General features: G+C 64.6%; 52 protein-coding genes and 1 pseudogene (1 of these 53 only partly in view). 21 read left to right on the top strand and 32 right to left on the bottom strand.

Going from position 1 to position 56,490, the window contains the following annotated elements; translation table 11 throughout:
* Window positions 1-155, top strand: partial view of a DUF1328 domain-containing protein gene (locus VB672_RS02645; RefSeq protein WP_009494036.1) — the 3' portion only. The gene continues 19 nt to the left of window position 1, outside the view; only the last 155 of its 174 coding nucleotides appear in the window; its start codon lies off the left edge, out of view; its stop codon occupies window positions 153-155.
* A 108-nt stretch (window positions 156-263) separates the two neighbouring features.
* Here the strand turns inward: VB672_RS02645 and VB672_RS02640 are convergent, their stop codons facing one another.
* Window positions 264-809 (bottom strand): sigma-70 family RNA polymerase sigma factor, encoded by a 546-nt coding sequence (locus VB672_RS02640; RefSeq protein WP_329782618.1) that lies wholly within the window; start codon window positions 807-809, stop codon window positions 264-266.
* Window positions 806-1,030, bottom strand: a complete 225-nt coding sequence (locus tag VB672_RS02635; RefSeq protein ID WP_329782617.1) for a NepR family anti-sigma factor — start codon at window positions 1,028-1,030, stop codon at window positions 806-808. The genes VB672_RS02640 and VB672_RS02635 overlap by 4 nt, the downstream gene beginning before the upstream one ends.
* 182 nt (window positions 1,031-1,212) lie before the next feature.
* Here VB672_RS02635 and VB672_RS02630 point away from each other — a divergent pair, with 182 nt between their 5' ends.
* From VB672_RS02630 to VB672_RS02605, 6 genes are all read left to right on the top strand, one after another.
* Window positions 1,213-2,019, top strand: a complete 807-nt coding sequence (locus tag VB672_RS02630) for a response regulator (RefSeq protein ID WP_202060315.1) — start codon at window positions 1,213-1,215, stop codon at window positions 2,017-2,019.
* 303 nt (window positions 2,020-2,322) lie between these two features.
* A complete protein-coding gene (locus tag VB672_RS02625; RefSeq protein WP_329782616.1) occupies window positions 2,323-2,838 on the top strand; it encodes a hypothetical protein in 516 nt (171 codons plus the stop codon).
* 395 nt (window positions 2,839-3,233) lie between these two features.
* Window positions 3,234-3,965: a PRC-barrel domain-containing protein gene (locus VB672_RS02620; RefSeq protein ID WP_329782615.1), complete on the top strand. Its 732-nt coding sequence runs from the start codon at window positions 3,234-3,236 to the stop codon at window positions 3,963-3,965.
* Window positions 3,966-4,254: 289 nt separating this feature from the next.
* Window positions 4,255-4,491 carry a hypothetical protein gene (locus VB672_RS02615; RefSeq protein ID WP_329782614.1) on the top strand — a complete coding sequence of 79 codons (237 nt, stop codon included), beginning with the start codon at window positions 4,255-4,257 and terminating at the stop codon, window positions 4,489-4,491.
* A gap of 13 nt (window positions 4,492-4,504) precedes the next feature.
* A complete protein-coding gene (locus tag VB672_RS02610; protein ID WP_329782613.1) occupies window positions 4,505-5,053 on the top strand; it encodes a hypothetical protein in 549 nt (182 codons plus the stop codon).
* A gap of 144 nt (window positions 5,054-5,197) precedes the next feature.
* The gene (locus VB672_RS02605; protein ID WP_329782612.1) at window positions 5,198-6,100 is read left to right on the top strand and encodes a DMT family transporter; all 903 of its coding nucleotides are present in this window, start codon (window positions 5,198-5,200) and stop codon (window positions 6,098-6,100) included.
* An 80-nt stretch (window positions 6,101-6,180) separates the two neighbouring features.
* Here the strand turns inward: VB672_RS02605 and VB672_RS02600 are convergent, their stop codons facing one another.
* Entirely contained in the window at window positions 6,181-6,372 is a 192-nt protein-coding gene (locus tag VB672_RS02600; RefSeq protein WP_009494027.1) for a general stress protein, read from the bottom strand.
* 437 nt (window positions 6,373-6,809) lie between these two features.
* On the opposite strand from VB672_RS02600, the gene VB672_RS02595 reads away from it, so the two are divergent.
* Entirely contained in the window at window positions 6,810-7,235 is a 426-nt protein-coding gene (locus VB672_RS02595; protein WP_329782611.1) for an HIT family protein, read from the top strand.
* A gap of 191 nt (window positions 7,236-7,426) precedes the next feature.
* On the opposite strand, the gene glpK is transcribed toward VB672_RS02595, so the two are convergent.
* The 3 genes from glpK to VB672_RS02580 all read right to left on the bottom strand — a co-directional run bounded on the left by glpK (window position 7,427) and on the right by VB672_RS02580 (window position 11,750).
* A complete protein-coding gene (gene glpK / locus VB672_RS02590) occupies window positions 7,427-8,923 on the bottom strand; it encodes a glycerol kinase GlpK (RefSeq protein WP_329782610.1) in 1,497 nt (498 codons plus the stop codon).
* Window positions 8,924-8,938: 15 nt separating this feature from the next.
* Window positions 8,939-10,459 carry a glycerol-3-phosphate dehydrogenase gene (gene glpD / locus VB672_RS02585; protein WP_329782609.1) on the bottom strand — a complete coding sequence of 507 codons (1,521 nt, stop codon included), beginning with the start codon at window positions 10,457-10,459 and terminating at the stop codon, window positions 8,939-8,941.
* A gap of 88 nt (window positions 10,460-10,547) precedes the next feature.
* A complete protein-coding gene (locus VB672_RS02580) occupies window positions 10,548-11,750 on the bottom strand; it encodes an MFS transporter (RefSeq protein ID WP_329782608.1) in 1,203 nt (400 codons plus the stop codon).
* A 386-nt stretch (window positions 11,751-12,136) separates the two neighbouring features.
* Between VB672_RS02580 and VB672_RS02575 the strand changes: the two genes are divergently transcribed.
* Both VB672_RS02575 and VB672_RS02570 read left to right on the top strand, forming a co-directional pair.
* Window positions 12,137-13,615, top strand: coding sequence for a DEAD/DEAH box helicase (locus tag VB672_RS02575; RefSeq protein WP_329782607.1), 1,479 nt, complete (start codon window positions 12,137-12,139; stop codon window positions 13,613-13,615).
* Window positions 13,616-13,722: 107 nt separating this feature from the next.
* A complete protein-coding gene (locus VB672_RS02570) occupies window positions 13,723-14,967 on the top strand; it encodes a DUF763 domain-containing protein (RefSeq protein ID WP_329782606.1) in 1,245 nt (414 codons plus the stop codon).
* A gap of 8 nt (window positions 14,968-14,975) precedes the next feature.
* Here VB672_RS02570 and VB672_RS02565 read toward each other — a convergent pair whose 3' ends face one another.
* From VB672_RS02565 to VB672_RS02520, 10 genes are all read right to left on the bottom strand, one after another.
* Window positions 14,976-15,347 (bottom strand): putative quinol monooxygenase, encoded by a 372-nt coding sequence (locus VB672_RS02565; RefSeq protein WP_329782605.1) that lies wholly within the window; start codon window positions 15,345-15,347, stop codon window positions 14,976-14,978.
* Window positions 15,348-15,432: 85 nt separating this feature from the next.
* The gene (locus VB672_RS02560) at window positions 15,433-16,380 is read right to left on the bottom strand and encodes an acetamidase/formamidase family protein (RefSeq protein ID WP_329782604.1); all 948 of its coding nucleotides are present in this window, start codon (window positions 16,378-16,380) and stop codon (window positions 15,433-15,435) included.
* A 73-nt stretch (window positions 16,381-16,453) separates the two neighbouring features.
* Window positions 16,454-17,617 (bottom strand): ABC transporter permease, encoded by a 1,164-nt coding sequence (locus tag VB672_RS02555; RefSeq protein ID WP_329782603.1) that lies wholly within the window; start codon window positions 17,615-17,617, stop codon window positions 16,454-16,456.
* Window positions 17,614-18,633, bottom strand: a complete 1,020-nt coding sequence (locus VB672_RS02550; RefSeq protein ID WP_329782602.1) for an ABC transporter permease — start codon at window positions 18,631-18,633, stop codon at window positions 17,614-17,616. Before VB672_RS02550 ends, VB672_RS02555 begins: the two co-directional genes overlap by 4 nt.
* Window positions 18,630-20,543, bottom strand: a complete 1,914-nt coding sequence (locus VB672_RS02545; RefSeq protein ID WP_329782601.1) for an ABC transporter substrate-binding protein — start codon at window positions 20,541-20,543, stop codon at window positions 18,630-18,632. Before VB672_RS02545 ends, VB672_RS02550 begins: the two co-directional genes overlap by 4 nt.
* Window positions 20,543-22,408, bottom strand: coding sequence for an ABC transporter ATP-binding protein (locus VB672_RS02540; protein WP_329782600.1), 1,866 nt, complete (start codon window positions 22,406-22,408; stop codon window positions 20,543-20,545). The genes VB672_RS02545 and VB672_RS02540 overlap by 1 nt, the downstream gene beginning before the upstream one ends.
* Before the next feature lie 31 nt (window positions 22,409-22,439).
* Entirely contained in the window at window positions 22,440-24,380 is a 1,941-nt protein-coding gene (locus tag VB672_RS02535) for a glycosyltransferase (protein WP_329782599.1), read from the bottom strand.
* Between the two features lie 9 nt (window positions 24,381-24,389).
* Entirely contained in the window at window positions 24,390-25,508 is a 1,119-nt protein-coding gene (locus tag VB672_RS02530) for a glycosyltransferase family 4 protein (RefSeq protein WP_329782598.1), read from the bottom strand.
* Window positions 25,505-26,776, bottom strand: coding sequence for a glycosyltransferase family 4 protein (locus VB672_RS02525; RefSeq protein WP_329782597.1), 1,272 nt, complete (start codon window positions 26,774-26,776; stop codon window positions 25,505-25,507). The genes VB672_RS02530 and VB672_RS02525 overlap by 4 nt, the downstream gene beginning before the upstream one ends.
* An 8-nt stretch (window positions 26,777-26,784) precedes the next feature.
* The gene (locus tag VB672_RS02520) at window positions 26,785-28,062 is read right to left on the bottom strand and encodes a glycosyltransferase family protein (protein WP_329782596.1); all 1,278 of its coding nucleotides are present in this window, start codon (window positions 28,060-28,062) and stop codon (window positions 26,785-26,787) included.
* 281 nt (window positions 28,063-28,343) lie between these two features.
* Here VB672_RS02520 and VB672_RS02515 point away from each other — a divergent pair, with 281 nt between their 5' ends.
* The 3 genes from VB672_RS02515 to VB672_RS02505 all read left to right on the top strand — a co-directional run bounded on the left by VB672_RS02515 (window position 28,344) and on the right by VB672_RS02505 (window position 32,779).
* Window positions 28,344-31,064 carry an ABC transporter ATP-binding protein/permease gene (locus tag VB672_RS02515; protein WP_329782595.1) on the top strand — a complete coding sequence of 907 codons (2,721 nt, stop codon included), beginning with the start codon at window positions 28,344-28,346 and terminating at the stop codon, window positions 31,062-31,064.
* Window positions 31,061-31,507, top strand: coding sequence for a Crp/Fnr family transcriptional regulator (locus VB672_RS02510; protein WP_114947152.1), 447 nt, complete (start codon window positions 31,061-31,063; stop codon window positions 31,505-31,507). Before VB672_RS02515 ends, VB672_RS02510 begins: the two co-directional genes overlap by 4 nt.
* 174 nt (window positions 31,508-31,681) lie before the next feature.
* Window positions 31,682-32,779 carry a transglycosylase SLT domain-containing protein gene (locus VB672_RS02505; protein WP_329782594.1) on the top strand — a complete coding sequence of 366 codons (1,098 nt, stop codon included), beginning with the start codon at window positions 31,682-31,684 and terminating at the stop codon, window positions 32,777-32,779.
* Window positions 32,780-32,875: 96 nt separating this feature from the next.
* On the opposite strand, the gene VB672_RS02500 is transcribed toward VB672_RS02505, so the two are convergent.
* Window positions 32,876-33,235: a winged helix-turn-helix transcriptional regulator gene (locus VB672_RS02500; RefSeq protein WP_329782593.1), complete on the bottom strand. Its 360-nt coding sequence runs from the start codon at window positions 33,233-33,235 to the stop codon at window positions 32,876-32,878.
* Between the two features lie 103 nt (window positions 33,236-33,338).
* On the opposite strand from VB672_RS02500, the gene VB672_RS02495 reads away from it, so the two are divergent.
* The gene (locus tag VB672_RS02495) at window positions 33,339-33,947 is read left to right on the top strand and encodes an NAD(P)-dependent oxidoreductase (protein WP_329782592.1); all 609 of its coding nucleotides are present in this window, start codon (window positions 33,339-33,341) and stop codon (window positions 33,945-33,947) included.
* Between the two features lie 38 nt (window positions 33,948-33,985).
* On the opposite strand, the gene VB672_RS02490 is transcribed toward VB672_RS02495, so the two are convergent.
* The 3 genes from VB672_RS02490 to VB672_RS02480 all read right to left on the bottom strand — a co-directional run bounded on the left by VB672_RS02490 (window position 33,986) and on the right by VB672_RS02480 (window position 36,563).
* Entirely contained in the window at window positions 33,986-34,651 is a 666-nt protein-coding gene (locus VB672_RS02490; RefSeq protein ID WP_329782591.1) for a DUF924 family protein, read from the bottom strand.
* Window positions 34,652-34,753: 102 nt separating this feature from the next.
* Window positions 34,754-34,990, bottom strand: a complete 237-nt coding sequence (locus VB672_RS02485) for an Lrp/AsnC ligand binding domain-containing protein (RefSeq protein ID WP_009494007.1) — start codon at window positions 34,988-34,990, stop codon at window positions 34,754-34,756.
* Between the two features lie 268 nt (window positions 34,991-35,258).
* Window positions 35,259-36,563: a UDP-glucose dehydrogenase family protein gene (locus VB672_RS02480; protein ID WP_329782590.1), complete on the bottom strand. Its 1,305-nt coding sequence runs from the start codon at window positions 36,561-36,563 to the stop codon at window positions 35,259-35,261.
* A gap of 169 nt (window positions 36,564-36,732) precedes the next feature.
* Here VB672_RS02480 and VB672_RS02475 point away from each other — a divergent pair, with 169 nt between their 5' ends.
* Window positions 36,733-37,746 (top strand): asparaginase, encoded by a 1,014-nt coding sequence (locus tag VB672_RS02475; RefSeq protein WP_329782589.1) that lies wholly within the window; start codon window positions 36,733-36,735, stop codon window positions 37,744-37,746.
* A 40-nt stretch (window positions 37,747-37,786) separates the two neighbouring features.
* Here VB672_RS02475 and VB672_RS02470 read toward each other — a convergent pair whose 3' ends face one another.
* The 4 genes from VB672_RS02470 to VB672_RS02455 form a co-directional block, all read right to left on the bottom strand.
* Complete coding sequence (locus VB672_RS02470) at window positions 37,787-38,173, bottom strand: RidA family protein (RefSeq protein ID WP_329782588.1); 387 nt, start codon at window positions 38,171-38,173, stop codon at window positions 37,787-37,789.
* A 116-nt stretch (window positions 38,174-38,289) separates the two neighbouring features.
* Window positions 38,290-39,081, bottom strand: a complete 792-nt coding sequence (locus VB672_RS02465) for a bestrophin-like domain (protein WP_329782587.1) — start codon at window positions 39,079-39,081, stop codon at window positions 38,290-38,292.
* A 176-nt stretch (window positions 39,082-39,257) separates the two neighbouring features.
* Complete coding sequence (meaB, locus tag VB672_RS02460) at window positions 39,258-40,241, bottom strand: methylmalonyl Co-A mutase-associated GTPase MeaB (protein WP_329782586.1); 984 nt, start codon at window positions 40,239-40,241, stop codon at window positions 39,258-39,260.
* Window positions 40,242-40,355: 114 nt separating this feature from the next.
* Window positions 40,356-41,114, bottom strand: a complete 759-nt coding sequence (locus tag VB672_RS02455) for a DUF3750 domain-containing protein (RefSeq protein WP_329782585.1) — start codon at window positions 41,112-41,114, stop codon at window positions 40,356-40,358.
* 174 nt (window positions 41,115-41,288) lie between these two features.
* Between VB672_RS02455 and VB672_RS02450 the strand changes: the two genes are divergently transcribed.
* A complete protein-coding gene (locus VB672_RS02450; RefSeq protein WP_329782584.1) occupies window positions 41,289-42,260 on the top strand; it encodes an alpha/beta hydrolase in 972 nt (323 codons plus the stop codon).
* Window positions 42,261-42,286: 26 nt separating this feature from the next.
* On the opposite strand, the gene VB672_RS02445 is transcribed toward VB672_RS02450, so the two are convergent.
* The gene (locus VB672_RS02445) at window positions 42,287-43,474 is read right to left on the bottom strand and encodes a family 16 glycosylhydrolase (RefSeq protein WP_329782583.1); all 1,188 of its coding nucleotides are present in this window, start codon (window positions 43,472-43,474) and stop codon (window positions 42,287-42,289) included.
* Between the two features lie 252 nt (window positions 43,475-43,726).
* Window positions 43,727-45,892 (bottom strand): methylmalonyl-CoA mutase, encoded by a 2,166-nt coding sequence (scpA, locus tag VB672_RS02440; RefSeq protein ID WP_329782582.1) that lies wholly within the window; start codon window positions 45,890-45,892, stop codon window positions 43,727-43,729.
* Between the two features lie 178 nt (window positions 45,893-46,070).
* On the opposite strand from scpA, the gene VB672_RS02435 reads away from it, so the two are divergent.
* Window positions 46,071-46,967: a DUF817 domain-containing protein gene (locus VB672_RS02435; protein ID WP_329782581.1), complete on the top strand. Its 897-nt coding sequence runs from the start codon at window positions 46,071-46,073 to the stop codon at window positions 46,965-46,967.
* Here VB672_RS02435 and VB672_RS02430 read toward each other — a convergent pair.
* The 4 genes from VB672_RS02430 to VB672_RS02415 form a co-directional block, all read right to left on the bottom strand.
* Entirely contained in the window at window positions 46,964-47,332 is a 369-nt protein-coding gene (locus VB672_RS02430) for a hypothetical protein (RefSeq protein WP_329782580.1), read from the bottom strand. The genes VB672_RS02435 and VB672_RS02430 overlap by 4 nt on opposite strands.
* 149 nt (window positions 47,333-47,481) lie before the next feature.
* Entirely contained in the window at window positions 47,482-47,823 is a 342-nt protein-coding gene (locus tag VB672_RS02425; protein ID WP_329782579.1) for a hypothetical protein, read from the bottom strand.
* Between the two features lie 46 nt (window positions 47,824-47,869).
* Window positions 47,870-49,906, bottom strand: a complete 2,037-nt coding sequence (locus VB672_RS02420) for a methylmalonyl-CoA mutase subunit beta (RefSeq protein WP_329782578.1) — start codon at window positions 49,904-49,906, stop codon at window positions 47,870-47,872.
* 261 nt (window positions 49,907-50,167) lie between these two features.
* Complete coding sequence (locus VB672_RS02415) at window positions 50,168-50,548, bottom strand: DUF2267 domain-containing protein (RefSeq protein ID WP_329782577.1); 381 nt, start codon at window positions 50,546-50,548, stop codon at window positions 50,168-50,170.
* 255 nt (window positions 50,549-50,803) lie between these two features.
* On the opposite strand from VB672_RS02415, the gene VB672_RS02410 reads away from it, so the two are divergent.
* The 3 genes from VB672_RS02410 (at window position 50,804) to VB672_RS02400 (ending at window position 54,294) form a co-directional block, all read left to right on the top strand.
* A complete protein-coding gene (locus VB672_RS02410; RefSeq protein ID WP_329782576.1) occupies window positions 50,804-52,342 on the top strand; it encodes a helicase HerA-like domain-containing protein in 1,539 nt (512 codons plus the stop codon).
* Between the two features lie 27 nt (window positions 52,343-52,369).
* Entirely contained in the window at window positions 52,370-52,831 is a 462-nt protein-coding gene (locus tag VB672_RS02405; RefSeq protein WP_329782575.1) for a GNAT family N-acetyltransferase, read from the top strand.
* Between the two features lie 80 nt (window positions 52,832-52,911).
* A complete protein-coding gene (locus VB672_RS02400) occupies window positions 52,912-54,294 on the top strand; it encodes a M20/M25/M40 family metallo-hydrolase (protein WP_329782574.1) in 1,383 nt (460 codons plus the stop codon).
* A 125-nt stretch (window positions 54,295-54,419) separates the two neighbouring features.
* On the opposite strand, the gene VB672_RS02395 is transcribed toward VB672_RS02400, so the two are convergent.
* The gene (locus tag VB672_RS02395) at window positions 54,420-55,094 is read right to left on the bottom strand and encodes a haloacid dehalogenase type II (protein ID WP_329782972.1); all 675 of its coding nucleotides are present in this window, start codon (window positions 55,092-55,094) and stop codon (window positions 54,420-54,422) included.
* 166 nt (window positions 55,095-55,260) lie between these two features.
* Between VB672_RS02395 and VB672_RS02390 the strand changes: the two genes are divergently transcribed.
* Window positions 55,261-56,136 (top strand): branched-chain amino acid aminotransferase, encoded by an 876-nt coding sequence (locus tag VB672_RS02390; protein WP_329782573.1) that lies wholly within the window; start codon window positions 55,261-55,263, stop codon window positions 56,134-56,136.
* Window positions 56,137-56,243: 107 nt separating this feature from the next.
* Here the strand turns inward: VB672_RS02390 and VB672_RS02385 are convergent.
* Window positions 56,244-56,490 (bottom strand): annotated as a pseudogene (locus VB672_RS02385) (methyl-accepting chemotaxis protein); the annotation flags it as partial.

The following is a 56,490-nucleotide window of genomic DNA, read 5'->3' as shown; positions in this document are numbered from 1 at the left end:
CTTTTCTCATTATCGCTTTGGTCGCAGCTCTGTTCGGCTTCGGCGGCATTGCCGGCACGGCCGTCGAGATCGCGAAGCTGATCTTCTTCGTCGCGATCGTCCTCTTCGCCATCTCGGCCGTGATCGGCCTGTTGCGCGGACGAAGCCCCATGTGACGTTGATCCCGTGATGCCGCTACGGCACACCAATCACGAACGCCGCCTCCAAAGGGCGGCGTTTTCGTTTCTGCAATTGCCGTTAGGGAGGATGAGGCCAGCAGGTGGTCAACCCTGGAGGGCAGCCCTCGTCATGCTGTCGGGGCCGAGATCCTCGATGTCCTCGACGTTCAGCATGGAAGCGAGGCGAAAGCGGGCCCGATTCACGCGGCTCTTGATGGTGCCCACCGCGCAGCCGCAGATATGCGCTGCCTCCTCATAGGAAAATCCAGAGGCACCCACCAGAAGCAGTGCTTCACGCTGATCGGCAGGAAGTTTGGCGAGCGCGCTGCGGAAATCCTCGAAATCCAGATGGGAGCCCTGCTCGGGCTGCACCTTCAGGCGCCCGGCATAGGAGCCGTCCGGATCCTCGACCTCACGGCGCCGCTTGCGGTATTCGGAGTGGAAAAGATTGCGCAGGATCGTGAAGAGCCATGCATTCAGGTTCGTTCCCGGCTCGAACCGATGCAGATTGGCCAGGGCTCTGAGAAGAGTGTCTTGAACGAGGTCGTCCGCCCTGTCGACCTGACCTGAGAGCGAAATGGCAAAAGCCCGAAGGCTGGGAACCGCAGCGAGAAGTGCCTCCCGTAACTCCGGCTCGGGCTCTGGGGTCATTGAGACCCCTCCTTTCCCCCGTTCTTCTTGTCCAGTTGGTCGAGCAAGTCCCTAAAGCGATCTGGGACAGGCTGCTGCATCAGCTCGTCATACATGGCGCGAAGCTGGTCGCCAATGCGCTTCTGGCTGCCGCTGTCGAGTTTGGGATCGGTTGCAAGCTTGTCCTTCACGGACGTTTCAAGAATGGCCCGAGCAAGCTTGTTCCCCTTATCAACCGTCATTGTCGTCCCCTTGCCATCCCATATCTTTCAGAGGGATAGCCAACCTTGGCAATATCCATATATTAGTTTCGAGCAATAACGCTGACTGCTGCGCCTAGTTCCATTCATGGAACTTTTGCAGCTTTGCCACGTTGAATGGACCGTCGGTACAACGAGTCAAAAGCACAGTTAAGGGGAAGCGAATGTCGACAGCCCAGCTTGTCGTCCAGCATTTACCATATCTTCGCCGCTACGCACGCGCTCTCACAGGCAGCCAGATGGCTGGGGACGCCTATGTGGCCGCCACCCTGGAAACCCTCGTCAGCGAGCCCGAGACCATCGGTCCTTCCGGAAACGTGAAGGTTGAACTCTTCCAGGTCTTCACGCGCATCTGGAATTCCCTGTCGGTGAATGGACGCAGCGAACAGATTCAGCGCGATCTGCCGGCGGAGGTCCGTCTCGGCCAGATCACCCCGCTTCCCCGACAGGCTTTTCTCCTGTCCTGCCTCGAAGGCTTCGGAGAGGAAGAGGTCGGTCAGATCCTAGATGTCGATACGAGGACCGTTCGTGAACTCGTCGACGAGGCAGGCCGCGAGCTGGCGGCCGACATGGCGACGGACATCCTGATCATCGAGGACGAGCCCCTGATCGCCATGGATCTGGAGGCGCTTGTCGAAGGCCTCGGCCACAACGTGACGGGCGTGGCCCGCACCAGGACCGAAGCCGTCAAGCTCGCCTCGGCCAAGCAGCCAGGTCTGATTCTGGCTGATATCCAGTTGGCGGACGGCAGCTCCGGTCTCGATGCGGTCAACGATCTCCTGAAGGCCTTCGAGGTTCCGGTCATCTTCATCACGGCCTATCCGGAGCGCTTCCTGACCGGCGAGCGTCCCGAGCCGGCATTCCTGATCGCCAAGCCCTTCCAGCCGGCCAACGTCTCCGCCGTGATCAGTCAGGCTCTGTTCTTCCAGCAGAGTGCCCGCCGCCGCGAGCCTCGCGCTGCAACGGCCTGATCCTTCAGGCTGATAGGACTACCAAGTAATAGCCCGGCCTTAGGCCGGGCTTTTCTTTTATGATGATGTATAAGCGCAAAAAAAGACGGGCTCATAAGCCCGTCTAAGGTGCCGGCCAATGCACAAGGGGAATGCGGGGAGGACCAGGAGGCCGGTGCTTAAAGAACGCCCTATCGAAATCAAAGGTTCCCAGCTTTTTTGTCGCCTTTTTATTCTTCACTCCTACGGAATGCAGGCAGGAACATCAAAGATATGGTCGCGTTATTTTTTCGAATAGTTGAGCTGGGATAGCAGGAGAGAGGGATGTTCCGTACACCTGTAGCTTTGGTCGGACTGGCTGGGGCGTTTTTCGTGGCCGGAAGTTTCGCCCCATCGTCCTTCACCATATCTCCTCTGGTTCAGTCGGAAGCGCTGGCTCTCGCTGGATCGGTTTCGGCGAAGGGCGATCGGATGGCAGCGCCGGTTCCTACCGGTCGGCCGTCCACGGTGTCGATCGTCGAGCTGGTCGGAGTCACCGATGCCGCGGTGATCCTGCGGGACCACGACGGAAGGGTGCTCTACAGGTCGGATCCGCGTACGGGCACCACGACCTTCGCGCGGGACACGGATCTGCCGGTCGTCACCCTGAAGGAAGAGAGCCCGGGCCCCGTTGCCCAGCATCCGACCCGCCGCCAAGAGGGCAACGAGGCTCCGCAGCAGCAGAAGCCGAAGAGCCGCAACCCGATCGGCTGCGTGGGCGATGTCAGTCCTCTCGCCAAGGCGAGCGCCAATCGCATGCCGAGCCTCTGCCTGGCCCAGCTCGAGCAGTCACTGTCGTAGCAAGCGACGGAAGACGGTTGCAGCGACCGCTTCAAGCGATGGATTCAGAGTGGCGGCTTCAGGGCAGGAGCCGACCTGCTCCCGGTCCAACCGGGCAGAATTCCCGGGCGCCGGAACCTGCAAATACGTCGCTTGCTTCTGCCGCGGAACCAACAACCGTCAAGACGGTTGCCATCATTGGCACGATTGATGCTGCTCGTCGGTCGGCGGGTGGCATGGGTGCTTTGTCGTCGTAAAATATTAATAAGTATTCATATTTGGATTGCAGAATATAGATGCCGATAACATTGGCTTGATTGGGCCGGTATTCGGAACGGTCTCTTCTGCTGCGCGTTAAACTCCCGCGCACTTCGGTGCACAACGCAATTATAACCGATCCTCAGGAGAAATAAGCGATGCTGAAGAAGCATATGGCAGCCTGCCTCGTCGTGACGGCTTTCGCGGCTGCGCCCGTCCTCGCACAGACTTCGTCCCCGTCGGCTCCGACCGATCGTCCGGCTGCCTCGGGCTCGGGCTCGACCACCACGGGCTCGCCGGCCATGCAGCCAGGTGCTTCCGGTTCGTCCTCCGCCGGACAATCCTCGACCACCATGGGCCAGAACAGCGCCATGCAGGGTCAGTTCATCACCAAGATGGAAATGAACCACGTGATGGCGTCCGACCTGATCGGCACCCGTGTGGTCAGCGCCAATAATGAATCGATCGGCGACATCAACGACGTGATCCTCGATCGCAACGGACAGATCATGGCCGCTGTCGTCGGCGTCGGCGGCTTCCTCGGAATCGGCGAGAAGGATGTGGCCGTTCCGTTCAAGTCGCTCGAGTTCATGAGCAGCCAGCAGGCTCAGGCCATGGACAGCAGCAACACCGGAACCAGCGGAAACGTCACCACCACCGGCTCGACGGCGGCCACCGGCAACACGACCACGTCCGGTACCGGCTCCGCCGGCGCGACCAACACGGCCGCGAACACCTCCTCGAGCAACCAGAACCAGCCCGAGCGCGTCGTTCTCCGGATGACCAAGGCCGAGCTGCAGGCTGCTCCTGCCTTCGACGAGGATGGCGACAACAACGCCAACCGCTCGACGACCGGCACGACGGGCACCACCACGGCCCCGAAGCAGTAAAACGAACAGCGGTCTCGCTGACAGGCGGCGCTTGGGGAAACCCAGGCGCCGCTTCCTTTTTGCAGGTGGCCCGCCCCAGGCCACACCAAGCAGCTCTGCCCATCGAATTGCACCGCTGTCCGGTCAGTCTAAGGGGCTCCGGAATACCGCCGGAACCGCAGGGCTTCATCGCCGAGTCGCAGGCTTGAAAGAGCCTCCAAGCGGCGCCGGACTTCTTGCCGCACAAGGAACCGGGGGGTGGCGCATACGTTGCCGTTCCAAGCGCAATGAGAATGCAGAGGAAACGATCATGGCCGCCACAAATGAACTGGATGCGGTGCTTTGCCAGGAAGAGCTTCCGGACGAATTTTCGCGCCTGGCCTCGAGTTCTCCCCCGAGAGACAAGCCGTCCGTGGCGTCGATGCTCAGCGGCATCATCCCCGTATGCTCAGAGGATGAAGTGACCTGTCCCCTGTTGCTGAGGCGGCATCTTATCGTTCCCGCATTGCCCCATGTCGTGCCGACGGCAAACCGCGCGCATGTCTGAGGTTCGTTGAGTGATGGTTGAAGCTTCCTCCTCTCCGACAGTGCCTGGAGCCGTTGCGATCCTGCTCCATCCGAGCATCGTACCCGTCGTCGATGTGTTCCGATCGCTCAGCAGTCTCGAGGATCAATACGATCTCGCCCTTCTCGACGGACCCGAGCAGGGACTGGCGACCTATACCCAGCCGGAGGCCGCCAAGGGGATCGTGTCCGATGCCTTGCTCCTGGCCTTCGCCCTGACGCGGCAGCGGGGCAGGCCGTTTTCCCATCGGCCTGTCGGATCCCGCCATGGGAGCATCGACGAATACTGCCTGTTGGCGCTGATCTGCGCCGCGCGTAACACCGCCTCGGACCTCGCCCGCGAGGCAGCCGCGTTCCTGAACGTGGAGTCGATCGATTTCATAGGCCCTCTCGCCGGAGAAATGGTTTGCCACATGGAATCCGGCGCATTGGTGTTCGAGCCTCCAAGCCTGCCGGAATTCAGAGCGATGGTGGGTGATGGAGTGTTCGAGGAGGTTCTCGTGGAGGCCGCCTCGGACAAGGCAGGGCGCAACGTCAGGACCTGACCTGCTCGGAGCAAATTCCGAAACTCGGATCGTCTCTCGCGACCCTGCGCGGCCGGCTGTTCAAATCGTCCCCCTGCTGCCACGATGCGGCTCATCGCAGATCCTTCACTTGGAAGCCGGAATGACGGTTCTCGGGCCTATAGCGTGAGTCGCATCGCAGCTTTCGCCCTGATGGCCCTCATCTGGGGACTGACATGGCTGCCGATGAAGGTGGCGTCGGAGGCCGTTCCGCCGATCTTTCTCGCGGCGATGCGCTTTCTGCTTGCCGCACCATGCTTTCTCGCCGTCGCCAGGATGCAAGGTCTGACCCTTCGCGTCAGTCGGTTCGGCCGCGTGGTTGCCGCCTCTCTCCTGATCACTACGGGCTGCTATGGCTTCCTGTTCTGGGGTGTCGCGCGAGCTCCCAGCGGCCTGTCCGCGATCGTCAACCTGTCATTGATGCCCATCTTCCTGGTGATCATCGGTGCCCTTTACGGGCAGGAGCGGATCACGATGCGGCGCGTCGCCGCCATCGGTCTCGGGATCCTGGGGCTCGTTCTTCTGTTCTCCGGGCGGACGGGCGCGGCCCAGCACGGCCCGATGCCGGTCTTCGGTCTCGCGGCAGTTGCCGTCGGGACCGTTTCCTATGCCTGGGGTTCGGTGATCAGCCGGCCGCTGACCCTGTCCATGCCGCCCCTGGTGCTTGCCTTCTGGCAGAGTCTCCTCGGTGGGCTGGCGCTCGTCCCCGTCTCCCTGCTGATCGAGGGGTACGACCCGGCGCATTTTCGGGGCCTCGCCGATGTACGGGCCATCTTCGGTCTGAGCATCCTGGTTCTGGGAGGGTCGCTGATCGCGTTTTGGATCTATCTGGGGCTCGTGCGGGACTGGGGCGCCTTTCGGGCTGGGCTTTATGCCTTCGTGAGCCCGATCATCGCCGTCGCCGTCGGGGTGATTTATGCGAACGAGCCGTTCGGCTGGTCCGAAGGTCTCGGCATGGGCATCATGCTGGCTGCGACGGCTCTGTCGCTGTCGGAAAAGATGATCAGGACAACCGCGAAGTCTGGATGAGATCGCCCCGCCGCCCTGTGCAATCTTCAAAAGTAAAGGGGCCGCTCAGCGGCCCCTAAACCGATCTGCATCAGAAAAGACTATTCCTGGTTGCCACGGGTGTTGCCCGAGGCCTGACCGCCTTTACGGCCGGCTTCCGAGGCGAGTTCGCGATCCTGGGAGAAGGACCGCTTCTCGGCGGGAACGCTTTTACCGCCTTTGCTGGCGATTTCGCGCTGCCGGTCGGAGTCCATCGACGCGAAGCCACGCTTCGAGGTCGAACCACCTGCCATTTATGCCTCCTTATCAACGGTGTCCGTGTTTCTTCAACCGCAAGGGGATTCGATGGTTCCGGTAGGTTTGAGGGAACCTTTGCAAAAATTTTCGCGAAAATATTCAGCTCTCGCGAATTGTTGCGCTTAGCCGGGAGATCTAATCCGAATAAACGTGGCAACAACTTGTTCGTGGGAGTAAGAAACGGAAAGGTACTTACCTTGGGATCAATCGTCGGCCGGCCTTCTATTTGCGAATAGATCTATGGCAAAGGTAAGTAGTTGATCCTCAGCGATGCCAACCTGGCAAGGATCCGAAGGGGACGGAAGCTTCCCGGGCCGGAGCACACGATGGACATCGGATAGATGATTATCGGCTGCGATCGATATAAAAGGCTCGTCGCAGGCGCTCCTCGGCGAGCGCTTCGAAGGACCGGAACTCAGAAGGTGAGGGCGGAATGACCTACGACGACAACAACGTGTTCGCGAAGATCTTACGGGGTGAGCTTCCGTGCCATAAGGTTTACGAGACGGATCGCGTGCTGGCCTTCATGGACGTCATGCCGCGCGGCAACGGCCATGTCCTCGTCATCCCCAAAGCCAAAGCCCGCAACCTCCTCGATGTCGAGCCGGACGATCTCGCGGAGCTGGCGAAGGCAGTTCAGATCGTCGGAAAGGCCGCCAAGACCGCGCTTTCAGCCGACGGCCTCACGATCCAGCAGTTCAACGAGAGCGCGGGTGGGCAGGTGGTCTTCCACATCCACTTCCACGTGATCCCTCGTTTCGAGGGTGTGCCGCTGAAGCCCCATACGGGCGAGATGGAGAAGCCCGAGATCCTGGCGGAACTCGCGTCCAAGGTTCGCGCCGCTCTGTCGGCGGCATAACCAGTTGATCGCGGCGCGAGTCCATCACTGCTGCTTGAACCCACTCCCGCCATTGCATCATCCTCGACGTTATCACCGGCCTTGGGCCGGTGATCCCGCTTGTGTGAAGCGCAGAGCCTCACCGTATCCGGATGGCCGGGACAGGCCCGGCCATGACGTGGAGGATGTGATTTCCGTCGGTCTTTTCAGCGTCAGTCCGCCCAATCGAGCGAGCGGGCGATGGCCTTGTCCCACACGGCGTTCAGTCGCTCGCGGCGGGATGCGTCCATGGCCGGAGACCAGCGCTTGTCGACGGCCCAGTTGCGCACCAGTTCGTCCGTTCCGCTCCAAAAGCCGGTTGCCAGCCCGGCCGCATAGGCGGCTCCCAGCGCGGTCGTTTCGATCACCTTGGGGCGCACCACGGGCACGTTCAGGATATCGGCCTGGAACTGCATCAGAAGCTCGTTGACGACCATGCCGCCATCCGTGCGCAGTTCCTTGACGGCGATGCCGGTGTCCTTGGCCATGGCGTCGAGCACCTCGCGGGTCTGGAACGCCGTAGCCTCGAGCGCCGCGCGGGCGATGTGCCCCTTGTTGGCGAAGCGCGTGAGACCGCCGATGAGGCCGCGGGCATGGGAGTTCCAGTGCGGCGCATAGAGGCCCGAGAAGGCAGGCACGATGGTGACGCCGCCATTGTCCTCGACACCGCGGGCGAGGCGTTCGATATCGGTGCTCTTCTCGATGATCCCAAGATTGTCCCGCAGCCATTGCACGAGGGCGCCGGCAATCGCGATGGAGCCTTCAAGGGCGTAGACGGTTTTTCCCTGGCCGAACCGGTAGCCGACGGTGGTGAGCAGGCCACATTTCGAGGGATAGGGGGTCTCGCCGGTGTTCATGAGCATGAAGCAGCCGGTGCCGTAGGTGTTCTTGGCCTCGCCCTGCTGGAAGCAGGCCTGTCCCACGAGCGCTGCCTGCTGGTCGCCGAGAATGCCCGCGATGGGGACGCCCGCGAGGCCGTCGGTCGCCTCGCCATAGACCTCGCTCGACGAGCGGATCTGCGGCAGGCAGGCTTTCGGGATGTTGAACAGCCTCAGGATCTCGTCGTCCCAGTCGAGGCTCCGGAGGTCCATGAGCTGCGTGCGGCTGGCATTGGTCACGTCGGTGATGTGGCAGCCGCCATTGACGCCGCCCGTCAGGTTCCAGACCAGCCAGGTGTCGATATTCCCGAAGAGCACATCCCCGGCCGCGGCCTTGTCCCGGGCACCGGGCACGTTGTCGAGCAGCCAGCGCAGCTTCAATCCCGAGAAGTAGCTCGCCAGCGGCAGGCCGGTCTTGCCGCGCAGACGGTCGTAGCCGCCATCCTGCGCGAAATCCTCGACGATGGAATCGACGCGGGTGTCCTGCCAGACCAGGGCGTTGTAGAGCGGCTTGCCGGTGCGCCTGTCCCAGATCAGCGTCGTCTCGCGCTGGTTGGTGATGCCGATGGCCGCGAGGTCCTTGGGCTTCAGGCCCTTCTTCGCCAGCGCCTGCTCGATCACCTCCTGCGTGTTCCGCCAGATCTCGAGCGGATCGTGCTCCACATGGCCGGGCCTGGGATAGATCTGCTCGTGCTCCTTCTGGCCGACCGACACGATGGCACCGGCCTTGTCGAACACGATGAAACGCGAGCTGGTCGTGCCCTGATCGATGGCGCCGACGTATTGAGCCATGTCCTTCCCCAAATCTTATTGCGCGGCGACGGACGCCACCTTCTTCTTGGCCAAGTAGGCATCGATCTTGGCCGCAGCGTCAACCGGCACATGCAGCCCGAGCTTGGAGCGGCGCCAGAGAATGTCTTCGGCGGAGCGAGCCCATTCGCGACGCACCAGGTAATCGACCTCCGCCGCCGTGAGCCCGGCGCCGAAATCCTCGCCGAGATCCGCTAGGGATTGAGCGGAGCCCAGGAGCTCCTCGATCCGCGTGCCGTAGGCGCGGGCCAGGCGACGGGCGACGGGCTCGGGCAGGAAGGGCCAGCGCTGGCGGACGCCAGCGAAGAAGCGGTCGAAATCCGAGTCCGGCATGTCGCCGCCCGGCATCTTGGCCGTCTCGGTCCAGGCGGGCTTCATCGTCGGGAAGTAGGCCTTCAACTCGTCGAGGGCATGCTCGGCGAGCTTGCGGAAGGTGGTGATCTTGCCGCCGAAGATCGACAGCACCGGCGCTTGGCCGGGCGGCGCGTCCATGTCGAATACATAGTCGCGGGTCACGGCCGAGGCATTGCTCGAGCCGTCGTCGAAGAGCGGGCGCACGCCGGAATAGGTCCAGACCACATCCGCCGGGGTGACCTGCTTCTTGAAGAAGTGATTCACGACGTTGCAGAGATACTGGATCTCGTCCTGGCTGATTTCGACCTTCTTGTCGGGAACGGACTCGACCGGGATGTCCGTGGTGCCGACCAGGGTGAACTTCTCCTGATAGGGAATGGCGAAGACGATCCGCTTGTCCGTGTTCTGGAGAATGAAGGCTTCCTTGGTGTCGAAGAGCCGGGGCACCACGATGTGGCTGCCCTTCACCAGGCGCACGTTCTTCGTGGTGTTGAGGCCGAGCTTGGCGTTCAGCACGTCGGCCACGAAGGGCCCGCCGGCATTCACGATGACCTTGGCACGGACCTCGTCGGTCCGCCCCGTCTCGGCGTTCTGGAGGCTTGCCACCCAGGTGTCGCCCTCACGCCGGGCGGAAACGAGCTTGGTGCGGACCCGGATGTCGGCGCCCTTCTCGAAGGCGTCGAGGGCATTCAGCGCCACCATGCGGCTGTCCTCGACCCAGCAGTCGGAATAAACGAAGGCGGTGTCGAAGCCGGGCTTCAGGGCCTGGCCGGCGGGGTGCCGGGTGAGCTTGATCCCCTCCGTGCCCGGGAGCTTCTTGCGCGGGGCCAGGTGGTCGTAAAGGAACAGGCCCAGGCGCACGAACCAGGCGGGGCGGATGCCCTTCTCGTAGGGCAGGATGAAGCGCAGAGGCCAGATGATGTGGGGGGCGGATTCCAGCAGGCGCTCGCGCTCGAACAGGGCCTCGCGCACCAGCCGGAATTCGTAATATTCCAGATAGCGCAGGCCGCCATGGATCAGCTTGGTCGAGGCGGAGGAGGTGTAGCCGGCCAGATCGCCCTGCTCGCAGAGCACGACCGAGAGGCCCCGGCCCACCGCATCGCGCGCGATGCCCGCGCCGTTGATGCCGCCGCCCACAATCAGAAGATCAGTCACTGTCGTCACGAAAGATGTCTTTCCTTGCCGCCGAGCCGTGCGAAGCCCTGCACATGGTTTCTTTAGCCGTCTAAAGCAAGCGAATTCTTGAGGTTGTTCAAGGCCCCCTTGGCGCGACCAGGATTAGCATGAAAGCCCCGAGGGCGCACACGGCCATCCCCAGGCACAGCATGACGACGGCGTCATAGCTGCCCCGCCAGGCCCAAAGGGCGCCGAACGCGAAGGGGGCGCCCGCCATGGCGATCCGCACCGGCATGGCGATCATGCCCTGGATGGCCCCGTAATCCTCCCGGCCGAACAGTTCAGGCGGCAGCAGGGCCCGCACGATGGTGAGCATCCCGTTGGCCGCGCCGTAGAGCGCGGCAAAGCCCAGGATCAGCCACGATCCGGCCGGGATGAAAGGCAGGAGCGCGAAGGCCAGGACGCTGAGAGCCATGGTGGCCACCCCGATGCCGCGCAGGCTCATGGCGCGCTCGCCGAACCCGGTCAGGAACCGGGCGGCGACCTGGGCCGGGCCGATCACCGCATAGGCGGCCACAGTGGCCTCGATGGTAAAGCCCCGCTCGAGCAGGATCGGGATCAGGTGGACCGGGATGCCGGTGGAGATGATCCCCAGGAGAACGTTGGTGGCAACGAAGAGCCAGAAGGCCGGCTTGGCGAGCACTCGGCGCGGGTTCGACGGCGGATGAGCGGTCGCAGGGGCTGCGCCGCCGGGCTTGGGTCTGGCGGGGGCAGGCGGGATGCTGGCCGCATGCAGCACGGCACAGACGGCCAGGTTCAGGGCCGCCAGCACGAACAGGGCGCCGCGCCAGCCATAGGCGTCGATCAGCAGATGGGTGAGGGGGATGAACACCGTGCTGGCGAAGCCCCCGACCAGGGTCATGATGGTGATTCCCTGTCGGGTCAGGAGGCCGAGCCGGGAGGCCAGAACCGCGAAGCCCGGCTCGTAGAACACGGCGCTCATGGCCGCTCCGATGCCGAGCCAGATCAGCACGAAAGCCGGATAACGGTCCGTCATGGCCCAGAGGGCGAGCAGCAGGGCGGCGAGGATCGATCCTCCGGTCATCACCGCCCTGCCATAGCCCCGGTCGATCAGGCGACCGACCGGCACCGCGAAGAACGCGGAGGAGACGAGCGCCAGGGAATAGGCCGCGGTCAGAGCCGTTTTGGACCATCCGAGCTCCCGCTCCATCGGCTCGATGATGAGCGCGAAGGCATAGAAAAGCGTCCCGTAGGAGACCAACTGCGTGAAGGACAGGGCCGAGACGAAGCGCCAGGGCAGGGAGCCGGAGAGAGACATTCTTACCTTTATGTCAGGCCTGCCGGTTGACGGATAGGCTTTTAGCCTCCATATGCACAGCAGGCGACGGCGCTCGACTAGCGCATCGTGCGGAAAAGTGGACCCGGTTTTCCGCGCTCAACGATGCGCCAGCCAAGAGAAGAAGCATCGGATGGATCCCAAAAGTGGTTCACACTTTTGTGTCCGATGCTTTGAGCAGCTTGAGCGGGACTGCGTGACGGATATTCGCGGAACGGCGAAGACCCCGGTCCCCTTCTTCAATCGCTCACCTCATACGACGGCCCCATCACGCGGGCTCTCGCCTTAAAGAGCCCTGAAGCGCCTTTGCTTTTTCAAGCCGAACCTGCTTTGCGGCTCACCGCATCCGTTCGAAAGACGATACCACTTTGACACTCTTCACCGATTTTGGATTGGCCCAGCCGATCCTGAAGGCCCTGACCGCTGAAGGCTATGAGAAGCCCACGCCGATCCAGGCCCAAACCATTCCCTATGCTCTGGAAGGCCGCGACGTCTGCGGCATCGCCCAGACCGGCACCGGCAAGACGGCCGCCTTCGCGCTGCCGATCCTCCACCGCCTGAACGAGAACCCGAAGCCGCGCCGGGCAAAGAGCCCCCGCGTGCTCGTGCTCAGCCCGACCCGCGAACTGGCCAGCCAGATCGCCGACAGCTTCCGTGCCTATGGCCGGAACCTGCGTCTCACGACCGAGGTCGTGTTCGGCGGCGTCACCATCTCCCGCCAGGAGAAGGCGCTGGCCAACGGCGTCGACGTTCTCGTCGCCACGCCGGGCCGCCTGATCGACCTCATCGACCGCAGGGCGTTGAGCCTGCGCGAGATCGAGATCCTCGTCCTCGACGAGGCCGATCAGATGCTCGACCTCGGCTTCATCCATGCGCTGAAGCGCATCGTGACCCTGCTGCCGAAGGAGCGCCAGAGCCTGTTCTTCTCGGCCACCATGCCGAAGACGATCTCGTCGCTGGCCGATTCCTTCCTGCGCAATCCGGCCAACGTTGCCGTCACGCCCGTGGCGACGACCGCCGAGCGTGTGGAGCAGAGCGTGATCTTCGTGCAGACCGGCCGCAAGCAGGTCCTGCTCGAAACGCTCCTGCGCGATCCGTCCATCGAACGCGTCCTCGTCTTCACCCGCACCAAGCATGGGGCGGACAAGGTGGTGCGCGGCCTCGACAAGGCCGGGATTGCGGGTGCCGCCATTCACGGCAACAAGTCCCAGCCGCAGCGCGAGCGCGCCCTCGCCGGGTTCCGGGACGGCTCCTGCCGGGTGCTGGTCGCGACCGACATCGCAGCCCGCGGCATCGACGTCGAGGGCGTGAGCCACGTCATCAACTACGACCTGCCGAACGTGCCGGAATCCTACGTCCACCGCATCGGCCGCACGGCCCGCGCGGGGGCGACCGGGCTTGCGATCTCGTTCTGCAATGACGAGGAAAAGGCCTATCTCAAGGATATCGAGAAGCTGACCCGCCTGAAGGTTCCGGTCATGCCTCTGCCCGAGGGCCTGCCGGCCGCTCCGGCAGCCGGCGAGGCTTCCGAGCGCCGTGAGCAGCCGCAACGCGGCCGTCCGGCTCCCCACGCCCGCGGGCATCAGGGTCACGGCCAACCGCGCAGCGCCGATCCGAACGCCGAACGCGGCCCCAAGCGCCGTCGCGGCCGCGGCGGAAAGCCGGGTGGCAACGCTCAGCCGCATGGCGGACAGCCTGCCGGGAACCAGCAGAGGCCCGCGCAGAGCCAGCGCCCGGCCCAGGGCCAGCGGCCCGCTCAAGGAAAGCCTGCGTCCAGCCGTCCTGAAGGGCGCCGCGGCGATGGCGCCCAGGTGGCCTGGCTCGAAAAGAGCCCGCGCCGCCGGTAAGAACCTCAAAGGCGCCTTCGGGCGCCTTTTTCTTGCGCCATGGGCCAGACGTCTGGCCCATGGCATAGAACCTGCTGCACAAGCCACGCTCCAAGGGGAGACACTTCATGGCCAAGCGCGCCGGAAGCGCCGACCTGCCGCTGCATTCCGGCCATGTGCCGAAATGGCTGGCCGATCGCATGACGCGCCTCGGCGGCGTGGTGACTGAGGCCATCGTGCACCATTACGGGCGCGACGAGCTGCTGCGCCGGCTGGCTCATCCCTTCTGGTTCCAGTCCTTCGGCGCCGTGATGGGAATGGACTGGCATTCCTCCGGCATCACCACCAGCGTCATCGGGGCGTTGAAGCGCGGACTAACGCCGCTGTCGAAGGAACTGGGGATCCATGTCTGCGGCGGGCGGGGAAAGAACTCGCGCCAGACTCCGCATGAGCTCGTCGCCATCGGCGAGCGCGTCGGCTTCGACGGCGCAGCACTGGCGAATGCCAGCCGGCTTGTGGCGAAGGTCGACAGCGCCGCGGTCCAGGACGGCTTCGATCTCTATCTGCACGGCTTCATCGTCACCGACGACGGCAAATGGGCCGTGGTCCAGCAGGGTATGAACGACACGTCCCGGCAGGCGCGTCGCTACCATTGGCTGTCCGAGGATCTGGAGAGCTTCGTCGACGAGCCGCACACGGCGATCGACGGCAAGGGGCAGGGCAGAATCGTCAATCTCACCGACCGCCGGGCCGCCGCCTCCCGGAAGGCGCAGATCGAGATCCTGGATTCGCTCGGACCCGATGGAATCGCGCGGAAATTCCTGGCGCTGGAAGAACGCGAGGCTGACACGGCGCCTGCCGCGAGCCCGCAGCCCCTGCTGCCGCATCTGGTGATGCCCGAGCATCATGACGTTCGCGCCAAGGACGTAGTGCTGCGCCGCCTGCACGGGAGCCTGGCCGCTGCCGCTGACCGTGGACCGGCGGATTTCCCCGATCTCCTGATGACCCCGGGCGTCGGTCCCCGGACCGTTCAGGCGCTGGCCATGGTGGCGGAGGTGGTGCACGGCACGCCCTGCCGCTTCAGCGACCCGGCCCGCTTCTCCTTCGCCCATGGCGGCAAGGACCGGCACCCGTATCCGGTTCCGGTGCGGGTCTACGACGAGACGATCCGGGTGCTGAAATCGGCCGTCCAGAAGGCAAAGCTCGGGCAGCAGGAGGAGCTTTTCGCCCTCAAGAGGCTCGACGATCAGGCTCGCCAGCTGGAACGCCATGCCGCTGGCCCCGATGTCGAGGAGCATATCCGGCGGGAGAGGGAGAAGTCGCATGCCTACGGCGGCCGCTCCATCTTCGGGGACGAGCCGCCGCCGGCATGATCCGCGGGCTACCACCCGGCAAAGAACGCAAAATCCCGGCGCATGGGTTTCCAGGACTGGACCTGCCTCGGCTCCTTCAAGAGTTCGGGCAGCCGCTCCCAATAGGCCTTGCGGTAATCCCGGCGCATCTGGATCTCGACGACGTCGTCGAGATCGGACCAAGTCTCGTAGATCATGAACCGGGTCGAATCCTCAGGATCCTGATGCAGGACAGCATTGATGAAGCTCGTCTCGTGACGCATGGCGTCGAGCACCGGCGTCAGGAGGTCGAGAAATTCCTCCTCGCAGCCGGGCTTGAGGGCGATCGTCACCACGAAGGTCACCGGATCGGTTCGGCGTCCCTCCACCACGGCCGATGTGAGCGTGTCATCGAGCTTCATCGTCATCTCCTTCGTATCTGACGACCAGAATGGCCGCCGGCTGAAACGAAGGAAATTACCCGGCAGGTAAAGGGATGCTGGAAGATCAGCGCTGCGCGGTCTGGAGCAGGCTCTTGTCGAGCATCACATGGACGCCCTTGTTGCCGTTGACCACCTGGGTGATGCGCAGGTCCGCCGCGAGGCTGCACAGGGCATAGGCCTCTGCTTTTGTGATGCCCGTGCGGGTCACGATCAGGTCGATCATGCTGCGCAACGCGATGACCACGCAATCGTCGAGATCCGGATCGAACGCCATGGTCATGACATGGGTCGGCGTCTCGGCCATGGGCCACGTGAGATGCATGTCCTCGCGCAGATGCAGCTCGAAGGTGCCGATGAGCCCCGTCTCGATCGCCGTGACGCAGACCTCGCCGTCGCCCTGGACCCCATGCCCGTCGCCGACGGAGAACAGGGCGCCGTCCGCATGGATCGGCAGATAGAGAATCGTGCCGGCAACGAGCTCCTTGTTGTCGAGATTGCCGCCGTTGCGCCGCGGCGGGAGGGTGCTGAGCGCCCCCCAGGCGGCCGGCGGCGCCACGGCCATGACGCCGAAGAAAGGTTTGAGCGGCAGTTCCAGACCCCAGGGCAGCCGGCCCGTCATCCGCTCGCGGTCGAGCGGGATGGTCATGAAGTGGATCTCGTCGAAATCGTCCGGCAGGGCGCCTTTCAGCGGTGCGGAAAAGGTGAAGCCCCAGTCGTAATGCAGCTCGATGTTCTTGATGCGGACTTCGAGAACCTGGCCGGATTTCGCGCCGCGCACCGCAACCGGCCCGGTGCAGATGTGGCCCGGCAGCTTCGGCTTAAGGGCTGCATGAATGTCCGTAAGCGCTTGCGGGATTTGAAAGGGTGCCTTCGGCATCGCCTCGGGACCGCCCGATACGGTCGAGATCGTGACCGTGTCGCCGGAATCGACCGTCAGCAGCGGCTCGAGATTGGCATCGAAATAGCCCCAGTGGATGGTCTCCGGGGACGCGTCAATCCGGTACTCGGCCACGGAACACCTCTGTCATCGCTGTCGAAGCAGGATGTCTCGCATTCCCATGCCGCAAGGACAACAAGCCATTGGGCTAATGATAAGGATCCGCCGCGTCCCTGAGCCCGTCGCCCATGAAGTTGAAGGCGAGCACCACGATCACCACCGGCACCATCGGGAAGAGCAGCCAGGGATGGAGCTGCACGGCCGCGAGGTTCTGCGCCTCGTTGAGCAGAACGCCCCAGCTCGTCACCGGCGGGCGCAGGCCCAGGCCCAAGAAGGAGAGGGCGGTCTCGCCGAGGATCATCGAGGGAATCGAGAGCGTCGCCGAGGCGATCAGGTGGCTCATGAAGTTCGGGATGAGATGGCGCGCGATGATGCGCTGCTTGGAGGCGCCCATCAGCTCCGCGGCCTTCACGAAATCCTCCTCGCGCAGGGAGAGCAGCTTCGAGCGCACCGCGCGGGCCAAGCCAGGCCAGTCGAGCAGGCCGAGGATGATCGTAATGCCGAAGAAGACCAGGATCGGGCTCCAGTTCGCCGGCAGCGCTGCCGAGAGCGCGAGCCACAGGGGCAGTTCCGGCAGCGAACGCAGGATCTCGATCATGCGCTGGATCACGTGATCGATCCAGCCGCCGAGATAGCCGGCGAGGCCACCGAAGAAAAGGCCGAGGGTGAACGACACGGCGATGCCGACGATGCCGATGGTGAGCGAGATCCGCGCGCCGTAGATGATCCGCGAGAGCAGGTCGCGACCGAGCCGGTCGGTGCCGAACAGGAACATCGTGCCGTCCTCCGGCGGACAGACGAGATGGAAGTCCATCTCCCAGAGGCCCCAGAACTGATAGGCATCGCCCCGGCAGAGGAAGCGGATGGGCTGCGGCTTCGAGGTGTCGGGCGTGTAGACGCGCCGGAAGCTCTCCAGGTCGAAATTGTAGGTATAGGGGTAGGTGAAGGGCCCGATGAAGCGGCCCTCATGCATCAGATGGATGCCCTGCGGCGGGGCATAAAGAAAATCGCCGTGGCGCTTGGTCTGGTTGTAGGGCGCGATCACCTCGACGAAGGGCACGATCGCATAGAAGAAGATAAGCACGAAGGCGGCCGCCACCGCCACCCTGTGGCGACGGAACTTCCACCACATCAGCTGCCAGGACGAGGCGCGATAGAAGCTCTCGTTCTCCGCCCCGACAGGCTCGGTCGCGCCCGGATCGAACGGCGCCGGATCGACGTAGTGGCGATTCGAAGTGAGAGCCGTGTTCATCGTCCGCCTCCCATCCGGATGCGCGGATCGAGCCAGGCCAGAAGAAGATCGGACACGAGCATGCCGACGACCGTGAGCAGGGCGACGAACATGAGGATGAAGCCCGCCAGGAACTGGTCCTGGCTCTTCAGGGCGCTCAGCAGGATCGGCCCGACGGTCGGCAGGCTCAGGACCAGCGAGACGAGCACCGATCCGGACACCAGATGCGGCAGGAGGTTGCCGATATCCGCGATGAACGGATTGAGCGACATGCGGAAGGGATATTTCAGCAGGGCCTTCGTGGGGCCGAGCCCCTTCGCCTTCGCGGTCACGTAATATTGCTTGCCGAGCTCGTCGAGCAGGTTCGCCCGCATGCGCCGGATCATGGCGGCCGTTCCGCCAAGCCCGATCACGACGGTCGGGACCAGGAGATGCGAGAGCAGGGAGCGCGTCTTGTCCCAGGTCCACGGCTCGCCTGCGTATTGCGCGTCGTAGAGCCCGCCGATGGAGACGCCGAACCAGCGGTTCATGTAGTAGAGCAGGATCAGCGCGAGCAGGAAGCTCGGTGTCGCAAGGCCGATATAGCCGATGAAGGTGGCGAGGTAATCGCCCACGGAATATTGCCGCGTGGCCGAATAGATTGCGATGGGGATCGATATCACATGGATGAAGATCACCACGGCGAGGTTGACGAGGAGCGTCAGCCACAGAGCGTCGCCGACCACGTCCACCACGGGCTTGTCATACTCGAAGGACCAGCCCCAATCGCCCTGCAGCAGGCCGGAGAAGCCGTTCGGCCCGGGCATGACGCCGATCCAGACCAGATATTGCTGCCAGGCGGGCTTGTCGAGCCCGTATTGCTTGATGAGGAATTCCGCTTTCGCGATCGAGGCGGATTCGCCCTGGGCCCTCAATTCGGCGATCTGGTTGGACAGGAAGTCGCCCGGCGGCAGCTTGATGATGAAGAAGATCAGGGCCGAAATGATCAGCAGAGTCACCGCCATGGTGACGATGCGACGCAACAGGAAGCGGATCATCGACGGGCCTCTTTGCCGGCGGCTTTGTTCCAGTGGATCTCGTCCAGGCGATAGATGCCGAGCATGGCCGTCGGCTCCCAGCTGTAGAGCGCCTTGGCGGGAAGTCCCTGCAGGCCGTTGCGGACGACGATGGGCTGCAGCGCGCCGGAGATCGTGCCGATGGACCATTGGTTCTCGGCATGATTGCGCAGCATCTCGGTCCAGACGTCCCGCTGCACGTCGCGGTTCCCGGTGTTCATCCAGGTCGTATAGAGATCGAGAAGGCGTTGCGCTTGCGGAATGTCGACCTGCTCGCCGTTCTTGCCCTTGGTCTCCACGTACTGGCCCCATTTGGGCCAGGTGTAGTTGTCCTGGCGCATGGGGGCGAGTTCGGTGGGCGGCATGATGGCGGTGGGGATCGCATTGTCGAGACCGGGGGCCGCGACCATCACCGTCAGCCCGGCATAGGAACGGTTGCGCAGGACGGTGCGGTCCTGCGGCTTCACGAAAAGCCGCACGCCGATCTCCCGCCAGAACTCGCCGATCAGGGTCAGGCCGTCGACCACGAGGCTGCTCTCGCCGTCGGTCTCGACGATGATCTCCAGTTCGCGCCCATCGGGCAGGAGGCGGATGCCGGCGCCGTTGCGTTTCGTCAGGCCGATCTCGTCGAGAAGGCGCGAGGCTTCGCCCGGGTCGTAACCGGCATTCGTCGTGCGCAGCGCGGCCGAGAAGAGCGGGCTCTCCGCCACGATGGTGTTGTTGCCCTCGGTGCCGAGCCCGAAGAGCAGGGCATTGTTGAGCGTCCTGCGGTCGATGCCCAGCGACAGGGCGCGGCGGAAGCGGATGTCCCGGTTGAGCTGGCGCCAGACGGGATCCACCGTGTTGAGGTTGGGATAGAGCGCCAGCTCCGTGCCGCGGGCATAGGGCCAGAGCAGGGTGGAATATCCCTTCGCCTTCTCGCCCTCCTTGAGGACGGGTATGTCGCTCATGGAGAGGCCGCGGAACAGAAGGTCGAGCTCACCCGCGTTGGCTTTGGCTGCGAAGAGACCGGGAGCCGACACGTCCATGATGAGCCGGTCCACATAGGGCAGCTGCTGCCCCTGGTTGTCGACGCGGTGGTAATAGGGATTGCGCTCGAAGATGAAGCGGTTGGCCGGAGCCGCGTTCATGACGCGCCAAGGCATGAGCGTGGGCAGGGCAGGATTGGTCTGCTCCTTCATGTCGTCCAGTCGGTTGTGCAGGGCGGCCCAGGATTTCAGCTTCTGTTGCTTGGCCTTCTCCTCGAGAGCGGTCTTGTCGGCGTATTTGGCGTGGAACTGCTTGAGATAGGCGGACGCGCGGTAGATCCCCGGATCGAGCGCTCCGGCCAGCTGCGGCAGGAAGCGCGGATTGGGCTTGTCCCAGGTGAAGCGCACCGTCCGTTCATCGAGGACTTCGAAGCGCGGGGGCTTTCCCTCCACCAGCATGAATTCCGGCGGGCCGGCCGGCGAGAGATCCGCGTTCTGAGCCACGTCCTCCCAATAATAGCGGAAATCCTCCGCCGTGAAGGGCGAACCGTCCGACCAGCGATGGCCGGCGCGCAGGGTGAAGGTGAAGACCCGATCGTCCTCGTTCTCGAACTTTTCCAGAAGGTCGGGCTGGAGCTGCAGGTTCCTGTCGTAGCCGACGAGCCGCGTATAGGTGAATGTGGAGATGTAGCGGATGTCGCGCGGGCGCGGCACCAGGGTGACCATGTCGCCGCCATACTGGCCCGCCGCACCCACCACGATGGGCGTTTTCGGAAGCCGCTCGGCCAGGGGCGGAAGCTTCTTGGTCTTCAGCTGTTCGGCAAAGAAGGGAGCATCCTTGACGTCCTGGGCTCCGGCGGGCAGCGCCAGCCATCCGAGGGCGGCGGCAAGGACGAGCGATCTGGTTTGGATGTTGAGCAGCATCACGCAGCCTCCCGGGCTGTCAGGTGCCCCATGCGAACCTTGTGTCCGGGTTCGATCTCTTTCATTTGGCCGAACTCGCCGGGCTTGATGCGGAAGGGCTCGGGCCATTCCGACGGCTGCGAGAAGCGGCCGGTTCGCAGTTTGGCGAAGTCCAGCGGGCGGTCGATGTCAGGATCCGGCACCGCGGCGAGGAGCGCCTGGGTATAGGGGTGAACCGGATTGCGGAAGAGAGAGGATTTCGGCGCCTCCTCGACGATGTAGCCCCGGCACATGACCGCGATGGTATCGGCGATGTAGTCCACGACCGCGAGGTTGTGGGACACGAAGAGGTAGGACAGCCCGAGGGCCGATTGCAGGTCCTTGAGCAGGTTGAGCACCTGCGCCTGCACCGACACGTCGAGGGCCGAGACCGGCTCGTCGCACAGCAGCACGCGCGGCTCGAGGGCGAGCGCCCGCGCGATGCCCAGGCGCTGGCGCTGACCGCCGGAGAAGGAATGCGGGTAGCGCCTGAGCGCGCGCTGATCGAGCCCTACCATGTCGAGGAGCTGCTTCACGCGGGCATAGCGCTCGTCCGAGGTGCCGATGTCGTGGATGCGCAAGGGCTCGGTCAGAAGCTCGTAGACCGTCATGCGCGGATTGAGCGACGAGAACGGATCCTGGAAGATGAACTGCACCGAACGGCGATAGGCGGTCAGCGCATCGCCTTCCAGCTTGTGCACGTCCTTCGGACCCGTGCCGTCGTCGAACAGCACCCGGCCCGAATTGGGCGTGAGCGCGCGCATGATCATCTTGGACACGGTGGTCTTGCCGCAGCCGGATTCGCCCACGAGCCCCAAGGTCTTGCCGGCGGGGAGCGTCAGGTCGACCTCGCTGACGGCGCGGATGTCCTGGCTCTTGCCCGAGAACCAGCCCGACCGGAGCGTGAAGCATTTGGTGAGCCGCTCGGCCTTCAGGATGGGGCCCTTGGGCTGGATGCGCTTTGGCGCGTCGGTCGATGCGAGGGACGCGCTCGTCACCTCGCGGATGGGCGTGAGGCGCTCGTTCTCTGCCATGGCGAAGCGCGGGACGGCGCGCATGAGCGCCTGGAGATAGGCATGCTGCGCGTTGCGGAAGATGTTCTCCCGCGCACCAGCCTCCATGATCCGCCCGCGATACATCACCACCACCTCGTCGGCCACATTGGCCACGACACCGAGATCGTGCGTGATGAGGAGCACCGACATGCCGGTCTCGATCTGGAGTTCCTTGATGAGATCGAGGATCTGCGCCTGGGTGGTCACGTCGAGCGCCGTCGTGGGCTCGTCGGCGATCAGGAGGGCCGGGCGCGTGATGAGCGCCATGGCGATCATGGCACGCTGCCGCAATCCGCCGGAGAGCTCGAACGGATAGGTCGTCAGGGCCCGCTTCGGATCGGGAAAGCCGACCCGGGCCAGCACGTCCATGGTCCGCTGGTTCGCCTTCGCCTGATCCACGTCCGAGTGGATCATCAGCGCCTCGGAGATCTGGTCGCCGATGGTGTGGAGCGGCGACAGGGATGTCATCGGCTCCTGGAAGATCATGGCGATGCGCCCGCCGCGCAGGGCATGCATGGCATCGCTCTCGGGCGGGAGCGCCGCGATGTCGACCGCCCCGCCATTCGCGGGATCGTTGAAGACGATGGAGCCGCTGGTGATCCTGGCCTTCTTCGACAGGATCTGGAGAATGGCCTGCGCCGTCACCGATTTGCCGGATCCGGACTCGCCGACGAGCGCCACCGTCTTCCCCTTGGGAACGTCGAACGTCAGGCCATCGACCGCCCGGAAGTTACCGGCGTCGGTGTTGAAGTCGACTGTCAGCTGGCAAACCGACAGGAGTGGCGCTTCCATATGCTCCTCCAGGGATTATGAGCATAACGCATCAGATCCCATTAGATCTCAAATGTGATCTTGTTTCCAAGGCGAAACACGCATCGGGACACAGGAAACGTATGCCTCTGGCGGCGAGGTGGGCGATAAGCCTTTCGCATAACGACCAGATGACGTCGTCATGAACGAGGTGATGGGTCAGGAACCCGATCGGCTCGTCGCGATCCGCAAGTCCCGCCACGCGCCGCTCGATCGCGCTGGCGAGACCGGCAGCGATCAGGGCCGGTTCGGCCAGGCTTCGCGTGCCGTGCCAATCGATCGGGTCCACATGGGTGTTGATCTGGACGAGGCCTGGGACAGGATGAGCAGCCTGCCGGTCCGTGAAGGTGGATAGCCCCCGAAAGCCCAAGCTCGGCAGGGATGGGACGAAATCGCAGGAGATTCGATTCCAGGGTGGCACGAAGACCGGCAGGAGCTTCGATCCGAGGCGCTCTCGCGCGACCTGCAGGGTCTGTTCCGCTTCCGATCCCATGACGTCCAAGGCACGATGGGTCCCGAACTCCGCCTTTTTCTCGCCCGCCGGTGCATGATTGGCATGGCTCCAGCCGTGGACGAGGGCGAAGACCTTGTCCTCGTCGGCCAGTCTCACGGCGAGCGAGAGCTCGATGGTCTTCGGAACGACGGCAAGGCCGAGACCGGCATCGTAGCGGCGGGCGAGGCCGAGGAGCCGGTCGAGCTGGGGCGTATCGGCCACCGCATCGTCGTCTCGCCACCAGAAGCGGACAGGACAGCCCTGATCCACGGCCCGGTCCAGGGCCCGGTCCAGGGGCGACCAGTCGACGGCCCGGTGAAGGGCGGGCCTGGAAAGCGCCAGACCTTCCGCTAAGGCAACACTCCTCCGGGCTCCGTCGACGGAGATGGCCGGAGGCGGGGAGGGTGTACGGGCGAGCCCGCGCCGGATCGCCCGGACCAAATTCTGCCGCGAGAGGTCCGCCTCGGGTACGATCTCGGCAAGGCCGAGCGCTGCCAGGCGTTCGGCGCGCAGGCGTTGCTCCGTCTCGCCGCCTTCCTCGAAGGGCACGAGAACTGATGTCACGCCGCAGCGCAGGAGATCGACTGTGGTGTTGTAGCCGGCTTGGCTCACGGAGAGTTCGGCACCGGCGAGCAGGGCCCGGAAATCGGCCCGCGCTCGCTCGACGACAGCATGAGCCGGAGCGCTTTGCTGAAGAGCGTGGAAGTCGTTTTCGGCGACGCCTCTTCCGACAAGGATGCGCCAGGGCCGATCGGTGATGTCGCGCGCCGCCGCAATGGCCGTGCGGTAGAGCGGCAGGCTCGCGGCACTCGATCCGCCGGACACGACGATCCCGTGTCGACGGATCTCCGGCACAGCACCCTCGTTCTCGTCCACGTAGCCGGTATAGCGGATGAGAGGCCTGATCCTCTCATCCACGGGCCATGAGGCTTCCAAGGAAGCCAGCTCCGGATCGCCATGAACGAGAACGGCGTCGTAGTGCCGAAGCACGCGCTCATGGGCTTCGGCGATCCGCGACGCCTTCGAGGAGGGGACCAGGATATCCCGGATCGAGCACAGGACCAGCGGACGCGGGCTCGCGCGATGGGCGGCCTCGAGCAGGGCGGAGAACTCATCCGCCAGGACGCGTCGACCGAAGGGAAAAAGCTCGGTGATGAGGATGTCGGGCCTGACGGATTCCAACGTGTCGAGCAGAAGGGTTCGGCGTCGTTCGAGATATTCTGCATCGATGGGCTCGAAGTCGTCACCGAGCAGCGTCTTGAAATCCGTCCCCAAGGTTCGCACGGGGGGCAGCTGAATGAAGGATACGGCCTCCAGATCGGTCAGGCGGGCAGGGCTTCCGCCCGACACGAGTGTCGTCCCGTGCCCTTGTCGCGCAAAGGCCCGCGCCAGGGCGGCAGCCCTGGTGAGGTGACCCGCTCCCAACAGATGCGTGACGGCGATCAGAACCCGCAAACCCATTCTCCTGCTCTAATCCCTGAGCAGTTCGAGCGCATTGCGCAAGCGCAATGAAGCATGATCGAGATCGCGTTCCTGTCTGACGAAACGGGACGCATGGGCGCCGAAGGCCCGCAGCCGGTCCTGGTTCTGCAGGAGATCGCCCAGCGCATCTGCGAACGCGACCACATCGCCGGGAGGCGTCAGCATGCCGGTCTCGCCGTGTTGCACGACGCTGGCAACGCCCCCATAGGCACCCGCAACGACTGCGCAGCCGAGAGCCTGCGCCTCCAGCAGCACCATGCCGTAGGCCTCGTTGACGGCAGGCCAGACGAGGAGATCGGCCGCCTCATAGAATGCCGTCAGATCGGCCTTGCTCTCGACCTGTCCATGGAAACGCACGCGTGGCGCCAGGGCGGAAAAGAGCCCCTCGACCTCGTCCCGTGCCTCGCCGTCACCGACCACGTCGAGGGTCCAAGGCAGGGACTGGAGCCGTTCGAGGGCGGCCGCCAGAATGCGATAGGAGGCGAGCTTGTCGCCCGCCCGCATCATCGCCACCGTGAGAAGGCGCGGTGCGGCTTTCGGCAGAGGACGAGAACCCGATGCGGGCCATTCCTGCAGGTCCAGAAACGGCGGCAGGTCGATCAGGCCCTGATGCGTTGGCCTGGCGCTTTCCAGAGACTCCCGGTCGTGGGCCGTCATGACGAAGACGGCGTCGGCCCGGTCGAGGGCTGCCTCCGCTCCCTCATGCCCGAGAGCCCACAATCCTTGCGCGCGCTTGGCCGCCCTTGAGCCTTCCGCAACCGCATAGGGAATGCCGAGTGCATCGGCGACGCGCGGGCCGATCCAGTCCGGCGCCTTGTAATAGACGTGATAGGTGAACCACAGGCAGGGGCGCATCTCGTCAGGCAGCGCCCTGCATCGTGTGATGAGGAGGTCGGCCTCTTGCAGCGCCTGCTGTCGAAGGCTCTCCTGAAGCTGCCGGTCGCCTGCCTTGTCGAAGGTTCTCAGTTCGCTGGCGAGGAAGGGAGCATAGCCTGCCCGGTCGAGGGCCTTCATCAGCAGGCGCGCCATGGTGCGGTCGCCCGAGGGAAGAGGGTGGCTCGGGCTCTTCAAGGGGGCGTAGAACGCAACGGGCCTTGAGATGGTCACACGCGCTCCGGTTCTCTCTTCGGGCTCTGCGTCGCGGCCCGCAGGCGGGCTTCGAGCACATCGATGCCGCCTTCCATGGAAAAGTCCCGCCGCAGGCGCGAGAAGGCTGCATCTCCTAGAATTTTGCGCCGCGCCGGATCGCGGGCGAGGAGATTGAGCGCGTTGGACAAAGCCTCCCAATCCCCCGGCGGCACGAGCTGTCCCTCGACGTCGTTGCGGATGAATTCGGGAATGCCCGCAAAGTCCGTCGCTAAGATGGCGAGCCCCTGGCTTGCCGCCTCCATGATGACGTTCGGCAGCCCATCACGGTCGCCTGATCTGGCTTCCTTCGAGGGAAGGACGAAAACATCCGCCTCGCGCAGGAGCGCGATGATGTCGGGCTGCGCCTTGGAGCCGAGAAAGACCACCTTGTCGGCGATGCCGGCGTCCTGCGCCTGCTGCTTGAGACTGTTGAGCAGTTCTCCGCCTCCCACATGGGCGAAGCGCCATTGGAGGTCCTGGGGCAGGGCGGCGAGGGCCCGGATCAGATCGCCATAACCCTTCTTCGCCACCGCGCGTCCGACGGACACGATGCGCACCGGATCGAGCGGGTTCGAGCCGTCCCTAGCCGGGCGGCTTTCGGGAGGAGACGGAAAGCGCGAGAGATCGAGCCCGTGATAGACGAGCGCCATCTTTTCCTGCTGCGACAGCGATTGGAGATGGCCGGCGCCCTGGGCCGTGCAGGTCACGCCCCAGAGGGCTTCCGCCATCTTCTCGCGCTTTTCCCAATCGGGTGTCGTCCAGATGTCCTTGGCATGGGCCGAGAAGGTCCAGGTGCGGCCCGTGAGCAGCGCCGCGTACCGCACGACGGAAGCGGGCGTGTGCAGGTAGTGCACGTGCAGGTGCCGCACGTCCTCCGGCAATTCCCTGGCCATCGCGAGGGCCTGGCCGAGGCGGCGCACCCGATTGGCGGTGACGTCGCGCTTCAGGTCGCGCCAGAAGGCCCGGACCGTGGCGCCGAAACCTTTCTGGCTCAGACTCCAGACCGCGCCGCGCAGCACGCGCAGGGGCTCCTCGTAGAGATATTCCGGCAGATACGTGACCGGTGCCTTGATCGCCTTGTGCATCGGATGCACGGCCCGTTCCGTCGGGTGCCGGAGAGACCAGATCTCGAGGTCCAGGCCGCGCTGTTCCAGGGCCAGGATCTCCTGGGCGATGAATGTTTCGGAGAGGCGTGGATAGCCTTTCACGACGACGGCAATCCGCCGGGCTGTCAGTGAGGGAAGCATGGATACGGTTACTCGGCTGCCTGATGATACGGGGCGGCGAACGGCGCCTGAGGCTCCTTGAGTGCCCTGAGACGCTCCTGCACCCGGTCGAGGCCGTCGAGAAGACCGGGAACCGTCACGTCCGACGGGCGCGGCTGCGACGAGAGAGAACGCAGGGCCGCAGCCATGCGCTCGGGCGTGCGCGGCTCCTTGTAGTCGCTGAGCATGCTCACCAGCCCGAGCCGCTCGCCCTCGACGGCGCGGATATACTGTTCGAGCCGCGGCCGGGTGCGCGGAACGATCAGCGTGCGCTTGTCGAAGGACAGGGCCTCGCAGAAGGTGTTGTAGCCGCCCATGGCCACGATGGCGTCCGCCTTCTTCATGAGCCATTCGATCTTGTTGTCGAAGGACATCACGTCGATTTTCGGTTGCTTGGCGATGCGCTCCACGAAGGAGCGGCGCTTGTCCCGGTCGATGAAGGGGCCGAAGAGGATCAGCGCCGGCTGGTCGAGCTCCGCGTCGCTCTCATAGGCCGAGATCACCCAGTCGATCAGGTCGTCGCCGTCGCCCCCGCCGCCTGTGGTCACGAGAATGAACGGCTGCTTCGTGATCTTGGGATATTTGGTCAGGGACGGGGTCGGCGGCACGTCCCGGCGCAAGTAACCGGTATAGGTGATGCGCTCTTCCACCGGCGCGGGCAGGTCCAAGGCCTTGAGGGGCTGATAGACATCCTTGAGGCCGTAGACCCAGATCTCGTCGTAATAGTGGATCAGGGCTTCCTTGGCGCCCTTGCGCTCCCACTCGGGCACCAGAAGGGCCGGTTCGTCCATCACGTCGCGGATGCCGAGCACGAGGCGGCAACCGGCCGCCTTGAGGTAGTCGAGCGCCGGCACGACCTCGCCGCGGAAGCCGGTCGGCTCCTTGTCGACGATGAACACATCCGGCCTGAAGGCCTTGGCGGCCTGAAGGATGAGGGCCTGGCGCAGGCCGACCGCCTCATCCAGTTCCACATTGAGGTTGAGGCTGCGGTAATCCCCGTCCGGCAGCTTCGTGACCCCTGGGATGCGGATGTAGTCGACGCCGCTGTCGAACTCGAAATTGCCGATGACCGGCGATCCCGAGATGATGACGACCGAGGTGTCCGGTCGGTCTTGGACGATGGCGTTGGCGATCGCCCGCGACCGGCGCAGATGCCCGAGGCCGAACGTGTCATGGCTGTAGATAAGGACTCGCGTTCCGCGGCCGCTCTCGGGCCGAACCGGGGAAGGACCTGCGTCCTGATCGAAGTCCATCACCAGGTCTGCCATGCGGCTGCCCCTACGGTCAGTCGGGCGGACCAATTGACGGTCCATCCGCCTTCTCTACCTTCTAGAGCATCGGACCCAAAGGCGAATCTGCGCTTTCGGGGTCGATTCCGATGCTCCTTCCTACAAGTAGCGCATCGCTGGGCGGAAAACCGGATCCACTTTTCGCGGACGCGGCCCTTCGGGTCCGCACGATGCGCTAAGGTCCCTGTCGATCAAATAAGGCGACGCCCGCGATCGGAAAGAGGTTCATCCAGGCGTATAGAAGTGGTAACCGTTGGGCAATGGAAAAGAGCCTCTTTAGGTATATTTGGACACATTCAAAGCGCGACCAGCTGATCGTCTGCGCCGTAGTGCTCGCTTCCCTGCCGTTCTACTTCATGTCCCTGGACCTGCCTCGCCAGATCGTGAACCAGGCCATTCAGGGCGAGGCTTTCAGGGACGGCAACCCCACGGCCCCCTTCCTCCATCTCAGCTTTGGATGGCCGCAATGGCTCGGGGGCGGCACCGTGGAGATCTTCGAGGGCTTCCAGGTGGGCCGGCTCGGCCTGCTCTTCGGCCTCTCCTGCCTGTTCCTGTTCTTCGTCATCGTCAACGGGGCGTTCAAGTACTGGATCAACGTCGCCAAGGGCGTGCTGGGGGAGCGGATGCTCCGGCGCATGCGCTTCGACCTGTTCTCCATGGTGCTCCGGTTCACCCCGGACGCCTTACGCAACGTCAAATCCTCCGAGACCGCAACGATCATCAAGGACGAAGTCGAACCCATCGGCGGCTTCATCGGGGATGCCTTCATCACCCCGATCTTCCTCGGCATGCAGGCGATCACGGCGCTTGCCTTCATCATGATTCAGAACGTGTGGCTCGGCCTGATCGCGCTCGCGGTGATCGCCATTCAGTTCACGATCATTCCACGGCTGCGGCGCGAACTCCTGCGCCTGGGAAAGCAGCGTCAGCTGGCCTCGCGCCAGCTGGCCGGGCGCATCGCCGAGGTCCAGGACGGCATCGAGGTCGTTCACGTTCACAACGCCTATAACTGGGAACGGGCCGAGATCGGACACCGGCTGTTCAATCTCTTCACCATCCGGCTCAAGATCTACAACCGGAAATTCTTCGTCAAATCGCTCAACAACTTCCTGGCGCAGCTGACGCCGTTCTTCTTCTACGCCATCGGCGGCTATTTCGCCCTGCGCGGCACCCTCGACATCGGTCAGCTCGTCGCCGTCATCGGCGCCTACCGCGAATTGCCTCCGCCGTTGAAGGAGCTGATCGACTGGGACCAGCAGCGCCTCGACGTTCAGGTGAAGTACGATCAGGTCACCCAGCATTTCGCCGAGGAGCGGCTGGCCCCGCTGCTCGAATCCCGCGAGGAAGCGGAGGCCGATCGGCCGCTGGTCGGTCCGCTTGTGGCCGAGGATATCCGCGTTGCCGGCCCCCATGGCGACATGATCATCGAAGGAGGTGCCTTCACCCTCGAGCTGCCCGCAAGAGTGGCGCTGGTATCCAATGGCGGCGCCGCGGCCAGCTCGTTGGCGCGCATCGTCGCCCGGCGCACGTCGGAGTTCAACGGCCGGATCCGCATCAGCGAACGCGACCTGACGCAGCTTCCCATTTCCGTGGTTGGACGCCGGATCGCCTATGCGGGCGTCGATCCCATTCTCTTCCCCGGCAGCATCCGTGACAACCTGATCTACGGCCTGCGCACGAAGCCCCTGGCCCGGTCGGAGGAGGAGAAGAAGGAGATGGAGCGCCGGATTGCGGAAGCCTCCAAGACGGGCAATCCGGTCGAGAGCATCGGCGATCGGTGGGTGGATTACGAGCGCATCGGCGCACGGGACGAAAGCGATCTCGATCGCATTCTCCTCGACCTCCTGGACCGGATCGGCATGGGCGACACGATCTATCTCTTCGGCCTGGCCGGCAGGATCGATCCGGAGCGCCACCTGGCTCTGGCCGAGCGTGTGGTCGAAGCCCGGCGGCGCCTGCGCGAGACGTTCCAGTCGAACGGCATGGCCGATCTGGTGGAGCCCTTCGATCCGGGGCGCTACAACAGCCAGGCCACCATTGCCGAGAATCTCCTCTTCGGCGTGCCGATCTCGGACGAGTTCAAGGGGCGCAATCTGGCCGAGAACAGCCAGTTCCGCAGCGCCATCGACCGGGCCGGGCTGACCGACGACCTCGTCCGCATGGGCCTGCAGATCGCCGAGACCATGACCGAAATCTTCGAGGGGCTGCCCCCGGGCCATTCCCTGTTCGAGCAGTTTTCCTTCATCGGCGCCGAGGAGCTGCCGGAATTCGGGGCCATCCTGCGCCGGCATGCCCGGGGCGAAGGCAATCTGAAGCGGGAGGACCGGACGCGGCTTCTGGCCCTGCCGCTCGCCTATATCGAAGCCCGGCACCGCCTCGGACTTCTCGACGACACGCTGACGGCCCGGATCGTGGAAGCTCGCGGCCTCGTCCGGGAGGTCCTCGCGAAGTCCATCTCCGAGGGGGTGGAGTTCTACGATCCCGAGCGCTACTGCGCCGCGGCACCCATGAGGGACAACCTCCTGTTCGGGCGCGTGAGCTACCAGGTCGCCAATGCCCGCATCCGGGTGGCCGAGGCCATCGCCACGGTCGTTCGGGAGCTCGACCTGGTGGAAGACATCGAGCGGATCGGTCTCGACTATCAGGTCGGCACGGCGGGCAGGCTTCTGTCGCCGCAGGAGCGCGCGAGCGTCAGTCTCGTGCGCTGCCTCGTGAAGCGTCCGGATATCCTCGTGATCGACGGGGCGCTCGCCCCGTTCGAGGAAGCGCGCAGCCAGCAATTGCTGAAGCTGCTGCTGGAGCTTCTCGACCAACAAAGCCTGTTCATGGTCCTTCCGAATGATCGACAGGCAGGCGCTTTCGATGTTCAGTTGCGCTTCCGCGACGGACAAATCATCACAGAAGAAGCGGCCGCTCGGGCTCTCAGGTCTGCCAGACCCGAGCCGGACGACGCCCAGAGAGTAACAGGAGAGGTGGCATGACCCTTGAGACAGAGGTTCAGTCCTTGCGGCAGGTGCCGATGTTTCGAGATGTGGATCCGGCCCGCCTGAAGCTTCTCGCCTTCACGAGCGAGCGGGTGCAGTTCTCCGGCGGGCAGCGCTTCTTCTCGCAAGGGGACCCGTCCGACGCCGCCTATGTGATCCTCGACGGTCGGGCTAGCGTGCTCCTCAACACCCCCGGTGGGGATATTCAAGTGGCCGAACTCGGGAGCAACGCTCTCGTCGGCGAGATGGGCATCCTGTCGGATACGCCCCGCTCCGCCACGATCATGGCCGCCGAGCCGACCACGGCCCTGCGAATCGATAAGCGGGTCTTCCTCGAGCTTCTGGCCCAGTTCCCGCAGATGTCCCTGGCCATCATGCGGGAGCTGGCAAAGCGCCTCGAGCGGACGAATGCACAGCTCGTCGCACAGTCCTCATCCTGAATTTCCCGGCAAACCCTGAGATTTTTTCGGGGAAAATGCCGGTACGGTTAGCAAAATCCTACTTCGTATGGCCAAGCTGACCGATTCTCGTCACAACTACCCGTCAACCCTGGTCTCAGAACGACACAAGGGAAGGCCCAGCCATCAGGCCGGGCTGTTGCGGGATAAGTGATGATGAGTAACGCGAGAACGCTGCTGTGCGCAGTTCCGCAGCCTGTTGCGGATGTGCGCAAGTCCGGACGTCGCCGCCGTTTCCTTCATGTCACCTTGGCCGTCGGCCTGATTGCGGGCCTTCAGGGTCTCGCTGCGGGGCCGGCGGCCGTTGCCACTCTCCCGAGCGCTCTTCTGGCGAGGCCGGTCGCCGCCTCGGCGTTGCAGCCGCTCACCACCGGCTCGGTCGTCACGGCGTCGATGGACTTCACCCCGAAGCTGATGAAGGATCCGAGCCTGTTCAAGGCCATTCTCGACGGCGCATTCTCCTTCAAGAAGCCCCGGGCCGTGAAGCCGGCGCCCCATGAGGAGCCCGACGTGGCTGCGGGCGACCCGGACGAGCTGATCCCGTTCAACGGGCGCACCGTGCCGCGCTGGCTGGTCCATTCCATCCTCAAGGCCGCCCATGCGACCGGGGTGGACCCGGTCTACATGATGACCCTGGCCGACGTGGAATCGAGCCTCTCGCCCGAGGCCAAGGCGCCGACCTCGTCCGCCCAGGGGCTGTTCCAGTTCATCGACAGCACCTGGATCGAGACCGTCTACGCCCATGCGGCCGATTACGGATTCGGTGCGGCGGCGGAAGCGATCAGCTACGTCAACGGCGAGCTGGAGGTGAGCCCGAAGGATCGGGAATGGATCATGAGCCTGCGCACGGATCCGTACTTCTCGGCGCTCATGGCCGGCGAGCTGATCAAGGACGTGGAGCGCGCCCTTCAGGCCGAGGGCGAGCGGGAGCTGGCCGAGGCCGAGCTCTACCTGGCCCATTTCCTCGGCGCCTCCAGCGCCGTCCGGTTCCTCGAGGTTCTCGACCAGGACCCGAACATGAAGGCCTCCAAGCTGTTCCCGAAGGCGGCCAAGGCCAATGCCGGGCTGTTCATGGAAGGCAAGGGACGCAAGCGCCGCCCGGTCAGCGTGGCGGAGCTCTACAACAAGATCGACTCGAAGATCGTCCGCCGCCTCGACCGCTACGAGGGCATCGGCCCCTACCTCGCCGAGATCTCCCGTCCGTCCGAGCGGACCGCCGAAGTTTCGGCCGAGGCGTCGCCGCTCGTGCAGTAGAAGCGGGACTGTGGAACTGCCGTATCGGCGTTCGGCACCTCCGTCTTCGACGGGCAGGGATATGCGCCTCTGCTCAGTTGCCGGGCCTTCCGGTCGTCAGGCTGCCTCGTCAAAGCGCTTTTGCGCGTCGAGGACCTCACTGATGTGAGTCTCGGCCCAGATCCGAAGAGCGTCCACGGTGGATGCGAGGGTCTGGCCGAGGGGCGTGATGCTGTACTCGACCGTGACCGGCACGGTCGCGAAAGCCCTACGGCTGATCAGGCCATCTCGCTCGAGACCCTTGAGGGTCTGCGAGAGCATCTTCTGTGACAGGCCTTCGATCTGACGCCGCAACTGATTGAACCGCATCGGTCCGTCCGCCAACAATCCCAAGATCAGCACCGTCCATTTATCGGCAACCCGGTCGAGCACGAGGCGCGTCGGACAGGTCGCGGCATAGATGTTGGGACAGTTCATGCCGGTATCTCCCGAGTAACTTGGTGAGTTCGAGGTGCCTTCTTTACACCAACGGGCATTTATTTCACCTAGTAACTTATCGAAACCTTGTTGGAGATCCATCATGAAAGTCGCGCTCATCGGGGCAACGGGTAACGCCGGCTCGCGCATCCTCGCCGAACTCTCCCGTCGTGGGCATGAGGTCACGGCCATCGTACGTAACCCCGAAAAGGTGCCGGTCCAGCCGAACGTCACCGCCACGAAGGGTGATGTGAGCGATCAGGGCCGCCTGTCCGAGCTCCTGGCTGGACACGACGTTGCCGTGAGCGCCGTCCATTTTACGCAGAGCGATCCCCAGAAGCTAATCGAAGCTGCTCGCGACTCGGGGGTGAAGCGGTATCTCGTGGTGGGTGGAGCCGGCAGCCTTGAGGTCGCGCCGGGCGTCAGACTGGTTGATACGCCGGATTTCCCGAGCGCCTACAAGGCCGAGGCGACGGCGGGCGCCATCTTCCTCGACCTTCTACGCCAGGAGAGAGACCTTGAGTGGACGTTCATCTCGCCTTCGGCGATGTTCGTCCCCGGAGAGCGCACCGGGCGCTTCCGTCTGGGTAAGGACCAGCTCCTCACCAACGAGCAGGGGAGCAGCATCTCCTTCGAGGATTATGCCATCGCGCTCGTCGACGAGGTGGAGAAGCCCGCCCATTCCCGCCAGCGTTTCACGGTCGGCTACTGACTGGCTTCGAGATGCGGAAGGGGCATCGCCCCTTCCCATTATCCGACCGCGCTGATGGCGGACGATGCCGAGGCCGGCAGCGAGCGGGTGTGGACGAAGTCGCCCTCGGCCAGATAGGTCAGCTCCTCCGGCGTCGAGGGGCGCCCGAGAACCGGATTCCGGTGCGGGAAGCGGCCGAAACGGGTGATGATGTCGAGATTGGCCCGGGCCTGGCTGAGGGAGAACTGCCAGACCGGCTTGAGATGCTCCGGAGCCTCCTCGAGAACCTGCTCCGAGACGGCCACGATGCGCTTCATCCGTTCCAGATGGTCAGGACCTTCCGCATGGGCGAGCGGAAGGAAGTAGAAGAACTTCTCGTAAGGGCTTGTCAGGGCATCGTAATGCCAGTTCCCGAACCCTTCCTCGGCGATCCTCACCGTGTCCGGGTCGGACGAATAGGCGTCCGGCGTCCCCGCGAACAGACCGCGCGGGAACTGATCGAGAACGATGATCAGGGACAGCCGCCCGAGCGGCGTGTCACGCCAATGATCGAGCTCACCGGCCTTGGCCGCGTGGACCAGCGGCTCGAACTGGTGCAGCTCCGCATTGGCCCCGCCGCGCATCCACCAGGTGAGCATCTGCCAGTGCGTTGCGATCGGGGCTTCCGACAGGTCGACCGGAAACCAGAAGTCGTAGACCCTGCGCCAATCCCTTTGAGATGACATCGGCCTCTCCTTGAAGAATGCTCGATGATATCCCGGGCGGAAACCCCGTGCTGTGCTTGGAAACACCTGAAGTCCGGCCGGACCTGACGTTCGGCAGAGACTTCAGAAGGCCTTGAATGTGATGATGGTGTGCGTGTCGGCGATCTCGGGGATGACCTGCACGTTCTCGGCGATGAAATGGCCGATATCGACCCCGTCATCCACGTGGAACTTGGCGAGGATGTCGTAATTGCCCGCCGTCGAGTAGATCTCGGACGCGATCTCCCGGTCGGCAAGGGCGTTGGCGACGGCATAGGTCTTGCCGAGCTTGCATTTGATCTCGACGAAGAAGGTCTGCATGGGGGCTCCGAAGGCGTCGTCTGGAAGTCTGTCGTCAGGGAGATATGGCACGGGACCGCGCCGGTGAGAACCTCCCGGTTCAACCGAATACGGCGTCATGGCCGTCCCCCGGACTTGATCCGGGGATCAGTCCCGGCCATCCCGATCGGAAGAGCACCGCGCTTTTCGGATCGGGATCACCGGCACAAGGCCGGTGATGGCGTGGAGGGTATGGTTGAATGCATCCCTTGCCGGCCTGCGGCCGCCGGGATGACACGGGAAGAGAAACTCAGGACCGCCCGACGCTCACATAGGTGAAGCCGTGGCGGCGCATTTCCTCCGGGCGATAGACGTTGCGCAGGTCCACCACCACCGGGGCGGCCAGGGTGGCCTTCAGGCGCGAGAGATCGAGGGCGCGGAACGTGTCCCACTCGGTCACGAGCACCAGGGCATCGGCCCCGCGGGCGCAGTCGTAGGGGTCTCTCGCATAAGCCACGTCCGTCAGGACGGACCTGGCTGCCTCCATGCCCTCCGGATCGTAGGCCTTGACCTGCGCGCCCGCATCCTGGAGCGCCGTGATCACGTCGATCGAGGGGGCGTCGCGCATGTCGTCCGTGTTGGGCTTGAAGGTCAGGCCGAGCACCGCCACCGTCTTGCCGCGTACCGAGCCGCCGCAGGCGGCGATCACCTTGCGGCCCATGGCGCGTTTGCGCTGGCTGTTGACCGCCGCCACCGTCTCGACGATCCGGATCGGCGCCTCGTAATCCTGCGCGGTCTTGATCAGGGCCAGCGTATCCTTCGGGAAGCAGGAGCCGCCATAGCCCGGGCCGGCATGGAGGAATTTCGCGCCGATGCGGTTGTCGAGCCCGATGCCGCGGGCCACATCCTGCACGTTGGCGCCCACCTGCTCGCACAGGTCGGCGATCTCGTTGATGAACGTGATCTTGGTGGCCAGGAACGCGTTGGCCGCATATTTCGTCAGCTCGGCCGTCCGCCGGGACATGGTGAGCAGGGGCGATTGGTTGAGGTAGAGCGGCCGGTAGAGCTCGTTCATCACGCCCTCGGCGCGCTCGTCCTCGGTGCCCACGACGATCCGGTCCGGACGCTTGAAATCCGCGATGGCCGCGCCTTCGCGCAGGAATTCCGGATTCGACACCACGGCGAAATCCGCGTCGGGCCGGGTCTCGCGGATGATGCGCTCCACCTCGTCGCCGGTGCCCACGGGCACGGTCGATTTGGTCACGACCACCGTGTAGCCGTCCATGGCGGCGGCGATGTCGCGAGCCGCCTGGTAGACGTAGGACAGGTCGGCATGGCCGTCGCCGCGGCGGGACGGGGTGCCCACGGCAATGAACACCGCTTCGGCATTCCGGACCGCCTGAGACAAGTCCGTCGTGAAGGTCAGGCGATCCTCGCGCACGTTCTTGGCCACGAGATCGTCGAGGCCCGGCTCGAAGATGGGGATCTCGCCCCGGTTGAGAGCCTCGATCTTGCCCGGATCCTTGTCGACGCAGCAGACCTCGTGTCCGAAATCCGCAAAGCAGGCGCCGGAGACCAGGCCCACATAGCCCGCTCCGATCATCGCGACACGCATCGAGAACTCCCTGTTTGTCCGAACCTTGGGTTTAGAGTGGCAAAGGCCGCGCAGCAACCCGTTGGGTCAGACGATTTCGGGGCACTTTTTCCGGCTTTTGCAACAATGCCCCCTTTGACTTCTGGGATAAGTGCCTCCACAACACCGCCGCTTTTCAAACGGGGCATTGATGGACAATCCATTTCTTGTCGAGGTCACCCGCGGAAACCTGGTCGAGTCGCGCCACAGGGGCAGCGTCTCGGTGGTCGATTCCGAGGGGGCCACGGTTCTGTCGATCGGCGACGTCGACCGGCGCGTTTTTCCGCGCTCCGCCGTGAAGGCGCTCCAGGCCATGCCGTTGGTCGAGAGCGGGATTGCGGACAAATACGGCCTGACCGACGAGGAGATCGCGCTCGCCTGCGCGTCCCATTCGGGCGAACCGGAGCATGCGGCGACCGCCAAGGCCATGCTGGCCAAGGCCGGGCAGGATGCGGGCTGTCTCGAATGCGGCGTGCACTGGCCCATGGGCGAGGCCGCCAACCGGGCCCTGGCTGCGTCCGGCGGCAGCCCGAGCGCGCTCCACAACAATTGCTCCGGCAAGCATGCGGGCTTCATCTGCCTCGCCTGCGGCCAGGGCAAGAATCCGAAAGGCTATGTGCTGGCGGATCATCCGGTGCAGCGCAGCGTGCGGGAGGCCCTGGAGGAGATCACCGGAGCCTGCCATACGGTCGAGAAGAGCGGCATCGACGGCTGCTCCATCCCGACCTATGCGATCCCGCTGCCATCGCTTGCCTTCGGCTTCGCCCGGTTCGGCACCGGGACCGGCCTGCCGGGCGACGGGAAGGCCGCAGCCGCCTGGATCCGCAGGGCGGTGGCGCGCCATCCCTTCATGGTCGCCGGCACCGGCCGTTTCGACACCAGGCTCATGGAGCTGCTCGGCGAGCGCGCCTTCGTGAAGGTGGGAGCCGAGGGCGTCTATTGCGCGTGCCTGCCCGATCTCGGCTACGGCATCGCCCTGAAGGTCGAGGACGGTCATGCCCGTGCGGCCGAGGCCATGATGGCCGGTCTCGTCCTGCGTTTCCTCAATCTGGACACCGCAGAGCGCCGTGCCGTCGAAGCGCTGGCCCAGCCGGTGCTCAAGAACTGGAACGGGATCGAGGTCGGCCAGATCCGGGTCTCGCCGGAGATCAGGGGCGGCGCCTAGATCCCCAAGAAGCGCGGACGATCGCCCGGATGAGGGCGGGTCATCCAGCCGCGATCGCTTCGATCTCGACGAGCCACGTCGGATCGAGGGTCTGCACCACGACGGCCGTCGTCGGGATGCGCCGGTCGCCGAGAGCAGCGATGCGCGCGTCCTGGTTGGCCTGCACATAGGACGGGTCGCGCAGGTAGCTCGTGAGGCGGACGATGTTGTCCGTCGTCATTCCGGCCTCTGCCAGGATGCGCCGAAGGTTCAACCAGATCAGGCGCAGTTGCTCGTCCAGGCTGTCGGGCGCGACGCCGGACGCATCGAGCCCCATCGTGCCGCTGATGAACAGCAGCCGCTGGGCGCCCGCAACCTCCAGCGCGTGAACATAGTCGTCGGTCGCCGGATAGATGCCGTCCTTCGGGTTTCTGACCGTGAGTTCCATGCGTGCGGACCCTTCTACCTGCTGTCACGGCACAGCTTATTGGCCGTGCGCGGATTCGGCCAGGGCGAGGGCGGAAGCCGGGGCATCGCCGATCGGATCGGCAGCGTCGGCACGGCTCACGGTCTCGGATTCATCTGCTGGCGAGCGTGAAGGAGGTCGTCCGGCTGGAGTCCGTGCGCGCCATGGAACGGCCGATCGAGAACGCCGACCATGTAGACGACCAGGCCGACGAAGATCATGAGGACGCCGCCGAGAAGGAAATGGGTCGTCCGCTTCAGGTCGAACAGCCACAGGATGAAGACGTTCAGGGCCGCACCGACGAGGACGACCGACCAGATCACTTTGGGAATGCTGGTCCCGGCCGCCTGGATGCGCAGGCGGCGCTGCTCGATGAAATCCTCGAAGATCCTTAGAGCCGCCTGGTGAATCAGGTCTTCACCTGTTTCGCGGTTGGGCCTGAAGCCCAGGAGCTGACGGCTCAACTGATCGACCAGCAGCGTTCCGCGGGTCGAAGCCTGATTGCTCCTCTGGGAGGTCCAGCCAGGCCCGGTTTCCTCATCCACATATTGGCGCAGGGTCTCGGAGAGAGATGCGCGGATCGGCTCCGGATAGCCGCTGACGGTGCGGTAGAGGGCGATGATGCTCGACGCCTCGCGCCCCACCGCATCCTGCGCCTTGCCGTAGTTATCGAACACCGCGATGGAGAGCAGCGCCAGGAGAACGCCGTAATAGAGCGAGAAGGCGTTCAGGAGCAGGCCGACGACCGTGTTCGGATCCCGCTCGCCGCGCAACAGGCGCGCGGCGGCAGGCTGCAGCAGCGCCGAGCCGATCAGGGTCGGCACCAGGAAGATGAGGCAGACGATCACGGCGCCCATGACAATGGGCAGTTGATGCAGCCGATCGATCACGACGCGGTTCGCTTTGCGTAGTTGCCCGTCAGATGCCGTCGAGTGAACCGGATTCTGCGGGAGAGATCAGGTGGAATTCCGGATAGGGGCTGTGTTCGTAGCCCCTTCCGCGACCTCTCCAGCGTCATCACCGGCACACGGCCGGTGGTGACGTGGCGGATGGGGCATCCTTCGCGCTAGAGTCCGAGCAGCTTCACGATCTCGCTCGCCCCGGCATTGGGCGACAGGGTGCCGTTCGCGATAGCCGTCTCGATCTCCGGCACGCGCTGGCGCAGGGCCGGATCGTGATGGAGACGCTCGTGGAGACGCTCATGAACGAGGGCCCACATCCACTTCGTGTCCTGCGCCCGGCGCTTGGCCGCCAGTTCACCCGTCGCCTCCAGGCGCTTGCGATGATCGAGGACCTTCGCCCACAACTCGTCGAGCCCCTGGCCCGACAGCCCCGAGATCGTGAGCACGGGGGGCGTCCAGGTGGCAGAGGCGGGCGCCAGGATGTGAAGGGCGGCCTTGTACTCGGCGGCCGCGGCTTTGGCCTTGGCGCCCGCATCGTCCGCCTTGTTGACGGCGATCAGGTCGGCAAGCTCCAGGATGCCTTTCTTGATTCCCTGCAGCTCGTCGCCCGCGCCCGGCAGCATGAGGACGAGGAAGAAGTCGGTCAGGTCCGCGACGGCGGTCTCCGACTGCCCCACGCCCACCGTTTCGACCAGAATCACGTCGAAGCCGGCGGCCTCGCAGAGCAGCATGGTCTCCCGCGTCTTGGCAGCGACGCCGCCGAGCGTGCCGGAGGATGGGGAGGGGCGGATGAACGCGTTGGGATCGGCCGCGAGGCGCGCCATCCGGGTCTTGTCGCCGAGGATCGCCCCGCCGGTGCGGGTGGAGGAGGGGTCGACCGCCAGCACGGCGACCCTGTGCCCTTGCTCGGTGAGCATGGAGCCCAGGGTGTCGATGGCGGTGGATTTGCCGACGCCGGGAACGCCCGTGATGCCGACGCGCACCGCATGGCCGGTGCGGGACATCAGCTCCTGAAGGAGCGTTCGCGCGGCCTCGCGATGGTCCGGGCGGCGCGATTCCATCAGGGTGATGGCGCGCGCGAGCGAGGCCCGGTCGCCTTTTGCGACCATGTCCGCCGTTACTGTCGTCTTCGGTGAGCCCCCGGTCATGGGACAGCTCTAGCGCATCGTGCGGAAAAGTGGACTCGGTTTTCGCTGACGCGGCCCTTCGGGTCCGCACTCAACGATGCGCCAAGCAAGAAAAGAAGCATCCGGACGCTGCTTTCACCAGGTGATCGGGTCCATGCCGATTCGTCCCCAGGCGGGAATCTTGACGGCGGGGCGGCGCACGTCGATTCCGGCGACGAGGCCCATGAAGTCGATCTCGATTCCCTCAATCCAGCCGAGCGCGATGCCCGCATAGCCACCGAGCGAGATCTGGATCCCCGTGCGGCTCGGGGTGAGGCCCACGATGTCCCGCCAGGGTTGCCAGTCCTTGCCGAGAGCGGTCGGCGGAAGCGCCGCGCCGAGTTCGGGAACCGAGCGCATCACATGCGCCACGAAGGTGTTCGAGTTCGGACCGGGCCATGCGTTGTACGCGCCGAAGCTCTGGTAGGGATAGCTCGCCACTGCTTGGCGCACTTGCGGGATCAGCCGTTCCGCGGCCTCCCCCTCGATCACCACGACCGGATGCGGCGCGTTGCCGAACCAGCGGCCGTCCGGCGCCCATCCGTTGGTGCGCACCGGACTGCCCCAGCCGACCTTGTCATAGCGGGTATAGGTGCGGGCTCCGGCCTCCTTCACGACGATCCAGGTGTGGTGGGCGAAGATGCCGCGCCACCGGCCGACCCGCGCCGCATACACGGCCACGATGGCCTGGGGCGCCTCCGTGGCGGCCGGGAGGAGCTTCGCGCTCGACCAGTCGGCGGCGCGCCAGCTCGGCGCGACATCGTCGCGCAGCGCCCACCAGAGGGCATGGGCTCCCAGGGGCAGAACGAACAGGCCGACGACGACGAGGAAAACACGGGCGAGAAAGGCAAGCATCGTGCCAAGGTACGGACGCGCCGCCGGGGCATCAAGGCGACATGCGGGCGCCGTCGTTCACCATCGGGTTACCATAATCCCGATTGAAGGTGTCTTCGGCGGCACTCTGCCTTGCGCATGCCATGATCGAGGACAAAACAGCACTGCCCTCATTGTCTCTTGAAACCCGGCCTCATGCTCTTTCCCATTCCCCGCCTTGCTCTCGCCTGCCTTGCAAGCTTCGCCCTGTCCGGCTGCCTCGGGGAGGAATCGGCGCTCACCAGCCCGGTTTCGTCGCAGGTCGGTCTCGCGCGGGACCCGAAGCTTCTGGTGGCGACCACGCGTCTCCCGGTGGGTGACCCGCCGAAGAAGCCCTGGTTCAGCAGCGAACGCTCCGCGGATCTGATCTTCGCGGAGGCGCGCCTCACGCCCCCGTCCGATTCCTTCATCGGCAGCAGCCGCTGGAACATCGCGAAGGTCGAGAACGTCGATCGCGGCAACGCGGCGCAGACCTTTGCCCAGGCCGCCTTCGGGCACAACCTGCTGCTCTACATCCACGGCTACAAGGAAAGCTTCGAGACGGCCGCGACCTCGACCATCGACCTCTCCGAAGGCATCAAGTTCGCCGGGGTGACCGGCCTGTTCACCTGGCCGTCCGCGGCGTCCACCTTCAGCTACGTGGCCGACCGCGAAAGCGCCATGTGGTCGCGCGATTCCCTTGAGGACCTGCTCGCCGCCATCGCCAAGACCCCGAGCGGCGGGCGCATCCACATCGTCGCCCACAGCATGGGCACGCTGCTCACCCTCGAGACCTTAAGGATGCTGCGCGCCTCGGGCGGCGAAAGCGCCATGGAGCGCATCGGCGCCGTCGTGATGGCAGCCCCCGACATCGACATCGATCTGTTCGCCCGCGGCCTCGAGCGCCTTGGACCCGACGCGAAGAAGATCACCGTCATCAGCTCCACCAACGACCGGGCGCTCGCCGTCTCGAGCCGCCTCGCGGGCGGCATCATCCGGGCCGGCGCGGCGGATCGCGAGCGGCTGGAGTCCCTCGGCGTGCGCGTGGCCGACGCCTCCGAGTTCGGCGGCGGCATCATCAACCACGACCTCTTCCTGACGAACAAGGAAGTGCAGCAGGTGATCAAGCGGGCCATCGAGCGGTCGTAACGGGACGACCGCCCCATGGTGCTCTCTCAGACGATGAAGAAGTCGTCGAATTTCAGCTGCGCCTTGCTGACACCCTCGAAGGTGATGGAGCCGCCGTCCGCCAGCTTGAGGACGGCGTCGCCCGCCGCGTTGTCCTTGATCACCCGGTAGAGGCCCGAAAAGTTCTTCTGGCCCAGGATGGCCTTGGTGAGGCGCACCGCATCGCCGCCCATGGGATCGAAGTCGACGATCACGTCGTGTCCGCTCGGTCCTGCCCTGTAGAGGAACGTGTCGGCGTCGTGTCCGCCGGCCAGGGTATCGTTTCCTCTCAGGCCTTCCAGAATGTCCTTGCCGCTATAGGCGAATATGACGTCGTTGAGGGCATTCGCATTGGTGTCGCCCACGAGAATGTCCGCGCCGGAGCCGCCCCTCACGGTCGACCCGTCGCCCAGTGCGGGCGGGGTGGTGTCGAGCGCCCACGCGCGGATGGAGTCGATCCGGAATTCCGCCGGGAAGCGGGTTGTCCCGTCGGGCGATCCCGGCCAGTTGCCGCCCACCGCGAGCCCGGCGAGCAGATACATCGGCTCGTTCATGCCGGCAGGCGTCTGCATCGAGTAGACCTCGTTGCCGTCGAGGTAATAGGTGATCGCATCCGCGGTCCACATGGTGCCGTAGGTGTGGAAGCCCTGCGAGAGATCGATGCCGGTGGAGATGCCTTGCGTTCGGAAGGCATGGCTGCCGTAGGTGTCGGTCCAGTGCGAGCCGACATAATAGGTCGAGGGATCGTGGCCCAGGAGTTCGAGCACGTCGATCTCCGGCGGCCAGTTGCCGCTTTGCGGCAGGAGCCAGAAGGCGGGCCACAATCCCTGGCCTGCAGGCACCTGAGCCGAGATCTCGAAGTACCCGTAGGTCTGCGAGAAGGTGCCGTGGGTGTTGATGAGGCCCGAGACATAGGGCAGCCCGTCCGTCAGACCGGTGTCCGGGGAGGGACGCGCCGTGATCGTCAGGATGCCGTCCCCGGCCTCGCGGGGATCCGCCGCGATGCGGAAGGGATCGAGATGAGGGTTTTGCTGGATCACAGGAGTCGAGCGATCGGCGAAGTACTGCAATTCGCCGTTGCTGGCGAGCGTGCGCCCGCCCCACCAATACTTCGTGTTCCAGGTTGTGGTGTCGAGGTAAGAACCGTTGAACTCGTCAGAGAAGGTCAGCGAATAGCCGTCGAGATCAAGGGCCATGGGTGCTCCGAAAAGGGATGAATGAAATACATTGTCTTTGGGACAAGTTTTCCCACTTATCGGAGCGCGGGCAATTAGGTGGAGTTACCTATTCTCGTCGGATGTTTAAAGCGTGGTTAAAGTCGAGCGGCCACAGGCAGGCAGCGGTGATCGCTCCTTCATCTTGGCCGGAGCCGATCAAGTCGCTGCTTGTATCCTGGAGTGCTCGGAACAGGTGGCATCGCGGCCTATGCAACGGGAGAGAAGGCGGCGTTACTCCGCCGCCTGCTTCGGCCCGTAGCCGAGGCGCCGATTGAGATCGTCGATCAGGTTCACGGCCGCATCGGCGATCACGGTGCCGGGCGGGAAAATGGCCGCGGCGCCGGCCTCGTACAATGCGTCGAAATCCTGCGGCGGGATCACGCCGCCGACCACGATCATGATGTCGTCCCGGCCGTATTTGGCGAGTTCGGCTTTCAGCTCCGGCACCAGGGTCAGATGGCCCGCGGCGAGCGACGACACGCCGATGATGTGCACGTCGTTCTCGATCGCCTGACGGGCCGCTTCCGCCGGGGTGGCGAAGAGCGGGCCGATATCCACGTCGAAGCCCAGATCGGCGAAGGCCGAGGCGATCACCTTCTGGCCGCGGTCGTGCCCGTCCTGGCCCATCTTGGCGACGAGGATGCGCGGGCGCCGGCCGTCGTCGTGCTCGAACTGCTCCACCAGGGTGCGGACCTTCTCCACGGCTGGCGACGCCATGCCGACCTCCCGTTTGTACACGCCCGAGATCGCCTTGATCTCGGCCCGGTGACGGCCCCAGACCTTTTCCAGCGCGTCGGAAATTTCGCCCACCGTCGCCTTGGCCCGGGCCGCCTTCACGGCGAGGTCGAGCAGGTTGCCTTCGCCGGACGCGGCCACCTGGGAAAGTGCGGAAAGCGCCGCTTCGACGTCGGCCTGGTTGCGCTCGGCTTTCAGACGCTTGAGCTTGTCGATCTGGCTCGCGCGCACTGCCGCGTTGTCCACCTTCAGGATGTCGATGGCGGCCTCGTCCGTGCTGCGGAAGGCGTTCACGCCGACGATCTTCTGGTGGCCGGAATCGATGCGCGCCTGCGTGCGGGCCGCGGCCTCCTCGATCTTCAATTTCGGGATACCCGCCTCGATGGCCTTCGCCATGCCGCCCAACTCCTCGACCTCCTGGATGTGGCTCCAGGCCTTCTGCGCCAGCTCGTAGGTGAGGCGCTCGACGTAGTAGGAGCCGCCCCACGGGTCGATGATGCGCGTGGTGCCGCTCTCCTGCTGCAGGAAGAGCTGCGTGTTGCGGGCGATGCGGGCGGAGAAGTCGGTCGGCAGCGCGAGCGCTTCGTCCAGCGCATTGGTGTGCAGCGACTGCGTATGGCCCTGCGTGGCGGCCATCGCCTCGATACAGGTGCGCGTCACGTTGTTGAACACGTCCTGGGCGGTGAGCGACCATCCCGAGGTCTGCGAATGCGTGCGCAACGGCAGCGACTTCTCGGATTGCGGGTTGAAGTCCTTGACGAGCTTGGCCCAGAGGAGCCGCGCGGCGCGCATCTTGGCCACTTCCATGAAGAAGTTCATGCCCACTGCCCAGAAGAAGGACAGGCGCGGGGCGAACTGGTCGATGGTGAGGCCAGCCGCGATGCCTGCGCGGATGTATTCGACGCCGTCAGCGAGCGTGTAGGCGAGCTCGAGGTCCTGCGTCGCGCCCGCTTCCTGCATGTGATAGCCGGAGATCGAGATCGAGTTGAACTTCGGCATGTTGGCCGAGGTATAGCCGAAGATGTCCGAGATGATGCGCATCGACCCCTTGGGCGGGTAGATGTAGGTGTTGCGCACCATGAATTCCTTGAGGATGTCGTTCTGGATCGTGCCAGAGAGCTTTTGCGGCGGCACGCCCTGTTCCTCGGCGGCCACGATGTAAAGCGCAAGCACGGGCAGCACCGCGCCGTTCATGGTCATCGACACGCTCATCTGGTCGAGCGGGATACCGGCGAACAGCGTGCGCATGTCGTAGATGGAATCGATGGCGACCCCCGCCATGCCCACATCGCCCGAAACGCGCGGATGATCGGAATCGTAGCCGCGATGGGTCGCGAGATCGAACGCGACCGACAGGCCCTTCTGGCCGGCCGCGAGATTGCGGCGGTAGAACGCGTTGGAATCCTCGGCCGTGGAGAAGCCCGCGTACTGGCGCACGGTCCAGGGCTGGTTCACGTACATGGTGGGGTAGGGACCCCGCAGGAAAGGTGCGATGCCCGGATAGGTGTCGAGGAAGTCGAGCCCGGCGCGATCCTCCGGCCCGTAAAATCCCTTCACGGCAATCCCCTCCGGCGTCAGCCACGGCTCGGAGGCGGGCTGCGAGGAGGATGCCGGGGGAGCGTCGGCGAAAGCGAGGCTTGAGAAGTCGGGAATGCGAGTCATTGCCTGAACCAACGCGACCAGATCAAGATGGATTTCAAGGTCTCATTCTAGGGGCTTCGCCCAGGAGCGGCTATCCTTAAAACGTTCTATGTCGGCCAAGCCGAGCTTGCATCCGTCAGGCTTTTGACATGTCTGGGCGATTATACCTAAGGTGAAATAATAAAGCCTTCGGAGTTCCATGCTCTTTCGCCGTCCCCCTCCGCGTCCGGAAAGCGCCGCCCATCTCTGGCCTCCGATCGAAGGTTTCATAGAGGCCGAGGAGCGGTTGGGGCAGGCCGCAGAGGCTCGCGGAGCTCTTGCGGCCGGCCTCTACGAGTTCCTGCGGTTCGGTATCAAGCAGGGCTGGGCCTGCCTCTTCGGCGGCCTCATGTGCGCCCTCCTGATCGCAACCTATCTCTGGTATCCCCGCGACGCCGTGCTCGCGCGTTACGACTTCTTGTTCCTGTCCGCCCTGACGATCCAGGCTCTCCTGCTGGCCTTCAGGATGGAGACGCTCGAAGAGGCCAAGACCATCTTTCTGTTTCATCTGGTCGGCACGGTCATGGAGGTGTTCAAGACCCATGTGGGATCATGGATCTACCCGGAGCCGAGCCTCTTCCGCCTGGGTGGGGTCCCGCTTTTCACCGGTTTCATGTACGCGGCGGTCGGATCCTACCTGTCGCGCGTATGGCGGCTTTTCGATTTCCGCTTCACCCACCATCCGCCGCTCGCGGCCACGGCATTGCTCTCCGCGGCGATCTACATGAACTTCTTCACGCATCACTACATCGCCGATCTTCGTTATGGACTGTTCCTTGCGACGGCCATTCTCTTTGGCCGCACGACGGTCTATTTCAAGGTCTGGCGTGTGCATCGCCGGATGCCGCTTCTCCTCGGCTTCTTCCTCGTCACGCTCTTCATCTGGTTCGCCGAGAACATCGGCACGTTCACCGGAGCGTGGCTCTACCCGAACCAGCTCAAGGGCTGGTCCATCGTGCCGATGGCGAAGCTGGGTTCCTGGTACCTTCTTATGATCATCTCCTACGTGATGGTCTCGGCCATAAACCGTCCGCGGGCGATGACGCGTTCACCTTAGCCCCGCTTCTCCGCGTTCCAATAGCCCGAGCAGACCCGTCCGCCCGAGGTTGTCCAGGTGCCGCGGCCGGTATTCCCCGACAGGCGGCCCGACACGTTGGCCCGGTCCTGGCCGCGGGAGATGCTGGCCGAGACGGCGCCGTTCGGTTGGACCTGGCCGTTCACGTTGAAGTTCTCCGGTCCGCCGTAACGGGCGCGGCCGTTCTGGACGACGACCGCATAGCGGTAGGCCCGATCGCAGGCGCCCTGCTCCGTGACCACTTCCACGCTCCAGTTGCCGTCGAACCGGTTGGCCTGTGCGGAGGCCGGGGGAGCAAGGACGATGGCCGTCAGGGCTGCCGCGCCGAGCCAGGACATCACACGCATGAAACGCTCCAAAACTTCAGGAATGGGCAGAACCAACGTCGGGTCTTTTCGCGGGTTCCGGCGGCGCCTTTCAGCTTTGCGTGAGCCGCGAAAAGGCCGCTGCATCCTTTGATGCAGCGGCTTCTCGATGCTCAGGACAATGAGGCAAATCAGACGTCGCTGGAGCGCTTCTGCGCCGTCCAGCGACCGGAGCAGCCGAGCATGCCGAGCTGCCAGGTGCCCGCTCCGGCCTTACCGGTGAGGCGGCCATTGGCATCCACCTTGGCGATGCTGCGGCGGATGTCGAGATCGACCGCGCCGTCGGAGCCGATCCGGCCCGACACGGTGGTCGGGGAATCGCCGGGCTGCAGCAGGTAGCGCACGTTCCCGTTCTCGATGGCGATGGAATAGCTGTAGGTGCTGTCGTGACGGTTGGCCGGGGCGGCCACGGCGTGGCGATCAAAAATGGTGCCGAGGCCGAGGGCCACAGCCAATCGTTTCGTCAATGTCAAAACCGCGCTCCTCTCGGTCAAAATGGCCAGGGGGAGCCTCGAAGCCTCAGGCGCCGGCCTCGTCGAGCGTCTGACTCAGAATCTTGAGGGCGTCGCACCCGGCAAAGATGTAAGTGGTAATTCCGGCGCGGACCCATGCATCTTCGTGCTCGCCCGGACGCCCTGCCAGACAGATGAGGGTCGATCCTGCCGAATGCAGGGTTTTGGCGGCTTCCACGGCATGCTTTTCGTAAATTTCATTTGTCGAGCAGATGCAGGAAAGCTTGGCTTTGCTTGCGATGTAGGATTGACGAAGCGTATCGTTGTCGGAAAATCCGTCGTTCATGATGGCTTCTATTCCGCCTGCTTCGAAGAAATTCTTGGCGAAGGTCGCCCGAGCGGTAAAGGCCGCGATCGGCCCGAGATTGGCGAGGAAGATCCTCGGCCGTTCCCCGGTTCTCGCCAGATAGGCGTCCGCGCGGTCGCGCAGGCGCTCGAACGGCTCGGCCGTTCGCGTGGAGGGCAGGGGAGCGATGGAGACGGGCGCGAGGCCGGCGGCCGTGCCGGCGAGCTGGGGCAGGGTCGCGCCCTGTCCCGCCATCCGGACGAGGGCGGCAAATTTGGTCTCAGCCTGAGCCGGTGCGCCGTCTTGCTCTCCTCCCCCTTGTGGGGAGGAGTGGGAGGTGGGGGTGTGAGCGAGAGCCTGTGAAGGTGTGGCGCCAACACCCCCACCCCTGGCCCCTCCCCACAAGGGAGAGGGGAAGAGAACCGTCACGTCCGCCTCAGCGATGTTCGGGAATTCGCTCGTGCCGGTGATCGGCTCCCGGCCGGTGGCGACGGCCTTCTCGCGCTGAGCGCGCACGGCGGCGATGCGGGCCTGGAGGCTTTCGCCCTTGAGGCTTTGCAGAATGCCGCCCTCGCGCTCGATCTCCTGGAACAGCCCCCAGGCCTTATCGCACAGGGCATCGGTGAGCGCCTCGAAGCCGCCGGCGCCGGCCGCCGGATCGGCCACGCGGGCAAGGTTCGATTCATCGAGCAGGATCAATTGGGTGTTGCGCGCGATCCGGCGGCCAAAGGCATCGGGCAGGCCGAGCGCCGTCGTGAAGGGCAGCACCGTGACCGCATCCGCCCCGCCGATGCCGGCGGAGAACGCCGCCACCGTCGCCCGCAGCATGTTCACCCACGGGTCGCGCCGGGTGGTCATGCGCCAGGCGGTCTCCGCATGTAGGCGGATCGGCTTCGGCTCCAGGCCGCAGGCCTGCTCCACCCGCGCCCAGAGGCGGCGAAGCGCGCGCAGCTTCGCTACGGTGAGGAACTCGTCCGCATCGGCCACGAGGAGGAAGGACAGCGCCCGGCGTGCCGCGTCGAGCGGGTGGCCCTGCGTTTCGAGGGCGCGCAGGTAACCGACGCCCGTTGCCAGCACGGCAGCGAGTTCCTGCGCCTCGCTGGCGCCGGCCTCGTGATAGACGCGTCCATCGGCCAGGAAGGCGCGCCCGGCAAAGCTCTGAGCGGTCAGATGGCTCAGCGTGTCGCCCATGCGCCGCGCCATGGCATCCCAGGAGGCGGACATCCTCCCTTGAGCCGCCATGGCGCCGACGGGGTCGAGGCCGAGGTCGAGGGAGAGATCGGCGAGCCGGTGGCCACGCCGCTCGGCGAGGGCCAGCACCAGCGCCGCCACCTGGCGTCCATGCCCGCCCGCATCGACGCGCAGATGGATGAGGTCGAGCATCACGCCCGACAGGGCCCGGTCGAGATCGTCGAGGTTGTCGATCCGCACGCCGAAGCCGCGCGCGGCGGGCGCTTTATGGGCAACGAGCGTCAGCGCATCGGCACCGCCTTCGAGATCGAGCAGGGCGAGCTCATTGGCTTTCTGCGGATCGGGATGATCGACCCGCTGCGACACCCGCCAGCGGCCGGCCTGCTCGCGTACGATCGGGGCGGCTCCTTCCGCCTTCGGATAAAGCGGCTGAATGGCGATGCCGTCATGGCTGCGGGAGACGAGCTTCTTCTGGAAGTCGGCGCCCTTCAGCACGCCCTCGACCAGCTTGAGCCATTGCTCCCGGGTGGCGTGCGGGAAATCGGCCGCGAGAGAGAGATCGTCCATGGGTGTTCCCGTCCGGTGGGCTGTTCAATTGCGCCGGACAATACCGGGACGGGGAGATGCTGGAAATGCCCCAAAGGGCGGGATTGCGCGGGCGGGCCGTCGCTCCTTTTCATCGCGCCTGTCCTGGCCATCCCGATACAGAAAAGCGTGGCGCTTGTCCGATCGGGATCACCGGGACGAGCCCGGTGATGACGGTGCAGAGGATCGGGGCTGGTCCTGTCGCGGCCTCGGCCCAAGGCCGGCGAGGGCGCGCTTCGACGGTCAGACGAACTGCGACAGTCCGGGGATGGATCCGACAATGGGGCCCATCACGTCCTCGCCGGCCTTCTCGCGGCCATAGGCGAAGAGTTCCTTGCCGAGCGGCTGCATCTGGCCTATGGAGACGCCGATGCCCATGAGCTGGCCGCCCAGCGCCATCACGCCGCCGCCCATGGAGCCCATCATGCCCATCAGTCCGCCGCCGCCGCCGCTCTTCGTTTCATCGATCGCTTCCTGAGCGCCCGGCAGGGCCGCGATCAGCTGGTTGACCTCGCTCGAGGGTCCCTCTTTCTGGAGGTAGCCCAGGATGATGCCGATGGCCTTCCGGGCGGTCGCCTGGTCGAGGCCGGTCTTCTGGGTCACGCGGGCGATGAGTTCTTCCATCTGATTCTCCTGAGACTGGAACGGGGCAGATAGTTCATAACTAAACTATTAAATCAAGAAACCCGACAGTGGAAACTCGCCACGAGACATCTAAGATCCTTAGCGCATCGAGCGGAAAAGTGGATCCGGTTTTCGCTGACGCGGACCTCCGGTTCCGCGCTGAGCGATGCGCCGCTTGAGGGATTGAGCATCGGATCGATCCCAAAAGTGCAAATCCACTTTTGGGTCCGATGCCCTGGATTCTGGAGAGACACGATGCTCGAAGACGGGAAGATCTTCATCGGCAAAAGCACCAAGCCGGAATATCTGGAGCTGAGGCTTGCCAACCGGCATGGCCTGGTGACCGGAGCCACCGGAACGGGCAAGACCGTCTCGCTCCAGGTGCTAGCGGAAGGGTTTTCCAACGCGGGCGTCCCGGTCTTCGCCGCCGACATCAAGGGCGACCTCTCCGGCATGGCGGCTCCCGGCAATGGCAAGGAGCCCCTGGTCAAACGCGCTAAGGAAATCGGTATCGATTACGTGCCTGACAAGTTCCCCGTGGTGTTCTGGGACCTGTTCGGCGAGCAGGGGCATCGCGTGCGGGCAACGGTGTCCGAGATGGGGCCGCTGCTGCTCTCGCGCCTCCTCGACCTCAACGATACGCAGGAGGGCGTGCTCAACATCGCGTTCCGCATCGCCGACGAGCAGGGTTTGCTGCTGCTCGATCTGAAGGACCTGCGCGCGTTGCTGCAGCTCATCTCCGACAATGCGAGCGAGCTCACGACCACCTATGGCAACGTGTCGAAGGCGACTATCGGAACGATCCAGCGGCAGCTTCTCGTGCTCGAAAATCAGCAGGGCGACGAATTTCTCGGCGAACCGGCCCTCGATATCAAGGACCTGATGCGCACCGACCGCGACGGGCGCGGTGTCGTCAACATCCTGTCGGCCGACAAGCTCATGAGCAATCCGCGCCTCTACGCCACCTTTCTCCTGTGGTTGATGTCGGAACTGTTCGAGGAGCTGCCGGAAGTGGGCGACATGGATCAGCCCAAGCTCGTCTTCTTCTTCGACGAGGCGCATCTTCTGTTCAACGATGCGCCGAAGGCCCTCGTCGAAACCGTCGAGCGCGTCGTGCGCCTGATCCGCTCCAAGGGCGTGGGCGTCTATTTCATCACGCAGAACCCGGTCGACGTGCCCGAAAGCATTCTGGCGCAGCTCGGCAACCGGGTGCAGCACGCGCTTCGCGCCTATACGCCGCGCGAGCAGAAGGCCGTGCGCGTGGCGGCCCAGACCTTCCGCCAGAATCCTGCCTTCGAGACCGAAAAGGCCATTACGGAACTGGGCGTCGGAGAGGCCTTGGTGTCGACCCTGGAAGGCAAGGGAGCGCCCTCCATGGTGGAACGCACGCTGATCGCGCCGCCCATGGCGCAGGTCGGGCCGATCGAATTGTCCCAGCGCCAGCAGATCGTGGCCTCAAGCCCGATGAGAGGCAAATACGACCAGGCGGTCGATCCGGATTCCGCCTACGAGATGCTCGCCAAGCGCGCCGAGCAGGCGGCCACCGAAGCCAAAGCGGCGGAAGGGGGCGGGGGCATTCTGGACATGCTCGGAGGCCTCTTCGGCTCGACCGGCCAGCGCAAGGGATCGATGACGGTGACGCAGCGCGTGACCCGCGAGGTCACGCGCACCATCGTCAACCAGACGGTGGGCAATCTCGCGGCCGAGATCGGCAAGTCCATCGGCGGCCGCCAGGGAAGCTCCATCGGGCGCGCCATCGTGCGCGGAACCCTGGGCGGGCTGTTGCGGCGGTAACAATCAACCGGTGTCGTGGTTGGCATGATGACGCAGACCATTCGCCTCGCAACTCCTGAGGACCGTGCCGATGTCGAGAAGATCGTCCAGGCCGCTTATGCCGGGTATATTCCGCTCATCGGGCGAAAGCCCGGTCCGATGAGGGACGATTATTCTGCCCTGATCGAAAACCGATCGGTCTATGTCCTCGTCAGCCGGAGCAAAATCCTTGGGGTGCTGGTTCTCCTTCCAGAAGAGGAGACGATGCTTCTCGACAATGTGGCCGTCAGTCCGGATATGCAGGGGCGCGGGTATGGACGTCTGCTGATCGCCTTTGCGGAGAGGCTCTCCATCGACCGTGGATTCAAGGCCATTCGGCTCTACACGAACGAGGCGATGAGCGAAAACATCCGTCTCTATGAACGTCTGGGATTTGTCGAAACCCATCGAGCCGAGGAGAAGGGCTTCCAGCGTGTCCATATGAGGAAGGCTCTGACGCCTTTATCGTGAGCCGGAATCTCGTACTTGCGGCTACCCGGAGGATGAGAGTACCTCTTGGGACGACCTCGTCCACAAGGCAGTTGTTCCTCATGTCCCACCTCGACCAAGTTCTCTCCAAGATCGACTCCGATCTCGACGCTTCCCTGGAGCGGCTGTTCCAGTGGCTGAAAGTGCCGTCCATCTCCACCGATCCGGCCTACAAGGATCATTGCCGCGTTGCCGGCGAGTGGCTCGTCGATGAGTTGAAGAGCCTTGGCGTCGAGGCTTCCTTGCGCGAGACCGGCGGGCATCCGGTGGTGCTCGGCCACGCCACGGGCGAGGGAGACCTGCATGTCCTCTTCTACGGCCATTACGACGTGCAGCCGGTCGATCCCCTGGACTTGTGGGAAACGCCGCCCTTCGAGCCGCGCATCATCACGCTTCCCGACGGCCGCAAGGCGATCAGCGCGCGCGGCTCCGCCGACGACAAGGGCCAGGTGATGACCTTCGTCGAGGCCTGCCGGGCCTGGAAGGCCGTGACGGGCTCGCTGCCGATCACCATTACGTTCCTGGTCGAGGGCGCTGAAGAGGACGGATCCAAGTTCCTGCCCGAGTTCATCGTGGCCAACAAGGACGAGCTCAAGGCCGACGTGGCCCTCGTCTGCGACACCGGCATGTGGGATCAGGATACGCCCGCCATCACGTCTTCCCTGCGGGGCATGGTCTACGAGGAGGTGATCGTGCGCTGCGCGGACCGCGACCTCCATTCCGGCTCCTTCGGTGGCGCGGCGCGCAATCCGATTCATGTGCTCTCAAGGATCATCGCGGCCATTCACGATGACAACGGCCGGATCACGATCCCGGATTTCTACGAGGGCGTGCCGGAAACGCCCACGCAGGTTCTGGAGCAGTGGAAGAGCCTCAATCTCACGGAAGAGGAATTCCTCGGCCAGGTCGGCCTGAAGCATTCCGCCGGCGAGAAGGGACGCATGCTCATCGAGCAGATCCAGTCTCGCCCTACCTGCGACGTGAACGGCATCATCGGCGGTTATACGGGCGAGGGCACCAAAACGGTGATTGCGTCCGAGGCGCGCTGCAAGATCTCCTTCCGCCTCGTGGGCGATCAGGATCCGGCGAAGATCTCCGAAAACTTCCAGGCCTTCGTGCGCGAGCGCATCCCGGCCGATTGCTCGGTGGAGTTCATCAAGCACAAGGGCTCGCGTGCCCTCGCTCTTCCGCATGATTTCCCGGCGATCACGGCGGCGAAATCAGCCTTGCACGACGAGTGGAAGAAGGACCCGATTGTCATCGGTATGGGCGGCTCGATTCCGGTCGGCGGCGATTTCAAGCGCACGCTCGGCCTCGACACCCTCTTCGTCGGCTTCGGTCTCGACGACGACCGCATCCATTCGCCGAACGAGAAATACGACCTCAAGAGCTTCCACAAGGGCACCCGCTCCTGGGCCAGGATCCTGGCGGCTTTGGCGAGGTAGGCGGGTCTCGGCGAGACGAAGATGCAACGATTCGTGCAGAGAGCGCGGCATCTTCGTCGTGTGCAGACCAATTGCGCTCGACCTCTCCCCACCGGGGAGAGGTTAAGGCGCCACCCCTGTCACAATCACACCAATTCACCGAGCGACGATATCACCGCCCGAGGCGCAAGCTCCCGATACTCGTCCGGCAATGCAAGCCGGTTCACCCAGACGGGATGGAAACCGAACACGGCGGCGCCGGCGATGTCCCAGCGGTTCGAGGAGACGAAGACGACTTCGTCGGCCGTGACGGGCAGCGCCTGAAGCACAAGCTCGTAGGTGCGCGGGCTCGTCTTGAAAACCTGCACGGCATCGACCGAAAGAACGGTATCGAGATCGTCGGCAAGGCCCGCCGATGCAACGGCCGCATTCAGCATACCGGGATCGCCGTTCGACAGGATCCCGGTCTTGAGGCCGCGAGCCCGCAGGGCGCGCAACGTGTCCGGTGCCTCTGGATAGGCGTCGAGCGCGCGATAAGCCTCCAGCAGGCGCGGCCGGATGCGGCGGTCGACCGCGGGAAAGCGCGCGAAGGCTTGATCGAGCGCCTTCTCGGTGAGGGTCCAGAAGGGCTCGTACCGGCCGGCCAGAGACAGCACCCAGGAATATTCGAGCTGCTTGGCGCGCCAAGTTTCCGAGAACCGCGCCGCATCCGGCCCGACCTCGGCCATATGGCGGGAGACGGCTGAATGTACGTCGAACAGGGTGCCGTAGGCGTCGAAGATGACGGCCCTGGCAGGGGGCGGGATGATCGTCGCGGCCATGAGGCAGGTTGGCACCAGCCGCAAGCGATGGCAATCCGGTCAATGATCAGCCCTCGGCATGGAACCCATCACAAGTCTTCATGTCCCGATGGCCGAAGGAACGATTGACGGGTGAGGCTTCAAGGGCTTCGATGGGACAGACATTCTGACCCAAAGGATCGACACAGTGGCTTGGCATTCGCAGACCTGGAACTGGTTCAACGGCGCGTGGCATGAGGGCAATCCGCCCCTGATTGGGCCCCGCTCCCACGTATCCTGGCTCGGTTCCTCGGTGTTCGACGGAGCGCGCGTGTTCGAGGGCGTCGCGCCCGACCTCGACCGGCATTGCGAGCGCGTGAACCGCTCGGCCCCGACCATCGGCCTCAAGCCGACCATGGACGTCCAGACCATGCTCGATCTCGTGAGCGAAGGCGTGAAGAAGTTCGCGCCGGGAACCGCGCTCTACGTGAAGCCCATGTATTGGGGCGAGGCCGAGGGGTTGGCCACCATCGCGCCGGATCCGGAATCGACCCAGTTCTGCCTCTCCCTCTTCGAGGCCCCGATGCCAGTGCCGGGCGGGCTCTCGGTGATGAAGTCGAGCTTCCGTCGTCCGACGCTTGAATCCATGCCGACCGACGCGAAGGCCGGCGCGCTCTATCCCAACAACGCCCGCGTGATCCGCGAGGCGAAGGAGAAGGGCTTCGACAACGCGCTCGTCTGCGATGCGCTCGGCAATGTGGCGGAGACGGCGACGTCCAACGTGTTCATGGCCAAGGACGGCGTGGTCTATACGCCGTATCCGAACGGCACGTTCCTGAACGGAATCACCCGCCAGCGCGTGATCCAGCTCCTGCGCGACGACGGCACGACCGTGGTCGAGAGCACGTTGCGCTACGAGGATTTCGCCAGCGCCGACGAGATCTTCATCTCGGGCAACTACTCCAAGGTGATGCCGGTGCTGCGCATCGACAGCCGCGATCTCCAGCCCGGCCCGTTCTATCGCCGGGCCCGCGAGCTCTACTGGGCCTTCTCCCACGACAAGGGGCTCCTCAAGGCTGCCTGAGATCGGGCCGGCCCTCAGGGCGTGACGTCCTGAGCAAACGACAATGGGCGCGAGAGGCTTTCGACAGCTTCTCGCGCCCATCCTGTATGAGGGGAGCCGCTTCAGGCTCAGGCCGCTTTGACGTCCTGGAGGAAGGTCGAGACCTCGCGGCCGAGGTCTTCGGAATGCCGGGCGAGCTCCTGCGCCACGCCGAGCACCTGGAAAGCCGCAGCGCCGTTTTCCTGGGCGGATTGCTGCACGCCGACGATGTTGCCCGTCACCTGCTCGGTGCCGCGGGCGGCTTCCTGGACGTTGCGGGCGATCTCGGCCGTGGCGGCGCCCTGCTCCTCCATGGCGGCGGCGATCGAGGTCGAG

It is taken from the genome of Microvirga sp. CF3016, assembly GCF_036314085.1.
Classification (GTDB): Bacteria; Pseudomonadota; Alphaproteobacteria; order Rhizobiales; family Beijerinckiaceae; genus Microvirga.
The sequence above is the reverse complement of the archived record's forward strand: the minus strand, read 5'-3'. Positions and strand labels throughout refer to the sequence as shown.

Excerpts from the sequence above, each read along its gene's own strand:
- VB672_RS02640 (WP_329782618.1), bottom strand. The coding sequence starts at position 809 with ATGACCCCAGAGCCCGAGCCGGAGTTACGGGAGGCACTTCTCGCTGCG.
- VB672_RS02635 (WP_329782617.1), bottom strand. The coding sequence starts at position 1,030 with ATGACGGTTGATAAGGGGAACAAGCTTGCTCGGGCCATTCTTGAAACG.
- VB672_RS02630 (WP_202060315.1), top strand. The coding sequence starts at position 1,213 with ATGTCGACAGCCCAGCTTGTCGTCCAGCATTTACCATATCTTCGCCGC.
- VB672_RS02625 (WP_329782616.1), top strand. The coding sequence starts at position 2,323 with ATGTTCCGTACACCTGTAGCTTTGGTCGGACTGGCTGGGGCGTTTTTC.
- VB672_RS02620 (WP_329782615.1), top strand. The coding sequence starts at position 3,234 with ATGCTGAAGAAGCATATGGCAGCCTGCCTCGTCGTGACGGCTTTCGCG.
- VB672_RS02615 (WP_329782614.1), top strand. The coding sequence starts at position 4,255 with ATGGCCGCCACAAATGAACTGGATGCGGTGCTTTGCCAGGAAGAGCTT.
- VB672_RS02610 (WP_329782613.1), top strand. The coding sequence starts at position 4,505 with ATGGTTGAAGCTTCCTCCTCTCCGACAGTGCCTGGAGCCGTTGCGATC.
- VB672_RS02600 (WP_009494027.1), bottom strand. The coding sequence starts at position 6,372 with ATGGCAGGTGGTTCGACCTCGAAGCGTGGCTTCGCGTCGATGGACTCC.
- VB672_RS02595 (WP_329782611.1), top strand. The coding sequence starts at position 6,810 with ATGACCTACGACGACAACAACGTGTTCGCGAAGATCTTACGGGGTGAG.
- glpK (WP_329782610.1), bottom strand. The coding sequence starts at position 8,923 with ATGGCTCAATACGTCGGCGCCATCGATCAGGGCACGACCAGCTCGCGT.
- VB672_RS02580 (WP_329782608.1), bottom strand. The coding sequence starts at position 11,750 with ATGTCTCTCTCCGGCTCCCTGCCCTGGCGCTTCGTCTCGGCCCTGTCC.
- VB672_RS02570 (WP_329782606.1), top strand. The coding sequence starts at position 13,723 with ATGGCCAAGCGCGCCGGAAGCGCCGACCTGCCGCTGCATTCCGGCCAT.
- VB672_RS02565 (WP_329782605.1), bottom strand. The coding sequence starts at position 15,347 with ATGAAGCTCGATGACACGCTCACATCGGCCGTGGTGGAGGGACGCCGA.
- VB672_RS02555 (WP_329782603.1), bottom strand. The coding sequence starts at position 17,617 with ATGAACACGGCTCTCACTTCGAATCGCCACTACGTCGATCCGGCGCCG.
- VB672_RS02550 (WP_329782602.1), bottom strand. The coding sequence starts at position 18,633 with ATGATCCGCTTCCTGTTGCGTCGCATCGTCACCATGGCGGTGACTCTG.
- VB672_RS02545 (WP_329782601.1), bottom strand. The coding sequence starts at position 20,543 with ATGCTGCTCAACATCCAAACCAGATCGCTCGTCCTTGCCGCCGCCCTC.
- VB672_RS02540 (WP_329782600.1), bottom strand. The coding sequence starts at position 22,408 with ATGGAAGCGCCACTCCTGTCGGTTTGCCAGCTGACAGTCGACTTCAAC.
- VB672_RS02535 (WP_329782599.1), bottom strand. The coding sequence starts at position 24,380 with ATGGGTTTGCGGGTTCTGATCGCCGTCACGCATCTGTTGGGAGCGGGT.
- VB672_RS02525 (WP_329782597.1), bottom strand. The coding sequence starts at position 26,776 with ATGCTTCCCTCACTGACAGCCCGGCGGATTGCCGTCGTCGTGAAAGGC.
- VB672_RS02520 (WP_329782596.1), bottom strand. The coding sequence starts at position 28,062 with ATGGCAGACCTGGTGATGGACTTCGATCAGGACGCAGGTCCTTCCCCG.
- VB672_RS02515 (WP_329782595.1), top strand. The coding sequence starts at position 28,344 with ATGGAAAAGAGCCTCTTTAGGTATATTTGGACACATTCAAAGCGCGAC.
- VB672_RS02510 (WP_114947152.1), top strand. The coding sequence starts at position 31,061 with ATGACCCTTGAGACAGAGGTTCAGTCCTTGCGGCAGGTGCCGATGTTT.
- VB672_RS02505 (WP_329782594.1), top strand. The coding sequence starts at position 31,682 with ATGAGTAACGCGAGAACGCTGCTGTGCGCAGTTCCGCAGCCTGTTGCG.
- VB672_RS02500 (WP_329782593.1), bottom strand. The coding sequence starts at position 33,235 with ATGAACTGTCCCAACATCTATGCCGCGACCTGTCCGACGCGCCTCGTG.
- VB672_RS02495 (WP_329782592.1), top strand. The coding sequence starts at position 33,339 with ATGAAAGTCGCGCTCATCGGGGCAACGGGTAACGCCGGCTCGCGCATC.
- VB672_RS02490 (WP_329782591.1), bottom strand. The coding sequence starts at position 34,651 with ATGTCATCTCAAAGGGATTGGCGCAGGGTCTACGACTTCTGGTTTCCG.
- VB672_RS02485 (WP_009494007.1), bottom strand. The coding sequence starts at position 34,990 with ATGCAGACCTTCTTCGTCGAGATCAAATGCAAGCTCGGCAAGACCTAT.
- VB672_RS02480 (WP_329782590.1), bottom strand. The coding sequence starts at position 36,563 with ATGCGTGTCGCGATGATCGGAGCGGGCTATGTGGGCCTGGTCTCCGGC.
- VB672_RS02475 (WP_329782589.1), top strand. The coding sequence starts at position 36,733 with ATGGACAATCCATTTCTTGTCGAGGTCACCCGCGGAAACCTGGTCGAG.
- VB672_RS02470 (WP_329782588.1), bottom strand. The coding sequence starts at position 38,173 with ATGGAACTCACGGTCAGAAACCCGAAGGACGGCATCTATCCGGCGACC.
- meaB (WP_329782586.1), bottom strand. The coding sequence starts at position 40,241 with ATGACCGGGGGCTCACCGAAGACGACAGTAACGGCGGACATGGTCGCA.
- VB672_RS02455 (WP_329782585.1), bottom strand. The coding sequence starts at position 41,114 with ATGCTTGCCTTTCTCGCCCGTGTTTTCCTCGTCGTCGTCGGCCTGTTC.
- VB672_RS02450 (WP_329782584.1), top strand. The coding sequence starts at position 41,289 with ATGCTCTTTCCCATTCCCCGCCTTGCTCTCGCCTGCCTTGCAAGCTTC.
- VB672_RS02445 (WP_329782583.1), bottom strand. The coding sequence starts at position 43,474 with ATGGCCCTTGATCTCGACGGCTATTCGCTGACCTTCTCTGACGAGTTC.
- scpA (WP_329782582.1), bottom strand. The coding sequence starts at position 45,892 with ATGACTCGCATTCCCGACTTCTCAAGCCTCGCTTTCGCCGACGCTCCC.
- VB672_RS02435 (WP_329782581.1), top strand. The coding sequence starts at position 46,071 with ATGCTCTTTCGCCGTCCCCCTCCGCGTCCGGAAAGCGCCGCCCATCTC.
- VB672_RS02430 (WP_329782580.1), bottom strand. The coding sequence starts at position 47,332 with ATGCGTGTGATGTCCTGGCTCGGCGCGGCAGCCCTGACGGCCATCGTC.
- VB672_RS02420 (WP_329782578.1), bottom strand. The coding sequence starts at position 49,906 with ATGGACGATCTCTCTCTCGCGGCCGATTTCCCGCACGCCACCCGGGAG.
- VB672_RS02415 (WP_329782577.1), bottom strand. The coding sequence starts at position 50,548 with ATGGAAGAACTCATCGCCCGCGTGACCCAGAAGACCGGCCTCGACCAG.
- VB672_RS02410 (WP_329782576.1), top strand. The coding sequence starts at position 50,804 with ATGCTCGAAGACGGGAAGATCTTCATCGGCAAAAGCACCAAGCCGGAA.
- VB672_RS02405 (WP_329782575.1), top strand. The coding sequence starts at position 52,370 with ATGACGCAGACCATTCGCCTCGCAACTCCTGAGGACCGTGCCGATGTC.
- VB672_RS02400 (WP_329782574.1), top strand. The coding sequence starts at position 52,912 with ATGTCCCACCTCGACCAAGTTCTCTCCAAGATCGACTCCGATCTCGAC.
- VB672_RS02395 (WP_329782972.1), bottom strand. The coding sequence starts at position 55,094 with ATGGCCGCGACGATCATCCCGCCCCCTGCCAGGGCCGTCATCTTCGAC.